The sequence below is a fragment of the Spirosoma radiotolerans genome (assembly GCF_000974425.1).
GTDB lineage: Bacteria > Bacteroidota > Bacteroidia > Cytophagales > Spirosomataceae > Spirosoma > Spirosoma radiotolerans.
In genome coordinates this window covers 3,402,617-3,460,287 of sequence record NZ_CP010429.1, presented here as the reverse complement: position 1 = coordinate 3,460,287, position 57,671 = coordinate 3,402,617, and the positions used below count along the sequence as shown (strand labels likewise).

Sequence of the window (57,671 nt, the reverse complement as noted above, 5' to 3'; positions counted from 1 at the left end):
GTCGGTACTAACGATACCCATCTGAAGCGTATTGAACCGGTCGGCCAGCATCCGGATCGGCCGAAAGAACAGGTTAATGAACATCACAAAGGCAGTAACCGTCCCGAACGTGACGTCTGAACTGATGATCTGCTGAGCGCCGTACCAGACGACCAAACCAACCGCCACCGCCGATATAATGTCGGCGACGGGGTAATAAACCGAATAATACCAGATAGAGCGTATGTTGGCGGCCCGGTGCTCGTTATTAATGGCCCGAAACTTTTCAGCTTCAATTTTTTCACTGCCAAAAATCTGGACAATGTTCATGCCCGTGATGTGTTCCTGAACAAACGAGTTCAGGTTAGCAACAGCCGTTCGCACTTCATTAAACGACTTTTTGATTTTTTCCTTAAACACATACGTACTGAACAGCATGAGCGGAATAGTCGACAGACTGATGGCCGCCAGCCGCCAATCGGTGTAAAACATGACACCGATAATAAGAACTAGTTGCAGAATATCGCCGGCAATAGCCGCCATGCCCTCGCTGAAGACATCGGCCAGTGTTTCGACGTCAGAAATTGAGCGGGTGACTAACCGACCAATGGGCGTATTGTCGAAGAACTTGAGCCGTAGGTGCAGTATTTTACGGTAAAGCTGTACCCGGATATCACGAATCACATATTGACCGAGCCAGCCGGATAAATATGTATTCAGGAACTGGATAACGGCCTGGGCAACGAGTACGCCAATCATGATTACCAGCATGACCGTCAGCCGCTGGTAATCGCCCATGGCAATTACATTGTCGATGGTGTAGCGGATAAGCAGGGGTGTCAGCGGAGCCAGGCAGGCCGCCAGCATAATGATACCGATCAGGAGGTAAAAGCGCGCCTGGTATGGTTTTACAAACGCGTATAGTCGCCGGAGGATAGCTAAATCAAATATCCGGCCAGCGCTTTTCTGTTCTTCGTTCACAGGGTAACTAAATGGCAAGTTCAGATGGGTAACAGTGTTTTCAAACCGAACGTTTCACCGCAACCGGCATTTGCCGAGGAATGGATGCAATCACCGGGCCTTACGGTACGAAGCAGTAAAAAACGAGCACGACCGCTTTGGTGAGAGAGTTCCTGATGTAAAAGCAAATGATGAAACGGCGGATGTTTACCCGGCTTATTACCGCGTTGCCGGTTAGTTTGGGCATGACTACGAAAGAGGATAGAGCCTTCTCTTCCATAGTATCAGAAGTCAGTGTTACTGGTAGTGATCGGGCATACTGGTTGCAAACTTTACTAAAAATCGTTGATCCGGTTTTGACCGCTTTAGCCGATAATCGCCTGAAAGCTACCATGCCCATTGAGTGTGCGCCGGGGCAGCAGGCGAGCCGAACGGCGGTATCCCATCTGGAAGCACTCGGCCGAACAATGGCCGGGCTCGCTCCCTGGCTTGAATTGAGTGCCGGTGACGATACACAGGAAAACCTTTCCCGTCAACGGTACTTCGACCTGGCCAGAAAATCCATTGCCAACGGCGTCGATCCCAAATCGCCCGATTACCTGAACTTTACCCGGAATGGGCAACCGTTGGTCGATGCGGCTTTCCTGGCCCATGGCCTGATCCGGTCACCGAAACTATGGCAGGCGTTAAGCACAACCGAACAGGCAAATGTGATCCAAGCGTTACAGTCGAGTCGGGTTATCAAACCGGGCTATAGCAACTGGCTGTTATTCAGTGCCATGGTCGAAGCGGCTTTGCTGAAATACAGGGGAGCCGGTGATGAACTTCGGATGGATTACGCCATCCGGCAGCATCAGGCCTGGTATAAGGGGGATGGAGCCTACGGCGACGGCCCTGATTTTCACTGGGATTATTACAACAGTTATGTCATTCAGCCCATGTTGCTGGATGTGGTCAAAACGTTGGTGGATGCCGGGAAAGCCGAAAAGGATTTGTATGAATCGTTGTTGGTCCGAGCGCAGCGTTACGCCATCGTACAGGAGCGACTGATCAATCCCGACGGTTCTTTTGCGGCTTTTGGCCGGTCGCTGGCTTACCGTTGCGGAGCTTTTCAATTGCTGGCCCAGGTCGCCTTGCAAAAGAATTTACCCCCAGAATTAGCACCGGGTCAGGTGCGGTCAGCGTTGACGGCTGTTATTCGGCGCACAATGGACATGAACGGCACCTTTGATGCGAAGGGCTGGCTCCGGATTGGCCTCTGTGGCCACCAGCCGGGCATTGGCGAAACGTACATTTCTACCGGAAGTTTGTATTTGTGTTCAGTAGCGTTTCTGCCGTTGGGTTTGCCCGCATCCGATGAATTCTGGTCGGCCTCGGCGCTTGACTGGACATCGAAACGAATCTGGTCAGGGCAGAATGTCAAAACGGACCACGCGATAAAGGGTTGAAAAGAGAAGTTGCCCAGCGTTTTATCAAGCGCCATTATAAAAACTACTATCGTTCAATCACCGAACGAACACTTCTCGAATTTTTAAGCCACTTGTCAGGTAGGTGAGCTTGCTGTAAGGACACCCTAGTCGTTAGGGTAAGGCGTTCTCCGTGGTCCGTGTCCTCACCGATCACGGAGAACGCTATGTTTTTGCCTTAGTATGAGGCTTCGATGTGAAACTGGCGCAGGTGAAGGACACTAGTAGAAATAAAGAAAGCCGGAAGCTATCGTTTCCGGCTTTCTTTATTTCTACTTATACGTTTGTCAGGAGACTGTTCCTCCATTCCAGACGGCCTCACCGGGAGCGATGAGGGCTAATTTCCCATCCCGGTCTTCGGCCATCAGAATCATCCCCTGCGATTCGAAACCCATCATTTTGCGCGGAGCCAGATTGGCCAGAAACGTGACCTGTTTGCCAATGATATCTTCGGGCGCAAAATGCTTGGCAATGCCACTCAAAATCTGACGTCCACCCAGGCCATCGTCTACTCTTAGTTTCAGCAATTTATCGCTTTTGGGCACCCGCTCCGCTTCGGTAATCGTACCAATACGAATGTCCATTTTGGCGAAATCATCGTATGTAATCTCGTCCCGGAGGGCCGGAACGGTCTTGGTTTCTAACTCATTCATATGTTTGGCATTCAGCAACTTCTGAATCTGTTTATTGATTTCATCGTCTTCAATTTTAGCGAACAGAAGTTCCCCTTTGCCCAGCGAATGCCCTTCGGTCAACAAATCGACCCGACCAGCGTTGGTCCAGTTGAAGTGTTCCGTCAGGTTGAGCTGGCTGCGTAATTTCTCACTCGTGAAGGGTAAAAATGGTTCGCAGACAATGCTCAGATTGGCTGAAATCTGAAGAGCAATGTTCAGGATGGTATTCGCCCGAAGCGGATCTGTCTTGACCACTTTCCAGGGTTCGGTTTCGGCCAGGTACTTGTTGCCCAAACGCGCCAAGTCCATGAGGTGACCCAGCGCTTCCCGGAATTTGTATTGGGCAATGGCCTGCCCAATGCGATCTGGAAACAGCGCCAGTTCGTTAAAGACCGTTTTATCGTACTCGGTCAGGGCGCCCCGAACAGGAACGTGGTTATCGCAGAATTTCTGGGTAAGCACAACGGCCCGGTTCACAAAATTACCGAATACCGCCACCAACTCGTTGTTGTTCCGCGCCTGAAAGTCTTTCCAGGTGAATTCACTGTCTTTGGTTTCGGGCGCGTTGGCGGCCAGTACATAGCGCAACACATCCTGCTTGCCTGGCAACTCGTCGAGGTACTCGTGCAACCAGACGGCCCAGTTGCGGGAAGTGCTGATCTTGTCGCCTTCGAGGTTCATGAACTCGTTCGCCGGTACGTTATCCGCCAGAATATAACTGCCTTCGGCCATCAGCATGGCCGGAAAAATGATGCAGTGGAAAACGATGTTGTCTTTGCCAATAAAGTGGACGAGTTTGGTGTGTTCGTCGCGCCAGTATAATTCCCAGTCGCGGCCCTGCTCATCGGCCCACTCCTTGGTCATGGAGATGTAGCCGATGGGCGCATCGAACCAGACATACAGCACTTTACCATCCGCATCGGGTAGCGGGACTTTAATGCCCCACTCCAGGTCGCGGGTCATGGCGCGGGGGCGCAGGCCTTCCTTCAGCCACGACTGGCACTGGCCAAATACATTCGTTTTCCATTCCGTATGGCTGTTGACGTATGCCTCAATTTTGGGCTGCATCCGGTCCAGCGGCAGAAACCAGTTCTTGGTAGAACGCAAACTCGGTTTGGAGCCCGACAGCATGGAATGTGGTTCGATGAGTTCGGTTGGGCTGAGGGCGGTACCGCACCGCTCGCATTGATCGCCGTATGCGTTGGGGTTTCCACAAACTGGGCAAGTGCCAACAATGTACCGGTCGGCTAGGAATTGCCCGGCTACCTCATCGTAATATTGTTCGGTCACTTCCTCATCGAAATCGCCCTGCTCATAAAGTTTTGTAAAAAACTCCTGCGAAGTTTCGTGGTGAATCTGATTCGACGTTCGTGAGTAAATATCGAACGAGATACCAAAGTCGTTGAACGCCTGTTTGATCTGTCCATAATATTTATCGACGACCTGCTGTGGCGTGATGCCTTCTTTTTTTGCTTTGATGGTGATGGGCACGCCATGTTCATCGGTGCCGCTGATAAAAGCGACATCTTTGCCCGTTGAGCGGAGGTAGCGCACGTAAATGTCGGCGGGTAGGTAACAACCGGCAAGGTGCCCAATGTGAATGGGCCCGTTTGCGTAGATCAGAGCCGCCGTAACGGTATAGCGTTGTGGATTTTCTAGAGACATAAATTGGTTTTCGGTTTTCGGTTTCTGGTTTTCGGTTTAACCGTAGCTAAAGGGAGCTACCGTAAACGGGGAACGGAAAACCTTATTTGCCCGCAAAATTAGCAATTCAGGGCCGAACGTTGTTATGTTTACACAAAGAGAACTGCCGGGCTGCTATGGAGAACACCACGCCGAATACGAATAATTTCCTCAACTGGGTCGAAATCAAAAACTTCAATTGAATTCATCCTTACCTAAATCAGTCTTTATTACAGGGGCCACGGGTTTCATTGGCTCTCATATTGCCCGGCGCTACTTGGCTGACGGCTATTCGGTTACTGTGCTCTTTCGACCGACAAGTGGCTACGGGCTTCTGGCCGATGTAGCAGATCAACTAACCTGGCAGGAGGGCGACGTGCTGGATATTCCCTCTCTCGAAACGGCCATTCAGGCTGGTATAGATGTGATTCATGCCGCTGCCATCGTCTCGTTCGTTCCTAAAGATCGGGATCAAATGGAACGGATCAACGTGGAGGGAACGGCCAACATCGTCAATGTTTGTCTGAAAGCAGGTGTTCGAAAACTAGGGTATGTTAGTTCAGTAGCTGCTATCGGTCGGCCGGTGTCCAAAGGCGGAAAGGCTAGCGAACCCATGCTGATCAATGAACAACTGAAATGGGAAGATTCGCCAAACAATTCCACTTATGCCAAAACAAAATACTGGGCGGAACTGGAGGTATGGCGGGGCGTCGCCGAGGGACTTAACGCCGTGATGGTCAACCCATCTATTGTACTGGGTGTGGGCGACTGGAGCCGAAGCAGCCTTCAGCTCATCAAATACGTACAGGATGAAAGACCGTTTTACCCGGCCGGTTTAGTCAATTATGTCGACGTCCTCGACGTAACGGATGCGCTTGTCGGTCTGATGCAGTCTGACATAAGCGCCCAGCGGTTCATTCTCAACGGGGGCACCATTCCATATCGTTCCTTGTTAGAACAGATAGCCGCCGTGCTGGGCAAGCGACCACCAACCGTGTCAATTCCGCCTACTGTAAGCCGTTTGCTTTGGCCTTTGGAAGCTATGCGGGCCTGGCTGATGAACAAGGCCCCGCTGATCACTAAAGAAACCGCGCGGTCGGCAAGTTCGTTATATCAGTATGACGGGCACAACATTGAGAAGGTGCTTGACTTTCAGTATCGAGTGCTGAGTGAGACCCTGAAGCGCGTGGCAGCCGCATTCAGGCAGCTCCCAGACGGTCCGTAATTTTTCGGTTCGGGGGTTGGAGTTTCGCTTTTTTGAGTTTATATTGAAGTGCCAAAGGATAAATCGCACCGTTGGTGCGGCCCCTATCCGCCCACATTTTGAAGGCAATAGCATGGAGCAAGAGTTCGAAGAACGAGAAGGCGATATAAAAGAATCAATCCGGCGTTTTGAGCAGATGCTGGATCAGCAACAAAGTCAGTTTTTCGACCTGGATGTCTATGAACAAATGATTGAGCATTACCTCAATCAAGGTGATTTAGACAAGGCGTTTAAAGCCGCCGAAGCCGGTCTGGAAAACTTCCCTTATGCGCTGGAACTGATGCTCGACAAGGCCCAGATTCTAGCTAATTTTCAACGGTTTGATGAATCGCTGGATTTGTTGGAAAGGGCTTCTTTATTTAACCCCGGTGACCTGGATGTCCCCTTTATGCAGGGCTCCGTGCTGAACATGGCGGGTCGTTATGAAGAATCGATTCAGGTGCTGGAAGAGTTACTCGACCGCGCCGATGATAAAGACGATATTCTGTTTCAACTAGGGCAGAGCTATCAGAACTGGGGTAAATACGATGAAGCGATTACGCAGTACAAAAAGTCTATTGCGCTCAACATCAATAATGAAAATGCGCTTTATGAACTGGCGTTTTGCCTGGACGTAACGGGCGAGTTAGAGAACAGTTTGTCCTATTACCAGCAACTGATCGATACGGATCCGTATTCCTACAATGCCTGGTACAACATCGGTATTGCCTACAGCAAACTGGCCCGCTATGCCGAGGCCGCTGAAGCGTACGATTATGCTGTCATTATCAAAGGAGATTTTGCCTCGGCGCATTTCAACCTGGGCAATACTTACATGAATCTGGGGTTGTTCGAGAAGGCCGAAGCCTGTTATCGCGAAACGCTGAAATACGAAGAAGCAACTGCCGACACCTTCTGTCACCTGGGAGCCAGCCTAGAAAAACAGGATCGCATCCCCGAAGCCATCAAGGAGTATCGCGAAGCCATCAAGTTGGACGCAATGTGGGACGAAGCCTGGTTTGGGATTGGTGTCTGTCTGAGCGAATCGGGTAAGTGGTACGAAGCCCTGCCGTTTTTGCAAAAAGCAGTTAAACTGAGCGATCAGAACGGCGAATATTACCTCGCTATAGCCGAAACGGAGTACAAAATCGGGAATGTTCTGTCGAGTGTCGAAGCGTTTGAAAAAGCGGCCGAAGTGGATGCGGAAAATCCCGACGTGTACCTGACATGGTCGCTGGTGCCGTTCGATCAGGGCGATTTCCTGCGGGCTAACGACATTATCCAGTCGGGTATCAACGACATGCCTGCCGAAGCTGATTTGTATTATCGCTCGGCTGTTTATTTGATTCATGCCGGTCATTACCGCGAATCGCTCATTCAATTGGAGGCTGCGCTTTCACTGGATTATGACGCCCATGTCCAATTGTTCGAGTTCTTTCCTGAATTGGAAAAACAGAAGGCTTTGTATAAAATCATTCAACAGTACAAAAAAGAATAAGCCCGTTGCGCCGGATTAAAATCCATCGTACGACCTAAGCAAAAAGTCGCCTTCCATAACGGGAAGCGACTTTTTGCTTTTATTGCTGCAGAAAACGGCGTTTTCAAAGTCCAGTTGGAACCAGCGAACGCCATCTGTCTGAATCCGTCAAGTATGGTCTACTCATGTACGGGAACGGAATGGTACACGAATAAGTTAAAAAGCAATTGACTATGCATGATTAAAATCTACTTCTGCAGTCCGAAAAAGGTTGAATGTGGTCTGCAAAATCGCTGGTTTCTTTTCCGGTTGCTACTCATTAGTTTTGGGTTAATCGCTTATTCATCAGCCACAAGCGTTGCCCAGACTGACTCTGTTCAAGTAGCTGGTCATGAACAAACAAATGTTTCATCGCGCGATTCGCTGGCCGATGTGTGGGATGTGTATTATCGATACATCAACCGGAAAGGCCATAGGCGGACGGAGCACTATAAGCCCGGTTTGCATACAACCATATTTCCTGAGTTAGCATATGCCCTGCAAACGGGCGTAGCGATTGGGCTAAATGCGAATCTGTCCTTTACCAGCGCTAATCCCGAACAGAACGTTTCAACCATTATTTCGACTCCACAGTACACACAGTACCAGCAAGTTATCATTCCGGTTGTTGTCAATTTCTGGACAAAAGAAAACCGATATAACATCGTTACGGATTGGCGCTATTACGACTACTCTGCCGATAACTTTGGGTTAGGCGACGAATCGCCCGGCAATGCGGATGACCGACTTACGTATTATTATCTGCGCTTTCACCAATCGGTGCTGCGCCAGGTTGCTCCGAATCTGTCGGTTGGCCTTGGGTACGCGCTCGATTATCACTGGCATATCCAGGATGTGAATAACACGCCCCAGCTAAATAATGATTTTGGCCAATACACGTCGACCGATCACACGACCTCATCAGGGCCTACTTTTAGCGTGCAATACACCAACCGGCGCAACCCGAATAACCCACAAAGTGGCTTCTTCGGGAATGTAGTTGTGCGGCCAAACCTACGATGGCTGGGCAGTGATCAGAACTGGCAGTCGGTTATCGCTGACTTTAGAAAATACATACCCCTATCATCGACGGGTCAGCATATTCTGGCTTTCTGGAACATGAACTGGCTTAGTTTTGGTGGTCAGGCGCCGTATCTGGACTTGCCCAGCAGTGGCTGGGATACCTATTCGAACCTGGGGCGGGGCTATGTGCAAGGCCGCTTCCGGGGTCGAAATCTCGTTTATCTGGAAGCCGAATACCGTACACAACTGCTGAGCAATGGGCTGCTGGGCGCAGTGGTCTTTACAAATATGCAGACCTACAGCAACTACCCCGACACGAGCCATTTCGGCCGACTGCTGCCGGGTGGGGGCGTTGGGTTACGGGTTAAAATGAACAAACATTCCAACCTCAATCTGGCCATCGACTATGGCTTTGGTGTTGGTGGGGCGCAGGGATTCTTTTTTAATTTTGGTGAGGTGTTTTAGTTCGACCTGGTGAAGTCGGGTTCTCAAACCCGACTTCACCAGGTCGAACGGCTTCCAGGAGAAAACTCAGGCAAAGCGATCCGGGCTGAAGGGCGTAATCTCCAGGCTGTCGGCGGCTCCAGCAACAAGTTCGCTCACCAGCTTGCCCGTTGCAGGTCCTAAACTCAGCCCCATCATGCCGTGGCCGGTAGCCAGAATAACGTTGTCGAATCGTTTCGTTCGGCCAATGTAGGGGAGGCCATCGGGTGAGCAGGGACGCAAGCCCCGCCATACCACTTCGACATCGGGCATGGTAACTGGTACATCGGGGTAATACTTGTTGATCGACTGAACAATGCCCCGCACCCGATTCATATTGACCGTCATATCGGTACCAGCTACTTCGAGCGTACCGGCAAAACGCAGGTCGTTGCCCATAGGAGTGGCCGTAGCACGCGCTTCGAGCATGATGGCTGGGACACGAATGTTGTTTTTAATATTACGAAGGGCAAAACTATAGCCTTTTCCGCCCTGCATCGATAAGTTCATGTTCAGCAATCGGGCCAGCGACGGGGACCAGGCACCCCCTGCCACAATGAGTTCATCGATTGGGAAATCACCCTGTGGGGTTTGTACCGATGTTATGCGCGACTGCTGTTTGCCGAAGCCCGTTACGGTATGATTTTCCAGAATGGTAACGCCCTGTTTACGTAAATAGGCCACCAGTGAGCGAATCAATTCGCCCGGATTCAGGTGTGCGTCGCCGGGATACAACACACCTCCGCGCACATCGACTCGCGTATGGGGCTCCAGATCCTGAACCTGCTGGCCATTTAGTACCTGTGCGTCAATACCGGCTCGATTCGCTACACTAGCCTCCTCGGCCATTTCGTGTTCGGCTGATGCCGTTTTGTAAAGCATCAGCAGGCCCCGTTCCTGCCATTCAAAGTCCAGATCACCATTGGCCGCTAAATCCTGATACAGGGTTTTGCTCAATAGACTAATGTCGCGTAAAACCGGAATGGAGTATTCAACGTGTTTGGCCGTCGAGTGCCGGTAGAACAGCCAACCCCAGCGGGCCAGCTCGATATTCAGGCGGGGTTTTACATAAAATGGGCTGGTGGAATCAAGCATCCAGCGCATACCTTTGGCAATCATACCCGGCTGGGCCAGCGGAATGATATGGCTGGGCACAATCATGCCGGCATTCCCGAACGAGCAGCCGTCGGCGATAGACGTCTGATCGAACAGGGTAACGTGGTGCCCCGCTTTGTGTAAATAGTAGGCCGAGCTAAGCCCGATGATGCCTCCGCCAACAATGCCAATCCTAGTCGAGGCCCGATGTGTCATATTACTTGAAATCCATACGCATATGGATCGTCTTCGTCCAGAATAAGGTGGTTATAGCCGTGAATCCGTGCCCAGCCTTCAATGCTGGGTACAATGGCGGGACGAGCCGCCAACTCTGTTTCGGCCTCAATACGTCCGTTGAAAATAGACCCGATAATGCTCTCATGCACAAACGTTTCGCCCGGTTTGAGACGGCCCTGGGCGTACCATTGCGCCATGCGGGCCGATGTGCCCGTGCCGCAGGGCGAACGATCAATGGCTTTGTCGCCATAGAAAACGGCATTGCGGGCGGTGGAGGTTTCTTTCAGCGGTTTACCCGTCCACAAAATGTGGCTAAGCCCGTTGATTGTCGGATTTTCGGGGTGAACAAAGGTGTATTGTTCATTCATACGCGTTCGCATCTCGCGCGCCCAGCCAATGAGTTGTTCGGCCTTGTACTGCTCCAGTCCGGGAAAGTTCGGTTGGGGGTCGACAATAGCGTAAAAGTTACCACCATAGGCAACATCGACCGTTAGCAGGCCCAGTTCAGGACAGTCGACGGTTAGTTTTTCGGCTGCCAGATACGATTTGATGTTTGTAATCTTCACCGATGTCACTTTCCTGCCTTCCTGTTGGTATTCGGCCCGAACGAGTCCGGCGGGTACTTCCAGATTCAGAACACCGGGTGTTTTGGGGCGAATCAGATTCTGTTCGATTGCCACCGTTACGGTGCCAATGGTGCCGTGTCCACACATGGGCAAACAGCCCGAGGTTTCGATAAACAGGACGCCCGCGTCATTTGCCGGGTTGGTGGGTGGGTACAGAATACTCCCCGACATCATGTCATGGCCACGCGGTTCAAACATCAGCCCTTTCCGAATCCAGTCGTATTCACGCAGAAAATGCTGCCGTTTCTCGCTCATGGTTTCCCCTTGCAGAAACGGAATGCTGCCACCCGTAACCACCCGAACCGGATTGCCACAGGTATGAGCGTCGATGCAGAAAAAGTGATACTCGGCCATTTTTTTTGGAAAGAGTAAAAACGAATAGTCTAAATTGTTTAAACGGCTTCGATTATATACACGGGCTTCAGCCGGTGTTCCAGTCTATACACGGTCTGAAGCCCACGGGTACAACCGTATTAGTCAATACACATAAGAGCAACTCGTTAGGCTGCGTTAATGAGTGGGCGTTTGGCTAGGGCTTCTTGAATAATCTGCTCAACCTGGGCTCGTTCGGCACCAATGAGCGGTAGGCGGGGAGCCCGGACATATTCCGAGCCAATGCCGGTGGCCTGCGCAGCCAGCTTAATATACTGAACCAGTTTCGGGTGAATGTCCAGTTCGAGCAGCGGCATAAACCAGCGGTAAATTTCCAGTGCCTCGGCCAGTTGACCCGCTTTCGTCAAGTCATAAACGGCCATTGTTTCCTGCGGAAATGCATCGACCAGGCCGCCTACCCAGCCATCGCAGCCGAGCAAGAGGGCTTCCAGGGCCAGCGTATCGACACCACCCATTAGCTTGAACCGGTTGCCGAAAGCGTTGCGCATGCGGGTAATATTGGTCAGGTCGCGGGTCGATTCTTTGACGGCCTGAATGTTGGGCAATTCCGCCAGTTCTTCGAACATGGCCACCGTTGTCATAATTTTGTAATCGTAGGGATTGTTGTAAATCATGATCGGCAGGGTCGTCTCCTGGGCTACCGATTTGAAGAACGTAACCGTTTCACGGGCATCGGCCGGGTAGCGCATCGGTGGGAGGAGCATGAGCCCGTCGGCCCCATTTGCCTGGGCTTCGTGGGCGCGGGCAATCGCCTGTTTGGTACCTTGCTCGGCAATATTAACCAACACGGGCACTTTATCCTGGCAAACGGCCAGTGCCGATTGCAACAGGCTGATTTTTTCCTCATTCAGCAACGTACTGGCTTCGCCCAATGAACCACCAATAATAAATCCGTGTATACCCGCTTCGAGTTGAGCATGCAAATTCTTTTCAAAAAGCGGGATGTCCAGTTCATCATCGGCCGTAAATGGCGTTAGGAGTGCGGGATAGACACCTTCCCACAGTACAGATACATTCATTGGCGTAGTTTTAATGATAAATGATTCAGTTAAACTGTCTGGTCAGTTGACACACTCAAAGTTCACTAATGTTCGCCGTAGGCCGTTGCCTTTTATTCATCGATACTAATACTTATTTCACCATATTAGCAAACTTATTACGAAAGCAAGCCAACTACGTATTGATGAAGCCACTTCTCTTCCGCGTACCCACCGTCGATGATCGCTCATTTCGAATTGAGCAGGACAGCGCACCTCATTTTTATGGGCACCTGCACTTTCACCCCGAAATACAACTAACCCTCATTCAGCAAGGGGAAGGGACGTTGATTGTTGGTGATAAAATAGATCGCTTCGACCAGTACGATATTTTACTCCTGGGGGCTAATATACCCCATGTTTTACTGAGTGACCCCCGTTATTACCAACCTGATTCGACGCAGTTGGCCACCTCGGTTACGGTTCTTTTCAGGCCCGAACACCTGGAAGCAACCCTGCTGAATTTGCCGGAAACAAAACACTTACGCTTTCTCTTACAGCAGGCTCAGCATGGTGTCCGACTGCGCTGTAGAGTGAGCAACGCGCTCACAACACAGTTCGAAAACATGCCAAAACAGCGCCCATTCGAGCAATTGTTGGTACTACTGCACTTATTGGATAATCTGGCAACGAATCCGGACCGGGAGGTGCTGTCGGCTACGGCTTACGCACGGCCTCAGCGACCAGACGATCAGCGTCGGCTGGAGCAGGTTTTCTCGTATATACTACAACAGTATGCACGGCCCATCTCCCTGGAGGATATAGCCAGCGTAGCGAACCTGACGCCTGGTGCTTTCTGTCGTTTTTTTCGGCAGCACACGCGCAAAACGTTTTCGCAATTGCTCAACGAGGTTCGCATTGAACACGCCTGCCGACATCTGCGCGAATCGCGGGAAAACATTAGCCAGATTGCGCTCAGTTGTGGGTACACAAACCTGTCAAATTTTAACCGCCAGTTTAAGGATTTGGTGGGAATGCCTCCCGGCGAATACATTCGGAGTTATCGGATGTAACGTATCAGGCCGTTGACCGAAGTGATGAGGCTCGCACAATGAGCTGAGTGTCCATAATCCGGGTTTCTTTTACGGTCATACCATCTTTAGCGTCTAACTGGTTGAGCAACAGGCGAACCGTTTCTGTACCCATCTCCTGAATAGGCTGGCTGATGCTGCTCAGTGCTGGCGAGAAAAAAGCCGATACGGGTTCGTTATTAAAACTAACGACCGCCACATCGTCGGGTACACGAAGACCCTTTTGTTTCATGGCATAAATGGCTGGATAGGCTACCCGGTCACTAATCGTAACCACGCCATCGGGTGGCTGTGGCAGACTCATCATAGCTATCGTTTGCATAATCGTATTCTCCTGGGTATAGTCGCAGTGAAACACATATTGGTCGCCAACCTGTACCTTATGTTTCTCCAGGGCAGCCTGATACCCTTTAATGCGTTGGTTGCTCAACACTAATCGAGCCGGGCCAGCCAGGAAGCCAATTCGCTGGCAACCATTTTCAATCAAGTGTTCCGTTGCTTTAAAGGCGGCAGCCTCATTGTCGACAATGACTTTTGACACATCAATACTTTCGGCATAGCGGTCGAACAGCACCAGGGGGATGTTTTTGCGAGCCAGCCGTTCGACATGCTCATAATTGTCCGTATCGCGCGACAGCGAGATGATAAAGCCTTCTACCTGGCTTCGTAATAGATTCTGAATGTTGGTGATTTCGCGCAGATAGGATTCATTCGTTTGACACACCAACACACTATAGCCCGCCTGAAGAGCAGCTTCTTCGATACTGTTGAGCATCGCAGAAAAAAAATGATAGCTAAGATTGGGCACAATGACACCAATGGTTTTTGTGCGGCTTTTGGCTAAATTTTTGGCCAACTGATTTGGTTGATAATCAAGCTCTTCGGCCAACCTAACTACGGCATCCCGCGTAGTTGGATGAATTTCAGGTAGTCCCCGCAGTGCCCGCGAAACCGTTGAGATAGAGATGTTAAGTGAGCGGGCAATATCCTTGATGGTTACGGGTGTATTCTTCATATCATACGAGGGGCTCGGCGCACTATACACTTACTAGAAATAACTTCTTCTCGGCCTAGGTAAAGCAGCCAGAGAGCCAGTAGAAGAGTTGTCAATACTAACGAAAAAAGTTTAATAATTTTAAGGCTGTTCGAGTTACTGCAAGCCTTGCCGCCAACAATTACGGGAAGAAAATTACCAAGTCTAATGTATTGAAAGGACAAGCAACCAACAGTATAAGGCTTTAGAGCAGTCGCGTCAGCGATCAGCTGTTTATAGAAGTAGGACTCGAATTTTTTTGCTTCTGGAAACCCATAAAAAGCCTTGTAACTTCGCGTCGGCATGAGCCTTTGCGTTTAGTAGTAATAACTAAGCCAACTATTGGCCTGCTTTGCAACTGTTTTTCGAATGAACATACTCCTGCTCAAAGTAACATTAATGCCTACCGTCATTGCGCTGGTTACGCTGGCCATTCGAAAATGGGGTAGTAAAGCAGGCGGATTGATTGGGAGTATGCCGTGGGTGGCAGGTCCTATTCTGCTCTTTTTTATCCTGGAACAAGGGAAGTCGTTTGGCATCTATTCCATTCAGGGGTCAATGACCGGCATACTGGCGCTGATTAGTTTTTGTGTCAGCTACTCGGCTTTTTCCCGCAACTTTACCTGGTTTCCTACACTCCTGATCTCCTACGGGTTATATACCGCTACGGCTCTGGTTTTCAAGTATTTACAGTTGAATTTATACGTCAGCTATGCCATTGTCATGATCAGCGTAGTACTCAGTCTACAGTTTTATCCATTGCCGATCGGCCCGCCAGCGAGCACCCGGCGATTGCCTTTCGATATTCCCATTCGGATGGCCGTTGCTACGGTATTTGTCTTAGCCATTACGGCATTAGCCAGCGTGCTGGGCCCAAATTGGAGTGGTATCCTGACGCCCTTTCCAATCATGACGACTATTCTGGCCATCTTTACGCACACACTTCAGGGGAGCAGCGCTACCATTACCACACTGCGCGGTCTGGTCATCGGTCTTTTGGGCTTTACTACATTTCTCTTTCTGCAAGCCTTTCTACTGAACCAATATTCTGTTGCGCTGTCCTTTGGGATTGCCTTTGTCGTCAACGTATTGATCAACCTGGCCGCAAGTCGGGTGTGGTGATGTCCTTGGAAGATGACCGTAAGTTTACCGGGTGTTGAGCCATTGTTTAATCAATTTGCTCAAAAAACAGTAGACAATAAGCTCATTTTTCCGCTGACTGTCGATAAACAGGCGATTGAGGAACAGGTGCGTTATCGACGACAACAGTCGTTCGGGCGATTGGGCATCCGCTGTCTGGAGGTTTTTATGGAACGTAGCGGCCTGTGCATGATAATCGGTCAGTAGCCCGATCAGTATCTGCTCGTTAGGGCTGGGTTTTACAAGCGCGTGTTTATGATCGCGAAACAGGCTATTGACGTCGGTCTGGAATGATTTATCGACCCGAAATTCGCGGAGAAAACTATCCCGCCAAGTTTCTACCAGGTGGCACTGGCTTATTGGGTCATATTGCCAGGCAATCAGTAACTGGTGAACAAACAAACAACCCACGCGTAACCGCTGCCAGTCGGGCTGCCCATTGAGCAGTACCAGAAGGTTTAGAACGGCCCGGCTATCATACCAGAACCAGTTTTCGCAAATTTCAATCGTTGTCGAGCCAAACCGCTCTATTTCACGCTGATAGGTATCGAATTGCACCTGCATAACGCGACTATCGGTAGTCATGAGTTGGTTAGCCCAGGCACTCACGGCATCGAGCAGCGACCGATCCTGTGCTTCGGTGGCCAGAAAACGAATACGCAGGTGATTCTGCGGATCAAGGTAACGGATAAAAAACCAGGATTGGATTAGCTGTCTCTGCGCCAGATCAGTCAGGAAATCGGGCAGGCTTTCCAGGAGCAACTCATCCAGGTAAGCACAACCGGCGTAGAGTTTCAAGTAGACCCACTGGCTCCCCGGTGCGAAATGACGGGTAAGCAGGGCCTGATCCGACGGCCGGGCTGCGGCTGATCGAACGGGCGTAAACGACGGTCGCTCTCTATGCAATGGAATCAGTAGCTCGTGATTCCACCGCTTCAGATCATCAGACCGAACGACGGATTCGGTGGTTGCATCGAGCCATTCAACCAGCGTTGCCTGGCCGTCTCGTTTGAGCGTTTGTTGCAGTAAGGTGCGACCAGCCTGCGTTTCTACATCCAGCACCAGCTCGTTGTCGCCCTCGACCAGCAATACGAAACGGGGCAATCCCTGCGCTAATCGCCAGGATGTCCAGTCTACACCAAAATTGTGCCCAATGTCCTCCAGCCGAAGGTGCCAGCGTGCCCGGCTGAGCAACACCGTCTGAAATTGCACACGGGGGAGAAAAGGCATGGTTGTCAGCATTCCCCAGTCCCAGCCCACCCGCAGGCTGGCCTCCTGGTGTTGAAGATCATACAAAAATCGGTAATGCATCAGACCACCAGACAGGACATTGTGAGCAGTTGACAGGCGGGGAACAATGCGCTGGTTTAGTTTCTTCGAGTAAAGTACGACCTGCTGGCCATTTGGCATGTTGACAAACAGGTCGTGCAGGGGTAACTGCTGCGGTTCCGGCACCGCCGACTGAGTAAGAATCGGTATTTCGTATTCCCGAAGAATGGGCCGGCGAAGTACATTGCCCGTGCGGGCACTTGGCAAATGAACCAGTTCGGCCAGCCGTACATTGGGGTAGCTTGCCTGCTCGTCCTGCAAACAGTGGCGCAAACTTGTTTCGAGTTCAGGAGAAAGGTGAGCGAAACGGCCCAATAGATTAGCCGCCGAAGGGCCGCCCATCCCTTTCAATAGGAATAGAGGGGCGTGCCCGTCGGCCGGGCGGATTAGTTGGCCCAGTGCATACCCACTGGCGGGCAGCGCCGTGTTGAGCTGTACCGGTAAAATACAGTCCAGGTCATTGATAGACAGTGTAATCGTGAAGTGCCGGTTTCGGATGGCCTGGCTATACAGTCGCAACAGATGCTCCGAAACGGGTGTCACGGTTGGGGCTGATGGTGCAGACGCTATCCAGGGCAGGCTGTCTAGCCAGGCCGTTGGAACACCCGGCTGGCTATCATAGCCGACCCCAAGGTCAGGGTCCAGGGCCGTCAGCAGCGGAACGGACTGGTGTTCGTAGCGGGCAAAAAAACGGTGTCTGAAGGCGTCGAGCCTGGGTAGAGCCAGTGGCGGGCTCCGGTTAGCCAGGTTTGACAGCGATGTGGTTAGTTCCGTTTTTAGGGATGCGCTCAGTATGGTTGTGTCGGCAGGTAAGAAAGCGTCGCACTGCACGAGCGATGAGCCGCTAGTCGGGAGGAGCGTCTCCAGCAGGCTTTTGAGTTGCCGGTGAGCCGCTACATCCCGCTGGCCGAGCAAGTGCTGCACCTGATTGAGCTGGTCAACCAGCGAACTGGTTTCCGATAGCTCGGAAAGGCGGGCAATCAGTACAGTCAGCGGGTCGGGACCCGTTAGGGTTGCGCTCAGCTCGGAACACAGAAGTTGGTTGTCGATGAGTGCGTTGAGATAAGCCGATGCCTCGGAGGCAGCGGCCCCCGATGTGTGCAGCAGCCCGACAAGTTGCCCGAACGATACGCCCGGCTGAGCACAATCAAGCACCTGGCGCAGCGTTGGGTCGGTATCGACGGCCTGCTGATAGTAGGTCCGCTGGCCATCCTGCTCGGTATAAGCCACATACCGGAGCGTATTGCCTACTACCCACAGGCTTTCGTTGGGTTTGTACAGGAGCTGCTGGCGAACAATGGGCAGGTCGTTGATCACCCCGATGAGTTGGCTAAGCAGACCCATATCCAGGCGAACATTGCGCGTAACGGCCGGTCTGGCCTGTAGGTCCGAAATGGTTCCCCACGCTCCTAAACTGATTCCCGCAAACAGGCCAAAGGGCGTGCTGCGGGTGGTCATCCGGATGTAGTATTTGTAGAGCGTAAAGAGGAAGCTGTCGGTCGGTTTTAACCGGCCACCCAACCAGTCAACCAGCAGGGTATGGACTGCGGGCGACGCATAAAAGAGAGCCTCCTGACACCGCAGGTCGGTATAAACAGTCTGAAGAGCGTCGGCCAGAGAGGTGCCTTCCTGTAGCCGTTGCTGGATGGCCAGGTAGTCGTCAATGGCAAACAGCGGCCGACGCAGCACAAAGAAATCGGCTGGCAGCAGTTGGGTCATACGACAGGGAGTTACTTATTCTGAAGAATCGATTTCTGCAGCAAGGTGAGCAGGTCGTCTTTATAGCGCCCTGATGTTGGAATGCGGGGGGCATCTTTCATGAACAGTTCGTTGCCGTCGATGGCATTGATCATGCGGATTGCTACGATGTAAGAGCGGTGTACCCGGGCAAACTGCCGGGCGGGCAGCCGCTCTTCCAGTTCACCGATACCGCTATAGGTTACGATTTGCTCCTGCTTGCTGGTAAAAATGGATACGTAATTTTTGAGCCCTTCAATGTAAACAATTTCGTCGAAGTTGACTTTGCGTAATTTGCCCTTATGTTCGGTTTTAACCAGAATAAAATCGTCCGCGACGGGGGTGTTCAGGGGGGGCGTAATTTGCTGCCGATTGAAATGGTTGAGGGCTTTTTCGGTGGCCTTCAGAAACCGGTCGAACGGGATCGGTTTCAGCAGGTAATCCAGCGCATTCCGGTCAAATCCGTTCAGGGCAAACTCGCTGTAGGCCGTTGTGAAAATGATCTGCATAGTGCCCCTGTACAGATCGACGAATTGCAGACCCGTGAGCAGTGGCATCTGAATATCGAGAAACAGTAAATCGACAGGGGTTTGTTTGAGTAATTCAATGGCCTTTGGAGCCGAGGTGGTGCTGCCTGTCAGGTGAAGATAGGGGGTGTCCGATATATATTTTGTCAGTACGTTAATGGCCGCCTGCTCGTCATCCAGGACAAAACAGTTTATCATAATGAACAACTGGTTAGGTAGAATTTATAGATTTGCCATGTCGATGAATAAAGCTGCAGAAAATATATTATTTATTTCGTTCTTTTCAAAGCTGTACTTAGTTCCGAATATTAAATTTAACTGTTTGTCGATATTAGTAAGTCCAAGTCCTCCCTGAGTATAATTAGGAACATCCTTTTTGCGATTCGATGAAGTAAATCGGATACTGTCTTCGGTTAACTCAATGCTGATAACAGCGGGCGACGTTGGGTCGAACATGTCGCCGTATTTAAACATATTTTCGACCAGCGAAATCAGAATCAGGGGTGGAATCGTCAATTGTTGCTCATATTCGTCGCCCGTTATGTGTAACTGCACGTGCAACTGATCGCCGAAGCGGTACTGCTGGATTTTGAGATAACACCGAATGTAATTCAACTCCTGCCCAACGCTCACCATCGACTGGTAGCCCACTTCCGATACACTTCGCATCATCTGCGACAGGGCCATGATGGAGTCGGCCAGCCGGGGCGACACCATGAGCGCATCGGCAAAGAAAAAATTGAGCGTATTGTAGAGGAAATGCGGGTTAAGCTGCGCCTGCAGAAAAGCCAGTTCCGATTGCGCTTTTTCGGCCTGAAGGGCAGCAATTCGCTTTTCATTGAACCGCTTCTCGCGCTCCAGCCCAATCGAATACATCGCGAACCAGTAGCCGTAACTAAACATGATGTATTGCATGGCCAGCCACAGCGAATCGGGAATGAAGCGGTCATAAACGATGAATGATTTTGTGTAGATTGTTTTGATCCCCAAGGCAGGCATCAGCGTATAAAACAGCCAAAACCGTATGGCCACATATCCGCCAATCAGCAGGAGTGTGTAAAGCACTAAACGAACGTATTGCTTTCGCTGAATGCAGGGGTCGATAATGGCGTAAATATTCGTGTAGAATAAAATGGCAACCAACCCATACGTAAAGGGCATTTGCACGATAAAAGCACGCTGGAGACTCCACGAAAACAACAAAAGATTGTTGATCAGCAGGTAGATGGCCCAGACCGATGTATGAATGAGGAGAGTCTTTCGGTTGGCTTTCAGCCACGTTATCAGGCGATGCATAAGCAGCTAAGTAGGGTTTTGTATGGAGAAAGACTGGCTTCGTATAATATTTTAGGGCAAGCGGGATGGATGGTGCAACTTTCGAACATCAACGCAAACAAATCCAAACCTCAACCAAAATAAGCCATGAAAACCTCTACTGCAACTACCGTTCAACTCAATCTCACCGTAAAGAAAGTGGCAAACCTATCTGCTAACCCTGGCTCAGGAAAAGGTCGAGGCATAACAACCTTACCGACGACCCTGTTTTGAACCCGTCCTTTTATCGGGCAACAACCTCTTCGTATAACGCAACGGGCGATTGGTACAATAAACTGGCCTGGATCGACCCACCCAATTTACTTTGTTTCACGGCTTGCTCAACGCACACGAAAAAGCATGAACGCTCTGATTTTACCGGCCAATGCAGCCACTCTCCAGACGATAGAACGGCAGGTGAACCGGTTTGTCCACAAGGCTTTTGAAGAACAGCGTATGACCCGTGCCGACCAGTGGCTGTATTCGGTCTGGAACGGCTCTGCCAATTGGACACTGCTGGAAGGAATACTTGCCGACAATGCACAAAGTGCCGTTAGCCTGCCTGTTCTGATCGGGTGTTTACAGGCATATCGACAACAACCCACTAAGCGACAGACGGTTCTGTTGGAACACATGGATAAACTCGCTTACGAACAGGCGACGAGCCGACTAAGCCAGGGACAGGTTGGTATTTTATCGGGTGGCGCGGCATCCCTGCACTACCTGCTACTAGCCAGCATGTATTCGGAAAAACCCCGTCAGTATAGTGATGAGCTTGTTCGGCTGGCGTCTCATACCCCAATGAACTACGCCAGTTCGATGGTGGATTTATCGATGGGGAATGGCCAGACAGGATTGATGCTCACGCTGATCGAAGGGGCCGAAAGGACAGCATCAGAGAAGCGTATAGCGCATGGCGTTAGTGAACTTGGGGCCATCATAGACCACTATCTGCGGTACCTGTTGGAACACCAGATTCCTGTTGATTCGCAAACCGATACCTGGTTTTTGTTTCCGACGTCGGTATGCGGGGATGAGTGGAATATAACGGAGCGGCTGACGTGGGAGGTCGGCGATGTAGGGCAGTTGTTACTGCTTTACCGGGCGCATCAACTCCTTGAACAGCCAAACGTGGCACGCTGGGCCGACCGGCTGTCGGGATTTGTGCTGCAGCGACGCGCCATGAACCGCGTCAGACTTGACCCACCGGGGCTGATTGATGGGAAAGCCGGACTAAGCTTACTGTTTCGACGGCTGCATCTGATCACCGGAGAAGCTGATTTTCAGCACGAAGGCGAATACTGGCTTGGCCAGCTTCTGGCCGATGTACAGGCTGGCTATCAACCGACCGACTGGTCACTGCTAACCGGTACACTGGGCATCAGCGGTGCCATTCGCCAGTGGTTAGGCCACGATTTGAGCCTTGACCTGCTGTTTTTATGACCAATAAAGTTGCTATTAATCTATCTGAACTCCCTAAAAACGAACTATTTATAATCGACTGAAACCATGAAAAATGTACTCATTGCGGCCCTGCTGCTGGCTGCTCCCTCCATCGGCCCTACGGCTCAGGCTCAGAACGTGCCCGTACAGTTTGCCGCCCTGCGAACCCCTGTACTGACGGCCCAGGCTGTACTCGATAAGCACCTACAGGCACTTGGCGGAATCGAAAAACTTAGCGCCCTCAAAACGGTGATTGTCCGGCAAACGACCTCGGCTCAGAATCAGGAAATACCGCAAACGTTGTACATCCTGCCCGGTAAGGGCGTTCGGAGCGAGATGAATGCATTGGGTACGCAGATTATCGTAGTCGCTCGTGCCGATAGTGGCTGGCAAGTAAACCCGGCCCTTTACGGCAATGGACAAGCCGTTGCGTTATCGGCCAGGCAGGCAAAATCAGCTTCTGCACAGGCCGATCTGTTTGGGCCACTCGTGAGCGCGCAGGCAAAAGGGCATACGGTCACCTACGATGGCGATGAAAAAATGGAAGGGGATCTCTGTCATAAATTGACCGTAGCGACGTCGTCGGGCGGACACTATACGGCTTATGTCTCCCAGAAAAACTACATGCTGGTGAAGCTGATTACCAAGAGTTCGGAAATCTATTATGCCGATTATCGAAGCGTCGATGGCTACTGGTTTCCGTTCGTTGTCGAGGTCATCAGCGGTGGCAACAAAGCGAGTTTAATCGACCGCAGCTTTGAGGTGAACAAGCCTGCCGATGAAGCGCTGTTCCGAATGCCAACGGGCAAGTAGTCGCTTAGTTTCCTTTTGGAGTCATTGTTCACCCTTACCCGCAGCCTCCATGAACGCGTATTTGGTTATTTGGTTATTGATCGGCACCCTGCCCGGTGTTGGCTACCCAGCCGCCCGAATGCATAGCCCATCCGATACGTTTGCTGTCGTTCGGCAGGAGGGTAAGTGGCTAATCCGGGGCACGGTTGCTGACTCGGCCTCAAAACAGCCCGTACCTTTTGCCTCCCTACGGCTGGTTGAGGTTACGACGAAGCGCGAAGTGGTTGGCCTGACGGCCGATGCAAACGGACAGTTCGTGGTTGAAGTGATGCCCGGTATAGCCTGCCGCCTGGATGTGTCGAGCGTTGGATTTGCTTCCAAAAGCCTGGCCGTTCCACCACCTGATGCCAACCGGCGAACGGTGCTGACCATTGCGATGCGCGCTATAGTAACGGCAATTCAGGAAGTGTCGGTGCGGGGCAATAAGCCCATTGTAGAAGAGCAACTCGACCGATTGGTATACCATGCTGATCGTGACCTGACGGCTCAGGGCGGGTTAGCCACTGACCTCCTGCGGAAGGTACCGTTGGTGACGGTATTGCCCGACGGCGGGGTGTCGGTTCGGGGGGCTACTAGCGTGAAGTTGCTCGTAAATGGTCGAAGCTCAGTGTTATCGAACAATCCGGCTGAACTGCTGCGGCAGATACCAGCCGAATCCATCAAAACGATTGAAGTGATCACGTCTCCATCGGCCAAATACGAAGCCGAAGGGTCAACGCTCATCAACATTGTTACGAAACGAAACCTGACACAAGGCCTCAACGCAACCCTAAATGGGGGCATCGGTAGTACGGGTAGTAATGCCGCCAGCAGCCTGTCTATGAACTATAAGAAGCTAAGCATCAGTTCGGGGCTTACTGGCAACTGGTTCTACAACCCCTTTGCGGCCGATGCCGACGTGTATCGAATTCGGGGGGGCGACCGGCAGCGGGTCATCAGTCAGCAAGCCAGCGGCACCATTGGAATAGGAGTGATGAATGCCAATGCTGGGGTAGAGTATCGCCTATCGGATAAAACGCGCCTGCTGGTCGGGCTGAACCACCGGGTTCGGCAGGTCTGGACCGACCGCGACGCTCAGTTTAGCACCGGTACCGACGAACCAACGCTACCCGCCGGCCATTATCACTCGCTGATCGACTCGAAAACCAACGACTGGAACGCCGAGTATAGTCATACGTTTGGTAAGGCTCAGCAGGAGCTAACGATAAGCTGGACTGGAGGGATCACCCGCAATCAAACGGTAGCGATGCCTGCTCCACCCACGCAGACCGATATTCGGTCGCAGAACAACGAGCACGTGTTTCAGGCTGATTACCAGCATCCAATTCGCCGGAACTGGCTGCTGGAAACGGGCCTTCGTTTCACGACACGAGACATCAGCAATAGCCTGAGTGATTCGCTGGCTGACCATCGACTGACAACGCTGCACTATCGGCAGCAACTGGCTGCTGCGTATGTATCCAGTCAATGGGATCTGAAAAAGAAGTGGAGCCTGCGAACGGGGGTTCGCCTGGAATCGACTACGAACGACATCCAGCAACAGGTGGATCAACGGAGCCAGCACTACACAAACCTGTTCCCGAATGTGCTGATTCAGAAAAGGCTGAAGAATGCCCGGAGCGTGAAAATAGCCTACGGACTTCGTATTCAGCGGCCCCCGGCTCAGTTGCTGAACTCCGCCGTAGCCACCACCGACCCGATCAGTCGCTATACTGGAAACCCGCTCTTACTACCGGAGCAGATTCATACGGCTGAGCTGAGCTTTAGCACTTATGTGAAAGCGAACTCGATCATTATGAGTGCGTTTGTCCGGCACGTAAACCAACCCATTAGTCCCTACAATTCGCTTGTCGGCAATGCGCTGGTTACTCAATACGTAAATTTGGCCAATCAGACAGACATAGGTATCAATTTGTATACCTCTGTAAAGACCGGGCCGCACTGGCAAACGATAGCGACGGCTAACCTGTACTACGCAGCTCTACGGGGTGGGGCAGGGCTGGGTAATCTGACCAACGAGGGAACAAATTACACGCTCGGTACCCTGTCGACCTATGATGTATCGAAAACATGGGCAATCCAGCTCTACGGCGGGTATAATTCAGCACGGATACGCCTACAGGGACGCGATGCCAGCTTCAGTTATTATCAACTGAGCGTACGCAAAAGTTTACCTCAGCAACGAGGCAGTATTGCCCTGGGGGTTGACAATCCCTTGCAGCGACGGGTTCCTTGGGTCAGTTACAACGAAGCGTCCACCTTCGCTTTTCGCAGCGTGGCTTATCAATATAACCGGGGCGTTCGGCTGACGGTGGTCTACCGGATTGGTAAGACAGGACCGCGTCAGGAGTCGGCCAAAAGCCGGGAACGACGCCAGAGTGACCTTAAAGAAGACCAGTGAGTTTACACAAATGCTTATTTCTAAACCTTTAAACTTCCTTTATGTATGATCACGTTTATCCGCAAATCGTTGTTAAATGCCTATACGGCACTACCCATGCTGGTCTGTCTGCTGGTGGCTACCTGGACCAGTCAGGCCAAACCCCTCACGGTCAATCATCAGTATTCGGGAGAAGACATGTTTCGTGGCTTATTCTTCCTGGAAGGTAGTTATGCCGAGCATCTGCCAGAGTTAAAAAGCCTTAGCCTGAATTACGCGTACAAACTCGCTAAATCGGCAGACAAGGCAATGGTGAACAAGACCCGCGACCAGCTCATCGCCACCATTCGTACCACCCACCCGGCCTATTTCGACAAGCTTCGGGCAGCCCTGGAAAGTGGAAACCACATGAAGGTGGACCTGGCTTTGCGCACCGGTCATAAGGTACTGACCGATGCGGCCGAAAGACTCTACAAGCTGAATGCCGGCCAATTGGCAAACCTCCAGAAACAGGCGGCTAACCTATCGGCAGAAGGTAAACTGAATCAGCAGGTTATAGAACGTATGGCTACCGAATTGCAAAAGAACCAGTTTCATATTCAGCGAGATAGTGGTACCTGTGTGCTGCTGCCAACGGGTGTAGTTTGTGTACTCATTGTTTGTCTGTACTGCCCCATCGTTGTCTATGTCGTAGCGGTTGAGGAGATGGCGCATGCCGACTCAAAACTGATGACAGAGCAGTTGGTTGCGTCGATCTGCCAGCTAGCCGCCAATCCGGCCTGATAGTACCCCGAACGGTGAGTCATTTGGACCGCTAACCGCCCTTCTTTCCTGCCTGTATCTTCTTTCCTGTAAGATAGTCGTTGACAGTGGCTTACCGGTTTAAGTCATTGCCCCGACAGCGTGTACTTCATTTTTCATAATTATTTCTCGTCAATTTTTCAACTCTAAACCCTTTTATCACTCATGGTTACTTTTATTCGTAAGTCGCTCCTCAATGCCTACACCGCCCTGCCTTTGCTGATCTGCTTTGTGCTGGCCTCCGTCAACAGCTTTGCCAACACCAACAAAGCTACCCGCACCGCCTTTCTGAGCGGAGAAGAACTCTTCCAGGGCGTCTTCTTCCTGGAAGGAGCCTATGCTCAGATGCTGCCCGAGACCCAGTCGCTGCAAACGGCTTACCTCAACCACAACCAGAGTGCCGCCCAGAAAGCAGCCGTCTCGGAGGTCCGTCAGGCAGTGCTGGCTCAGATTGCTTCGGCTCATCCAGGCTACTTTGCTCAGTTCAAGTCGGCCATGAAGAGCGGGGATCACCTGCGGGTGAGTGGGGCCTTGGCGCAGGGTCAGCAGCTGGTGGCTCAGGCCTTGGATGGGTTGTACAAGTTGGACAAGGCTGAGCTGGCTCAATGGCAGGCGAAGGCGCAGGCGGCCTCGGCCGGTCAGGGGGGCAAGCTGGATGGGCAGGCCATCGAGAAGCTGGTGGCTCAGATGCAGAAGGGCAAAGCCGTGGATGCCAACAATGGCACCTGCGCTGTGGTAGCCGTGGTGGTACTGGTGGTAGCAGTAGCGGCTGTATGGGTAGCTATCGCGCTGGCCGCCGAAGAAATGATCAGTGACAACCGCAACACGAAGAGCTTATTACACGAGCAATTGGTCGCTTCGATCTGCGAAGTAGCTCCTCAAATCGCTTAATACCTCAAATTTATTCCGGGTCGGCGTTGGTGCAGACCGGTGCCCATACGCCGACCCGTTTATTCGCTTGCTTCACTCCTGAACCCTGAACTCCTTATCACCCATGATCAACTTCATTCGTAAGTCTTTACTAAATGCCTACACCGTGTTCCCGCTGCTGATTTGCCTGTTAATCGCTGGCTGGTCTACTCAGGCTAAGCCACTCACGGCCAACCATCGCTATTCAGGGGAAGAAATGTTTCGCGGCCTGTTTTTTGGAGAAGGTCGTTACGCCGAAGCCATTCCTGAGTTACAGAGCTTACAATTAAGTTACTCGAAAAAACTAGCGAAACCGGTTGATGAAAAGGCTGTTCGTCAAGTGCGTAGCCAGATCGTGCAGTACATTCAAACGCAACAACCCCGTTATTTCGAAAACCTTCAGGTAGCCTTTGAAAGCGGTAATCCCACCAAGGTCCAGGCAGCACTCGAATCAGGCCGGGCCATCACGGCGAAAGCGATTGAGCACCTCATGAAAGACAAGAATAAAGCCCAGTTCGAAATTCGACGCGAAACAGGTACGTGCATTGTCATCGCAAACTATTGTACAATCATCGCCATGTGTGCCGTCATCATGATGATTCAGTCGGAAGAACTCGCGCAGGGCGACTCAAAACTACTGACCGAGCAACTGGTTGCTTCGATCTGTCAGGTAGCGGCTAATCCGTCTTAACCCCAATCCCCATCCTCCGACTCCTTTCCCAACGCTAAACCCTTTTATCACTCATGGTTACTTTTATTCGTAAGTCGCTCCTCAATGCCTACACCGCCCTGCCTTTGCTGATCTGCTTTGTGCTGGCCTCCGTCAACAGCTTTGCCAACACCAACAAAGCTACCCGCACCGCCTTTCTGAGCGGAGAAGAACTCTTCCAGGGCGTCTTCTTTTTAGAAGGAGCCTACGCTCAGATGCTGCCCGAGACCCAGTCGCTGCAAACGGCTTACCTCAACCACAACCAGAGTGCCGCCCAGAAAGCAGCTGTCTCGGAAGTCCGTCAGGCAGTGCTGGCTCAGATTGCTTCGGCTCATCCAGGCTACTTTGCTCAGTTCAAGTCGGCCATGAAGAGCGGGGATCACCTGCGGGTGAGTGGGGCCTTGGCGCAGGGTCAGCAACTGGTGGCTCAGGCGCTGGATGGGTTGTACAAGTTGGACAAGGCCGAGCTGGCTCAATGGCAGGCGAAGGCGCAGGCGGCCTCGGCCGGTCAGGGGGGCAAGCTGGATGGGCAGGCCATCGAGAAGCTGGTGGCTCAGATGCAGAAGGGCAAAGCCGTGGATGCCAACAAGGGTACCTGCCTGGTGACGGTTCTGGCTGTCGCTATTGTACTCTGGGTTGTGGTGGTGGTTGCCGTTGAAGAAGAAATCAGCGTAAACGGAGCAAACAGTCACTCCCTGATGCACGAACAGTTGGTCGCTTCGATCTGTACCATAGCGCCCCAAATTGCCTAAACCCAGCCTACTCTTCTTATGAAAACATCACGACGCAGTGCCCTGAAACAACTGAGTTTCGCCCTTTTGGCTGGCTTTAGTCCGCTGGCTGGCTTCGGTTCTTCGGAAAAAAACAGGCTATTTACCGGTGAAGAAATGTATCGTGGTATCTTCTTTGCCGAAGGTCAGTTTGCCAGATTGATCCCCGAAATCCAGTCGCTCAAAGCGGCTTATGCCACCTCGCAGCCCACTGGTGTTCAGGTCGAAACCGTACGTCGGCAGATCATCGACCATCTGAAACAAACAGATGCGGCTTTTTTTACCCGTTTTAAAGCCGCTTTGCTGAGCCAGAATGTACTGACCATTCAGCAACAGCTTCGAACCGCTTCCGAGCGCACAGCCCAAACCCTAAAAACGCTGTATAGCTCGCCGACGAGCGAGGGGAGTGGTTACCAACTAAAGAAGGTAGCGGATTCAAGCCAGGGAGCGGTTATTGTGGTCGTTAATGTCGTTGCCTGCGTCGACGTTATCTACATCCTTAGTGCCGCTACCATCTTCGAAGATGAACAAATCGCGACGACCCAGAAAGCATCGCCCCTGCTGATCGAGCAGATAGCGTTCTCGATCTGTTCGGTTGTTCGAACGGCTGCGTAGTCAGGAATAATCGGTACTTGTTTTCCTGTAAAGGACGGCTTTCCTAGCGAAAACCGTCCTCTTTTTTTATGGAGAAAACGCGGCTTCGTAAGGAGAATACAGGCAGTAGTATAATAAAATTCAGGGGTAACGGCGCCGTTCGCAACTTTCATACACCAAACAGAAGCGGACAACTGATCCGGTCTGTCGACGAAAAAAAACGTAACCACTAAACCCGATATGGCTATGAAAGCAACCCGAATCACGTTTGTTGGTATCAGTCTGGTCTGGGCCGGGCTGGCCTTTTTCTCCCTGCTTACCTACGTAAAAGATAATCCCATCCGGTTCAGTTATGAGTTTCAGCATAACCTCCGCACGCTATTCCCCCAGGGCTGGGCTTTCTTCACAAAAAGTCCACGCGATGAAACGATCCAACTGTATCGCTGGGAAAACAACCAGCTGACCCTGGTAGACGGGCAGCGTCAGGCTACGTTTGCCAACCTGATGGGTTTCAGAAGGGCCTCGCGCGCCATGAGCGTGGAGTACGCTTACCTGCTTTATAATGTAGCGGCCGACAATTGGGCGCGCTGTGAAAACGATCCCGAATCGTTTATCCGCACTCATAAACTGACCAACGTTCGCGTGGAAAACAACACGCCGAGGCCCTTTCTGGCGGGTACCTACTACCTCATTCAAAAAGGCATTGTTCCCTGGGCCTGGGCGTCACAGGCCGACCACATTACCCTTCCCTGTTCCATCCTAAAACTTACTGTTGTATGCAAACGCTAACTACGCTCGACCGATACCTGAACACGCTGATGGCGCGTAATCCCTGGACCAATGTGTATGGGGTTGTCCGATCCCTGCTGGCTTTAGGAACCCTTTGTACCTTGCTTCTGAACGATATGGGTACGCTCTTTCGGCCCATTGCCGGCCAAACTGACTGCCCGGCCTGCGTGGGGCTGGCTCAATACAGTCTGTTCTGCTGGCTGGGCGATATCGAAACGGCCCGCTGGGTCTGTGTGGGAATTCTCCTGCTGGTGCTGATTGGCATTTATCCTCGTTTTACGGCGCTGCTGCATGTGTACGTCGGATTTAGTTTTATGTCGACGGCCGTGCTGGTCGATGGGGGCGATCAGGTAACGCTGGTGCTGAGTTTGCTGCTGTTGCCGCTGGCGCTCACCGATCCGCGCATGTGGCACTGGTCGATGGGGCCAATTGTCGGTCGCGAAACGTACGCGTTTCGATTCCGCAAACTACTAGCCCTTACGTCGTACTCGCTGTTGCGGCTTCAGGTAGCGCTGATTTATTTTGAAGCCTGCGTTGGTAAGTTCAAAGTAGCCGAATGGGCCGATGGCACAGCCATTTATTACTGGTTTTCAAATCCTACGTTTGGCCTGTCCCCCGAAGTACATAGCCTGCTGCTGCCCATTTTGGCCAATCGCTGGTGTGTTGTATTACTGACCTGGAGTGTGTTATTTCTGGAGGGAGGGCTATTTCTTGGTCTCACACTCGAACCAAAATACCGTCGGTATATGCTTTGGGCCGGTATTGGGTTTCATTTCATGATTATCCTGATTCATGGTCTGCCCACTTTCTTTATGGCCATGACAGCCGCACTGATCATTTTCCTGCGCCCCTATTATCAGCCGTTTAGCCTGTTGCCTCTGGCGAGCCCGTTACAGAAACTGGTGCCCAGGCTACCGAGCTTCAAATCGGCGACTGTATCGCCTGCCCAAGTCTAACCTAAACCCCCATGGGCGGGGCGTTTTGCCCCGCCCAGCCTTCACCGATGACGAACGCGATAATTGTTTTCGACGGGGTATGTGGCGTCTGCAATGCCTACGTTCAGTTTGTGATCCGGCGTGATCCAGGCGGCTACTTTTCGTTTGTTTCGGCGCAGTCAACACGGGGGCAGCAGTTGCGCGCAACCGGGGGAGACATACTTGCCGATAGCATCGTCCTGATCGAGGGGAACACGACGTACATCCAATCGGAGGCTATCTTCCGAATCGGGCGTCGGCTAACGGCCCCCTGGCGCTGGATATGGTGGTTTCGGTGGTTACCCCGCACCCCGCTCGATGTGCTCTATGCTAAATTTGCCCAAAATCGGCATCGGTTTGGTAGCCCAACAAGCTGCCAGCTACTAACACCTGACCAACAAAATCGATTATTAATCGCCGATAACCAATGATTACCATGACCCAATCTGCCCCCTCGCCAACTCGTACTGGGCTAACGCTGTTTCTTGCCGGACTGCTCGGTGTTGCTTCTCTGTTAACGGTTCATTTTCCAACGACGAACTTGCCAAAACGGATACTGGAGCAGTTTTCGCCCGATCAGTTGCGTCTGCTGATGCTGGTTAATCCGTTGCTGTTGCTGATCATCAGTGTAATTATTGGGTCGTTGCTGTACCGAAGGGTTGCGTTGTTCATCCTGCACCGGACTGATTTTCGCCCGGAAGTTGTGGCGGGTCATGTGCTGCGCAACGGGATCGTGCCTGGTGTGGTCGCTGGGTTACTGATTATTGGCGTTGTGCTGCTATTCCGGCAATTGATTCCCAGTGAATTAGCTATGCTGGGTAAGAACACTGATTTAACGCCCCTGGCCCGGTTTATGTACGGCGGCATTACGGAAGAGATTGTGGTGCGGTTTGGTCTGATGACTCTCTTCGTATGGCTGTTGAGCAAGGTGTTCCGCTCGTTGAATGGGTCTGTATACTGGATTGCTATTATCGGGGCGGCTCTGCTGTTTGGGGCAGGTCACTTGCCAGCCATGCGGCTCATGGTAGCACAGCCATCGTCTATGCTGGTGTCGTATATTATCCTGGCGAATACGCTGGCGGGTATCGTTTTCGGGTGGGTATACTGGCGGTATGGGCTCGTTTTGGCTATGATTGCCCATGCGATGGCCCACGTAGTATTGCTGATCAGTGAGCTATTGGCTGGTTGATACCACCGTTTTTACGGAAACTGACTGTACTATGGAAAACTGGCTAATTCGATAAATCAGGTAAGCGGAAAGTCAGAACACCAAAACGGGACATGTCGACATCATTGTTCACCAGGGACAGACTGGCCGGAAAGATTGACCCGTCTAACCGAACGAGAATAGCCTATATTGGGGTTAACAAAGCGTAAAAAGCACTAGTAAATAAACGATGTATTAGGGTAACTGATACGTTTTCTCCAGATCATGAAAAGTGCCCAGCCCCTCCGGATTAATACGATAAGCGAGTATCATCAGCTGATGGGTCTTCCAAAACCGGAGCATCCATTAATTAGTGTCGTTAATTTTGACGCGATTAAACGTTTGCCGCACGATAGTCCCAAGAGCCTCATCCATAACTTTTATTCCATCGCGCTCAAGCGAAATTTCAATGGTAAATTGAAATATGGCCAGCAGGAATATGACTTTGACGAAGGAATACTGCTGTTTATTTCGCCGGGTCAGGTTTTTTCCATTGAGGCTGAAGGAGATCTGAAACATACGGGCTGGATGTTGCTCGTTCACCCCGATTATTTATGGAATACGCCGTTGGCCAAAACCATAAAGCAATATGATTATTTCAGCTATGCCGTGCATGAAGCCCTGCATCTTTCGGAGAAAGAAGAAGCCATGCTCGCCGGTATTATTCAAAACATCGGGCAGGAATATCACTCACCGATTGATAAATTCAGCCAGAACGTAATCATTGCCCAGCTTGATTTATTGCTGACCTATGCCGATCGGTTTTACCATCGCCAGTTCATTACCCGAAAAATTACAAACCATCAGCTTCTGACCCGTTTAGAAGACACCCTTGACGAATATGTCAACAGCGACGCGCTAGCGCAAAAAGGGTTGCCAACGGTGCAATACATCGCCGACGTATTGAATGTATCGCCCAATTACCTGAGTGTCTTATTAAACGTACTGACTGGCCAAAGCACCCAACAGCATATACACGATAAACTGATCGAAAAAGCGAAAGAAAAATTATCGACTACGACGCTTTCGGTTAGTCAAATCGCCTATGAATTGGGGTTCGAACATTCGCAGTCGTTCAGTAAATTATTCAAAAGCAAAACCAATCTCTCGCCGTTAGACTTTCGGCACTCCTTTCAGCAGCCTCTCTCCGCGACGAGTCAAGAAACGGCTACAACAATCAACGATTAAGCTACACCCCTGAATTCCGGGTGGCCGACCTTTGTCTGACAAACCAAAACCAAGTGTTATGAAAGTCGTAGTGACAGGTTCGTTAGGGCATATTGGCCAACCACTGGCCACGGAGTTAGTACAAAAAGGACATACCGTTACGGTGATCAGCAGCAAGCCGGAGAAGCAACATGATATTGAAGCGCTGGGTGCCATTGCCGCCATTGGCTCACTGGACGATGTTGATTTTCTGGCCGCTACGTTTACCGGTGCCGACGCCCTATTTGCCATGGTGCCGCCGAGCTATACCGAGCCCGATCAGTTAGCCTATTACCGGAGAATCGTTGGTAAGTACATACAGGCCATCCAGCAGTCGGTTGTAAAGCGGGTGGTTTATCTCAGCAGCTACGGGGCGCATTTAGATAAAGGAACCGGATTGATTCTGGGTTCGCATTATACGGAAGGCATGCTCAATGAGCTGTCAGACGTGGCCATTACGCATTTGCGCCCCGGCTATTTCTACTACAACTTGTACAATTTTGTGCCGATGATCAAAGAGCAGGGGTTTATTGGGACAAATTATGGGGGAGATGATCGGCTGGTGATGGTTGCCCCGAGCGATATTGCCGCTGTAGCCGCCGAAGAACTTGAAACGCCCTCTACAGGAAGACAGGTCCGCTACATAGCCAGCGATGACCTTTTGGCCAGCGAAGTGGCTCAGATTTTAGGAACTGCCATTGGCAAGCCTGACCTGAAATGGGTCGTTTTTACTGATGAACAGGTGAAAGACGCGATGACAAAGGCCGGAATGCCAGCCTCCTTCGTCGCGGGTTTTGTCGAACTGGGCGCCTGCATTCACAGCGGAGCGTTGCGGGAGGATTATGACCTGCATAAGCCAACAACAATGGGTAAGGTAAAACTGGCTGACTTCGCCAGGGAATTTGCGGCTGCTTTTTAAGAATACATGCTTTTGGATTGATAAGGCTATCTCGAAAAGGATAGTATTTGCCCACGAGTTGATGGCGCGCGAGTGGATCAGGCAGGTAAGACACCGGTTGAAACTCCTAAAGAAATACAAGTCTTTCGACTGACTGATTCGCTTTGTGTCTATTTCCTCGGTCCGTGGGGAAACGGACCGAGGAAATAGAACAGACCCGGCATCACTTCTCCGAGAAGTGATGCCGGGTCTGTTCGTTGAGGTTATAGAACTACGCTAATTCAATAAAGAATTGTTCTTTGGCGCGACGCACTTTGGGTGCTTTTGCCAGAAAATCTTTTTCGTCATCCCGATAGCCAAGGGCAACCAGTGCCACACTACGTAAGCCTTTGGCTGGCAAATCCAGAAGTTCGTCGAGGGCTGCGGCATTAAAGCCTTCCATAGGCGTAGCATCCACGTGCTCGGTGGCGGCTGCAATCAGGGCTGATCCCAAGCCGATGTATGCCTGGCGAGATGCCCAGATCGCCTGATCTTCCGGCGTTTTGGATAAAAGTCCACCTTTAATCGAATCGGCGAAAGGAGTCAGTGATTCGACAGAAACGTTGCGTGTACTGGCAATCAACTGAATGTAGGCATCAATCTGGGATGCGTCCAGGTTGGCCCAGTGGGCGAAAACCAGCAAATGCGATCCTTCGACGATCTGCGGTTGTGGACAGGCTTTTTCGTGAATTTTGCCTTTTAGTTCATGATTGTCGATGACAATGACATTGTAGGGCTGCAAGCCTACCGACGATGCTGATAAACGGATGGCTTCCAGAATCGTGTCTAGTTTCTCGGCGGGCACTTTCTGGCCATTCATTTTTTTTGCGGCATACCGCCAGTTCATTGCTTCAAGTAATTCCATTGGTAGGTTGTATTTTTTATATTGAGTGGTTAACAAACTTCGCCGGGCTTACAGCTTGGGCCATCGGCGGGTAATTCAGTGAGAGTAGGTCTGGATTTCTCCCACTCGGCCCAGGCGGTGTCGAGGGCATTCAAAAATGTTTCGGGCTGCTGGGCTCCCGAAACAGCATACCGGCGATTCAGGACAAAGAAGGGGACGCCCCGGGCACCCACTTGCTGGGCTTCATACACATCCTGTTTAACGGCTTCGGCAAATTGATCGCTAGTCAGAAGTTGCTCAATAGCGGTTGCATCCAGGCCAATCTCCGTACCGAGTTCAAGGAGCGTTGCGTGATCGGACGTGTCGCGACCTTCGGTGAAGTAAGCCTTAAACAGCCGTTCTTCGGCGGCATCGCCCAGACCCTGCTGTTTCGCCAATTGGATAAGCCGGTGCGCATCCCACGAATTGGCAACAACGGCCTTGTCGAAGTCATAGGCTAAACCAACTTCTTGGGCCATTGCCGTGACGCGGTCGTTCATTTGTTTCGCTTCGGCCAGGCTCCATCCCTTTATTTCGGACAGGTACTGATTAATATTTTTGCCGGGTTCCGTTTTCATGTCGGGGTTAAGCTGAAAGCTCTTCCAGACAATGTTTATCTGATCCTTGTGCCCAAACTGGCTCAGGGCGTGCTCGAACTTTCGCTTACCGATGTAGCAAAAAGGGCACATGATATCACTCCAGATTTCGACGTCCATTAGTCTACTGATTAGGCCGCTTTGGCCAATTGAATGTTAGCGGATAGTTTGATGTCTTCACCAAGGGCTAGGCCACCCGTTTCCGTTAAGGCGTTGTAGGTCAGGCCAAATTCCTTGCGGTTGATTTTGCCCGTCACCTCGAAACCAAATTTTTGATTACCATAGGCATCTTTAGCCGTTCCGCCGTATTCGGCTTTCAGGGTTACGGGTTTGGTAACACCTTTAATGGTCAGATCGCCGGTCATCGCGTATTCATCGTCATCAACTTTTTTGAAGGAGGTCGATTTGAAGGCAATTTTCGGATAGGTTGCGGCATCGAAAAAGTCGGGTGCTTTCAGGTGTGTATCGCGCATTTCCTGATTGGTATCCACGCTGTCGACATCCAGAGAGAAATGCACTTCGGCATTGTCAAAGTCGTCGTGCTCGGTAGTAGCACCACCTTCGAAATTCCGGAATGTACCGGTTACGGTTGAGATAACCAGGTGTTTTACTTTGAACTGGATTTCGGAGTGCATGGGGTCAACGACCCATTTTGTAGTTGCCATGATTGTAAGTACTGATTTAGCTGGTTTATTATGGTTTGTGATTGGGCAACAAGAGATGTTAGTGCTGATATAAAAACTAACACTGTTAGGAATTAGGCAAAAAATTAGCTGTTCAATGCTTTAATGTATCCATCGATGGCATCTTTCAACACCAGTTGGCTCCATGGGTTTTCATTAGGCTGTTGATCAATGAGTTGAATAGATACCAGCCCATGTAAAATAGACCAGTACGTGTGGAATTTCAGGAACGCATTGACCTCAGGTTGCTGACTTTTATCAATCGCGTTCTGGATAACCTGAATGAGTATCTGAGAAAACTGCTTAATCTCCGCCACCTGATTTACTTGCTCGCAACGGGGGATGCCCAGCCCAAACATAACCTGGTAGTACTCCTTATGCGCAAAAGCGAAATCCCAGTAGCCTTGCGCAATAGCTACCAATTGCTGGCTGGGATCAAGCTGGCTATCCCGTTGCTGAATAATGACTTCCGTCAGTTGCCGAAAGCCCTCTTTGGTGAACTCTTCGAGAATAGCGTCCTTGTTCTCGAAATGGGTGTAGATAACAGGGACACTATATTCAATGGCATCAGCGATTTTACGAATAGAAAGCGCCTGCCAACCCTCTTCCAGAACGAGCTGCCAGGCCGCCTGCAAGATGCTGGTTTTAACTTCTACTTTTTGCCGTAACCGACGCTCAAGGATGCCCATGTTGGGTAGTGTTATGCTTTATAACGGTGTTAACTAAACTAATGGATGTAAAAGTTTCCGGTTGACGAATTATTTTAGTCGGCTTGTGTAAATAGGCGCTGATCTTCTTTAAATGGCGGTTTTGCCCAGACTGCTACTGCCAAAATCGCTCATGTCAGTTTCAAAAAGCTGACATGAGCACTATACGAGCTGGGTTATTGCCGATCATCCGGTTTAGCGTTGGCTCGGGTATAAGCAGCCAAACCAGCCTGCAAGCGGCTCTGAATACTTTGACGGAGTCGTGCGGGGTCGAGAACACGCATCCCATCGCCAAATCCGAGGATCTCTTTCTCTAACTCGAAGTTGTGCTGTACGGTGAGTTGAATAATAATGCCGTCGTTTGTTCGCTCCAGTACCTGCTGTGAATGGTGAAGCGGCTTTGTTTCGACATAGGGAGCGTGTAAATGGCTGACAAAAAGTATTGCTTTAATCGGTGGCAGGCTTGCACTGACCGTCACGCCGATGACATCCCGGTAATATATCTCGGGATCATAGTGCTGGTTGGCCATGTAGGCAACGTCGGGCGCAACGGCTACCGAGCCAATACGATCCAGCGCCAGGTTCATGGGATGGCCTTTTTTATCACGAATACCCACCACAAACCATCGATTTTTGAATTCCTTCAACCACCAGGCATGAAACGCGAAGGTGCGCGGAAGCCGGGCCGAAAACGACTGATACTGAATCAAGAGCACGCGCTGATGAATAATGGCCTGGTACAGATCGTCCAGGAAATGCAGCCCTTTCAGGTTTTCGTTTTTCTCGAAATCAATAACGGACACCGACTTTCGGGCGGTCGAATACACATGGTCTTCCAGTTTCTGAACGACCTCATTCAGCGCCGTGAAATGGGAAAACCCCTTGAACTGCCGGAGTACGTCGACCGCTTCATTCATTCGCGACAGATCGCCCTCCGACAGGGGAATATTGGTGATGCTGTAGGTCGGGTCTTCGTAGGTGTAGTATTTTTTGTCGACAACCAGAATAGGGGCGAAGTATCCCAGCTTGTCGCTTCGCATCAATTGAAGGTCAGCCTGAATCGTGCGCCGACTAATGCCTTTGTCGATGCCTTCGTATTCATACAGGGATTCGGATACTTTTTCGATCAGGTCATCGAGCGTCCATTTGCGGAGTCTGTTACGAAGGCAGGCGTCAATGGTTTTGTAGCGGACAAGCGCGTTTCGGTTGGCAGGCACGGACTGACGAACGATTTGTGGTGGGTAAAGGCAGAATTTTTTGAAAAATGAGAAAATTTTCTGACCTGCGCAAAAACACTGCGCAGTACCGTCAAACCTTTGTAGGGACGGTTCGTCGATGCGACGGTTCGCCGATGCGACGGAAACAAACGTACCCAAACCGGATGCGGGTTTCTGAAAGCCCCATAGTATCGCGGCCACTGGCCGGTTTGATATGCTGTTGGTTATGCGTTGGTTTTGTCGCCAAAATGCGGGTTCGAATCCTGCTATCAACCTGTCACGTTGATCCGTTGGATGGAAGAAGACGAGCACTTCTAAAAAGCTCTCCTGAAAGAAGATCAGTTGGAAGCTATCCGGTTGCGTTCGGGCTTGCCCGGATAAAACAGTTTAGCGAGAGCCAGCAGGCGGGCTCCGCGTTTGTGGGGTGTACGCTGATTCTGGAATGTATGCCGGGCCGATGTTTGAGAAGGCAAAAGCGTTTGCGGTTGTCCTTCATACCTACCCGAATCCTTTCTAAGACCGGCGTACCAAAACAAAGGCTCACCCGCTTCCGCTTTCGCTAAATGGGGTGCTTCTGACTGATTTATAAGCGTACTCGTCGGTAGGTGTATACGGTTGCCGATGGCGTTTCGTAAAATTTAACCGTATGCCTTAATTTATACACACAACAATCATGAAAACTGTACGCATCCAGGCCCTTCAAATCGGGTTAGTGTTCAAACATGGCGGCTATCAAAAAATGCTTTCGGCGGGCAACCACTGGCTCTGGTCGAACGAAACCGTTTATGTTTACAACCGGGGAGAACTGCTACAGAATCCGCCCTGCGATCTGGCGGTGTTGCTTGCCTATCCGGAGGTAGCCGCTGCGCTCGATGTAGTTGAGGTCAAAGACAATGAAATCGCGTTACAATACGCTGATGGGCTTTTTCAGACCATCCTGCGCAAAGGCCGCTGGGCGTATTGGAAGGGCGTAAAGCAGTACCAATACAGAAAAGCGGACATGAGCCAGCTTGAGATTCCCGCAGCGATTGACCTCGTTGCGCTGATGCCTCAGCCCTTATCGGCTTATGTGCGGACATATAGCGTGGAAGCGCACGAACAGGGGGTGCTGTTCATCGACTGGAAATTTGACCGGGTTTTATCTGCCGGGACGTATATGTGGTGGAAAAATAACACACCGGTTCATGTGCTGAAAGTGGATATGCGCCAGCAGCAAATGGACGTGTCGGGACAGGAAATCCTGACCAAAGACAAAGCGTCTCTGCGGTTGAGCTTTTACGTTCAGTTTCAGGTGCAGGATGTGGTTAAAGCGCTGGTTGACAACAAAGAGTTCGACAAGCAGCTCTATGTATCTATACAGTTGGCTCTGCGAGAATACATTGGTGGACTAACGCTCGATGAACTTCTGGACAGAAAAGGGGAACTGGGCCCTTTCGTCATCAGGGCAACGGCTGAAAAAGCCGCTGAATTAGGCGTCGACGTGCGAAACGGGGGCGTGCGCGACATCATTTTGCCCGGCGATATGCGCGACATCATGAACCAGGTGCTGATGGCCGAGAAGAAAGCGCAGGCCAACAGCATCATGCGCCGGGAAGAAACGGCATCGACCCGTAGCTTGCTGAACACCGCCAAGCTGATGGACGAAAACCAAATGCTTTGGAAGCTGAAAGAGATGGAATACGTAGAGAAAATTGCGGATAAAATCAGTTCGATTTCGGTGTCCAACAATGGCTCGATGGTCGATCAACTGAAGCAGCTTTTCGTTCGTGGCCAATCGCAATAAGCATAGTAGCACGAAACCATACAATTCGTGCGGGCAGGTTTGAGAACCTGACTACACATATAATATGTAATGCATTGTTAGTCACAACACTAAGGTAACTCACAAAGATACAACACATGGAAACATTAGTTTCGCTTGACGATATAACCTCATTGGGGCCAATCCCCGATCACTTGCAGCCTGCTTTTCTGCGGGTAGCCAACGGCCTCGTCCAACGTGCCGAATACTCTAAACAAAAAGCGATGGGGTTATTGGCGCAGATGCTTCAGAATCCAAAAAAGTTTGCCTTTTCCAAAAACAAAGTCACGAATCTGGCTAAGTCTATTTATGACCTGAATGAGCAGGGCATCGTTATCCCGCTCAGTGAAACGGGTGTGCGTTTCCTGCCGCGTGAGGTCGCTCCGCCTGTATTAGCGAGCCACGAAAAACAACCCGAGAACACCTTTGGGCTGCGCACTGAACCATTGCCCTATGCGGTGTTTGGCCGGGAGCAAATTGAAGAAGGGGCGTTGGCGCAAATGCAAACAGCCGTCAGCCTGCCGGTTTCGCTGGCCGGGGCGCTCATGCCCGACGCGCACCAGGGTTATGGGCTCCCGATTGGGGGTGTATTGGCTACGGATGAGCATACGGTGATTCCCTACGCCGTTGGCGTCGATATTGCCTGCCGTATGTGCTTATCCATATTCGATTTGCCGCCTGCGTTTCTGGCCCGTGAGCCGCAACTGCTCAAAAAATCGCTGGTCGAGGAAACCAAGTTTGGCATGGGGGGCGAAACCCGTAAGAAAATTGACGAGAGCGTGATGGAGTTGCCCGAATGGCAGGCGACTAAAGTGATTCGTGACCTGAAAGACAAAGCCTACCGGCAGTTGGGAAGCTCTGGTACCGGAAATCACTTTGTGGAGTGGGGAATCGTAACGATCCATGAGACGGAACATCCAGCCGAACCGTTGGCCCTTAACCTGCCGCCGGGCGAATACCTGGCGTTGTTATCCCACTCTGGCTCGCGCGGATTTGGTGCATCCATAGCCAACACCTATTCCAAACTGGCCATGCAGAAAACCCGACTGCCCAAACAGGCGGCTCATCTGGCGTGGCTCGACCTGAACACCGAAGAAGGGCAGGAATACTGGATCGGCATGAATCTGGCGGGTGAATATGCCTCGGCCAACCACCACGAAATCCATAACAAACTGGCCAAAGCCATACGGCAAAAGCCGCTGGCGATGGTTGAAAATCACCATAATTTTGCCTGGAGAGAGCAATTAGCCGACGGGCGGAACGTAATCGTTCACCGGAAAGGGGCAACACCGGCGGGCGCTGGTGTGCTGGGAATCATTCCGGGTTCGATGACCCAGCCAGGTTTTGTGGTGCAGGGGCGGGGCAATGCCGAATCCATCAACTCAGCCTCGCACGGGGCCGGTCGGCTTATGTCCAGAAGCCAGGCGTTTAATACATTGACTCGCTCGCAGTGGAACAAAGCCTTACAGGAGGCCGGAATTCAGCTGGTCGGGGGCGATCTGGACGAAGCGCCGATGGTGTATAAAAACATAAAAACCGTTATCGACGCTCAACGGGATCTGGTATCGGTACTGGCCACGTTTACGCCTAAAATCGTGCGGATGGCCGACGCAAATCGGAAAGAAGGGCGGGAGGATTAGTTCTTGGTCGGCACCGGATTCAAAGCCGGTGCCGAATTAGTGACTAGTGCTAGGGAAGGGCATAGTTTTTGAAAAACTGCCAGATGATGTCATTATTCAGAAATGCTTCGGAGGGTGGATCACCAACCATTCTAACGGCTTTGGTGCCGCCCGGCCAGGAATGACCCCCATCGGTGGTTAGGTAATAGTGAAGTTCAATGCCATCGGTGCAAGTTGCCCATTTATAAAACGTGTAGCTCGACGTCTTTTGTACAACTTGCTTTTGAGTGGTGCAGTGGGCTAGTCGAGCAAACACGTTTAACGTACTATCGACGGGGGCATTCCATTGTTTGTTAAGACTTCTCAATCCCACACCCCCTGCGAACGGTACATTCTGGTCCAACTGGGAGTGTATATGAAGAATGGGCATGACACGTCGGGGTTGACAAGCCGTTTTGATCTGCATCGTTCCTGAATTGGCCGCAATAGCCGCTAGTTTATCCGGAAGTTCGCAGGCCAGCCGGTAGCAAAGCATAGCACCATTGGAGTGGCCAGTGGCATACACTCTTTTGGTATCGACCCGATACGTATCGGCCAGCTTGTCGATTAATTTTTTTATAAACCCTACATCATCCGTGTGCTGAACCGAGGAAATCTGACCGCAGCAGCCACCGGCATTCCAGGTACGTAACCTTAGCACACCGGGGTTTTGTCGCCCATCGGGATACACCACGATAAATCCTTCCTTGTCAGCCTTTTCGCTTAGTTTCGATTGAGCTTCAAATTGCTGTCCACTTCCTCCGCCCCCGTGTAACGCAATGACCAATGGTAGGGATGTATCGGTTTTTGCGTACGATGATGGGAGGTGTACCCAGTAGATACGAACCTGGCCATCATGCTGTATCGTATCCCGAACGCTGGCCTCTGTGGCCGCTGCCAGTCGGAAACTAGATGGTATAAGTACGTCTGGTAAGAGTTTATTGGTTAGCGCTATAAAGCCAGTAAGACAAATGCCAACAATGAGTTTTACCATTTGGGTTTGATGTTTTGGTGGTGGAATCGTTCTGAAACTGATAAATTTGTCTGGGCTGTGTTTGTCGTCATGGTATACAGGAATTAACCTGAAAGCGGTAATTTAGACCCAAAAATTACTTTGCCAACGTGGACAAGTATACATCATCGATCAGCGTCCGATTAAAATAGCACGTAGGCATCCTATAATAAACCTAAACCATGCAGGCAACAACTGTCCCCGGCCCATCGAAAGCCGCTTTTACCGAAACTAAGTACCTCATTACTCTTGTCTTTGTTACGTCGCTTTTCATGTTCTGGGGCATTGCCATTACCATGGGCGATGTATTAAACAAGCACTTTCAACACGTTCTAAGCCTTACCAAGACACAATCGGCCTTCGTCCAATTTGCTATTTTTGGCGCCTACTTTGTGATGGGTATTCCTGCCGGTTTGTTTATGAAGCGGTTTGGGTATAAAAATGGGGTATTATTAGGGCTTTCCCTGTTTGCACTGGGCTCGTTTTTGTTTGTTCCGGCCGCTGCGGCTGCATCCTTTACGTATTTTGGCATTGCTCTCTTTATCCTGGGCTGTGGAATCTCAACCCTTGAAACCGTTGCGCACCCCTTTGTTGCCTCCCTTGGCGACCAGCGTACCAGCGACCAGCGCATTAACTTTGCTCAGGCCTTCAACGCCTTGGGGGCCATCATCGGACCCGCTATCGGCTCTTATTTTCTGCTCCGGAACAATACCGCCGGAAGCACTGACCTGACGTCGGTTAAGACCTTATACATTGTGATCGGTAGCGTTATTGCGAGCATTGCCATTCTGTTTTCCTTTGTCAAAGTGCCTGCACTGACGGACCCGCACGCTGTTGTGGCCGATCCAGATGCCGCCAATGTGGACACGGCGCCCGGAAAAACTCTTTTCGAACACAAGCATTTCATCTGGGCCGTTATCGCTCAGTTTTTCAATGTGGCCGCACAGGGCGGAACCTGGGCCTTCTTCATTAATTATGGCCACGAGAAAATGGGCTTTTCCGACGCTACAGCGGGCAATTACATGATTCTCTTTATGGGACTCATGCTGGCCGGACGTTTTGCGGGTACGTTCCTGATGCGGATTATCGCGCCCCATTCGTTGCTGGCTATTTTTGCCGCCTGTAACATTGTGATGTGTCTCATCATCGCCCAAAGTTTTGGCTGGCCTTCGTTTATCGCGCTGTTGATGCTCAATTTCTTTTTCAGCATCATGTTCCCAACCATCTTTAGTCTGGGGTTAAAGAACCTTGGTTCGCATACGCAGCAGGCATCCTCCTTTATTTCAATGGGCGTCGTGGGCGGGGCCGTTTTTCCCTTTTTGATGGGTATGGCGGCCGAACACGATGTGGCATCGGCTTATTACCTGCCCATTATCTGTTACACGGTTATCTTCCTGTTCGGGGCCAAATTCTATAAAGTGAAATGACAAAGTCGTAAGGTAGCCAACAAAAAAGTCGTCAGTGATCTATCCAATAGATACTGACGACTTTTTTGTTGGCTAAACTATAGCCTACTTTCCACCGTCCACTGTTCGACTACTTTTCTCTGGTCAAGGCGGAAAATTTCATAAACCATGATGGGATTAGCCGCGCGTTTACCTTCTGCCTGAATAACCACAAAGTTGCCCTCGCTAATTGTTCTGTGAATCGTCAGGGTAGACTTGGTGTCGGAAGGCTGGCGCAGGTAAGCGTGCAATCCCTCAAGCCCATTGGCAATTTCGGGGTTATGCTGGATAAGATCATCGGCAACAAACTCAGGTAGATCCTGTACTTGCCTGTCAATGAAAATCCGTTGATAAAACTCGACCGCAATTTTTTTATTGGTCGCTGTGAGGGCCGTATCTTCCGATGGTAAGTCTCCATCCATCATGGCATTACCGTTAGCCGTTGTTTCGGGTTGTTCCTGCACCGCGTCCCAGTGTTCGGCCACCTGGTTATTCTCGAACCGAAATAGATCGACGACGACCTTCTGTCTACCTCCCCAGTCAAAACGCAGGTTCGTAACCACGTAATCATCTTCGGCAATGAGCCGCATAAATGGTGTGGCTGTTGCGGTTGGTTTAGGCATCTGCTTCATCAGGTTCAGAGCCTCTAGAACTCCCGCTTTGCCAGGTTTCAGGGCTGAACTATGCTGAATATAAGTATCGGAAATAAGCTGTTCGGCAAAGGCAGTATCGCCCTGGGCCACGGCCCGCCGGTAGAAATCGCGTATCAGTGATTTATGGAGTGTTTCTTTCTGCATGGTATGCAATTGGTTGGCCGTCCGTTTGGATAGCGGTTTGGAGCACGATAGGGTCAGGGCTACCAGTAAGCATAGTATGCCCGTGATGAAATCGTGAAATTTCATAAATTGACTTTTAGGAAATGAAGGAAAAGGCTTGCCTGAGGCAAGCGGAAGACTGATCGCTCATCAACCGGCATACGGCAGTAAGCAACGCCCTACTTATTGGTGATAAGGCGCTTCAGTCTTGAGGGATAATATGTAATGAGAAGACGTTTCGTAGCGCTAAAAGTACTGATTTTATGCTGAAATAACGTTTACCCTAGCAAAGAAAGGATAACCACATTGGACCGACGATGTGGTTATCCCTTTTTTTAGCGTAGTCACGTAGGATTGCTTAGCTTCCCGGCTGGGTATTCGCCAATTTCTGTTTCAGATCAAACGTTTGACCGGCGAAGACAATCAGGATCTGGTGCTCATCGAAGGCTCGTTTGACGGCGATAATGGCCTCGCTCAAAGCTGCTTGCGCGTTGGTCGTGGATGGGTTGATCCAGAACCACAGAACAAACTGTACGTTGGCATCGGCGAAGTTTCGATAATGCAATTCAACGGGATGATCTTTTAAGACAAACGGAAGCCTGACGACGGCCATCTTGGCAACCTGCTGGGCTTTTGCCAGATCGTCGATGTACGAAACACCGGCTGCCAGTTCGATCCGGCGAATACCAATCCGCGAAAAATTGGTGATTGGTTTCTGAAAAACATCTTTCGATGGAATCTCAACGGTTTGGCCCTGTCCATTGTCCATTACAACGGAGCGAAGTTTAATGTCAAGAACTTTGCCGGTGTAGCCGTTGGTTTCGACTGTATCACCCACCTGGATCGGACGGGCCAGGGCAATCATCGTTCCCGAAATAAAATTGGCGGTTAAATCCTGAAACGCAAACCCAACCGCCAGCGCAATAACGCCCGCACCCGCCAGCAGGGAAGTTACCGTTTTGTCGAGCCCTAATACGCCGAGCGCGACAAATAGCCCGACCGCAACGACCATCACCCTGATTAGTGCTCCCGTCAGGTTAACGAGCGATTGATTGTCGCTAACTCGGCGTAGCCCCCGTACCATTCCCTGGCTTAACCAACGCGACAGGAAGGTAAACAGAACGAAGACAATGATCGCCACGGCCAATTCTGGCACAAATCGGATGGCGTTGCGTATCCAGAGAGAGAGTTCGGCGTAAATAAGGCCGGGAGCCTGAGAAAAATCCATTAAGCAAAGGTAATCGTGTAGAACGAGAACGACGCGCGTTTACTTACTGTTTCAATGGTAAGTGCATTCGCCGTACCTTTGTGAACGGATACAACCGATTGATGATGAAACCGACCGCTGCCATTTACCTCGATAATGCCGCTACTACCCGGCTCGACCCCGAAGTTCTGGACGCTATGCTGCCGCTCATGACGGAGCAGTTTGGCAACCCTTCGTCCATCCATAGTCATGGGCGGGCGGTGCGAACGGCCCTTGAAAAAGCGCGAAAAACGGTGGCTACGTTATTGAACACGTCGCCTGCCGAAATTTTCTTTACGTCGGGTGGAACCGAAGCCGACAATACGGCCATTCGGAGCAGTGTTGAAACCTATGGTCTTACTCATGCGATTACCTCGCCACTAGAGCACCATGCCGTGCTGCATACACTCGAACACCTGGCCAAACAGGGCGTTATCCAGCTAAGCATGGTGAACATAGACCAGAAAGGGCATATTGATTTGGCTCATCTGGAAGAACTTCTACGGAAAAATCAACAGGCTGGAGCCGGATCAACCCGCTCACTGGTCTCGCTCATGCATGGCAACAACGAGATCGGTAATATGCTGGATCTGAATCGGGTAGGGGCGTTGTGTCGCTCGTATGATGCCATTTTCCATTCCGATACGGTACAGACGATGGGCCATTTTCGGCATAACTTGCAACAGTTGCCTGTCGATTTCATTGTGGGTGCCGGTCATAAATTTCACGGACCCAAAGGCGTCGGTTTCCTGTACGTCAATGCCGACCGGGTGAAAATTAATCCGTTTGTCTATGGTGGGGCGCAGGAACGCAACATGCGGGGTGGCACCGAAAATGTATACGGCATTGTCGGGCTGGCCAAAGCTCTTGAAATAGCTTACCGCGATATGGACGAACATCGGCAGCACATCACGTCGCTGAAAAATCGGATGATTGAGCAACTACGTGCGCAAATGCCGGAGGTGCAGTTCAACGGCGATTCGGCTGACGTTGACAATAGCTTGTATACCGTGCTGAATGTCAGTCTGCCTGCCTCAGATATCAGTGATATGCTGCTGTTCAGTTTAGACATTGCCCGTATTTCTGCGTCGGGAGGGTCGGCCTGTTCAAGTGGTTCAAGTATTGGCTCCCACGTGTTGGCCGCCTTACCGGGCCTCGATGCTGACCGGGGCTATGTTCGGTTCTCATTCGGTAAATACAATACTCCCGATGAGATCGATTATGCCGTTGACACGTTGGTTGGCTTATACGCCAAAGAGGGTAAGCTTGTGTAAGGTACTAACCATTGACACTGCCCACTCTTAGAACGATTGAGGCAGTGTCAGTGCGCTACGCTATTTGGGCTCAATCATGTCCCACAAGTTGCCATATAAATCCTCAAATACAGCTACTGTGCCGTATTCTTCTACTGAAGGTTGACGTACAAACGTTACGTTGTTGGCAATCATGGTGTTGTAGTCCCGCCAGAAATCATCTGTATACAAGAAAAGGAAGACCCGCCCACCCGTCTGGTTACCTACCCGCCTTTTTTGCTCCTCGTTTGCGGCCTGGGCCAGCAACAGGCAAAAGTCTGTAGAGCCAGGCGGAGCTATTCGAACCCAGCGTTTCGTTTCGCTCAGGACAGTGTCTTCAACCAGCGTGAAGCTAAGTTTTTGCGTATAAAAGGCAATGGCCTCATCATAATCAGCAACGACAAGGCTAATCTGTGAAATTCGTTGTTTCATGGTAAGCAAGATTAATCACGGAGTTCAGGCCAATGAAAAAGCACGAAGAGTTGAACGCTCTTCGTGCTTTTTCATTACGGGCAACAAAGTCCCTATTATTTTTCCACCAGCGTTGGCGCTAACCACCGATTGGCCACATTCAGTGTGTAAGTCAAAAATGCGTTTACCGTCCGTTCGTATACTTCGTGGCCATTGAACTGGCCGTTTTCGTCCAGGTTTTTGTCTGTCTCGTGCGACTCATACAACTTCGGCGAAACAATTGAATAACTATTGGTGAAGCTGATAATCTTGTTCATCACCGTTGTCATATCCAGGGCTGGCTGGCGGCCACCGCGTCCATTCGAAATGCCCACCATTGCGAAGACTTTGTTTTCGAACAGGTGCTTGAACGAGGGGCCACCCAATTGATGAATCGCGTTGGTTGCCTGTGGTGGAGCTGTCCAGTTATACTCAGGCATCGCAAACAGAACCACGTCAGCAGCCTCCCAGGCACTCGTTAACTCCTGCTGAAAAGGGGTCAACTGATCGGGTTTGACCGATCCCTGCCCGACAAATGGAATATCATACTGCTCAAATGTAACAATGGTTACCTCGTGCTGCCCCCCGGCCGTCAGAAGATTCCGGACGTAGGTAACGAAGCGCAGAGAATTGCTGTTTTTGCGCGATGAGGTAGAAACTAGTGTAATTTTCATGGGGTCAATTCAGAGAATATGCCTTACAAACCACGGGGTTACTGCTTTAGTTTCCACCGATAAAGCGGGTAGGTAATGCAACGATTATGGAATAGAATGGGTCTTTGCATCATCCTGTAAACTTAACCCAGACTAAGCCGATGAGCAAGTTACTCTACTTACTATTGATCTCGGCTTATGCGTATGCGCAAGGTCCTGTTAAATCCATTCGGAAGGATTCCATTCCGGAGGAACGGCAACGGTTTTCGCCTGATTTAAACGAATCCAGCCGAATGCCCACTGCGAGGCCGAACAATTCCTTTTACCGTACCCCCAAGGACGGCCCCAACATCGTGCGGGCTACGTTGGACAACATGCCCATTTCAGTGCCGGATTCGTCCACGACCTATACCATGCCTGGGGCGCGTCGGTATCCGAACGGGCCAATCGAACCGCCAGGCCTGTATCCGAAGACAGTCCCGCATATAACGCCGAAAAAGCATTGACGACCAGGCAAAAGCCAACGCTTGGTTGCTGCCGCGCGGATATGATTCTTTATCTCAGTGCCTGCGCCAGATCGGCGATCAAGTCATCGGCATGTTCCAGCCCGACGGATAAGCGAAGCAGATTCTTGGGTGTCGTTGAGTTTATTCCCTCCACACTGGCTCGATGCTCGATCAGGCTCTCTACACCGCCGAGGCTGGTTGCCCGCGTAATTAATTTCAGCCGGCTAATGAACTGCAACGCGTCGGTGGCATCCCCGTTTACCTGAACGGATAACATAGCGCCCGGTCCATTCATTTGTTGCTGAATCAGAGCCCGGTCGGGGTGATTGGCCAAGCCCGGATAATGCACTCTCTCAACGGACGGATGCCCATCCAGGAACTCGGCAATGGCTTGAGCGGTCAGGCTTTGTGCCCGCACTCGGACCCCCAGCGTTTTAATGCCCCGGCTTACCAGCCAGCAATCGAACGGCGAGGGAACCGCCCCGGATAGCCCCTGCAACAGCCGAACACGCTGCGTAAACTCATTATCCTGTTTGAATACCAGCGCGCCCCCCAGTACATCAGAGTGGCCACTAAAATATTTGGTCGTTGAGTGCATGACCACATCGACGTTGAAGTCGATCGGGCGCTGAAGGACAGGGGTTGCCCAGGTGTTATCGCACACACAAATGGCCCCCGCTTCATGCGCTAATCGGCTTACAGTCAATAAGTCTGTTATAGACAGCATCGGATTTGACGGCGTTTCGCACCACACGATGCGCGTATTCTCGTGAAGCGACGACTCGACGGCGTCTAAATCATTCATGTTCACCCGTGTGTAGGTCAGCCCCCAGGGATGAAAAACCTGTTCGAGAAGAGCCGGAGTGCCATAGTATGCATCCGCAGAAAGCAATACGTGGTCGCCCGGCCGAAGCGCCTGAAAAAGTGTCATGGCTGCCGCCTGTCCTGAGCCAAACGCCATCCCAACGGCTCCCCCTTCGAGGGCAGCGATTGCCTTTTCGAGTGACTCGCGGGTCGGGTTATTAGGGCGGGCGTATATGTAATTTGCGGGCAACTCGTTGGCCTCATTGCGGGCAAAAGTGGTTGACAAGTGAATTGGAGAAACAACGGCTCCGGTGGTTGGATCTGGCTGATGGGTAGCGCGAAGAGCAAGGGTATCGAAATGCATAAAGTGGTCATTAAGGACTAACGGATTACAGACTCGACATCGAAACAGCAGGAACAGAAAGAAAGTTGATATTTCGTAGCACGGATCGCACGGGCGGCTCTAATCCTATCCGCTTGGTCACGATATACTGTTGAGGACTATTCCTGTTTCTTTTCGGCAAGCTAGCCTGTGGCTATGCGGACAGGATCGGGGCCGCCCATGCGGTCCGCGCTACGAAATATTTTTTACCGAGTGCCAGTAATAGCCGTCAGTGTACTACTTTTAGAAATTCGTATGCAAGCATACTATAGCTTATGAATCAACCATATCAATCGTTATCATTTGGGTTAGCGGATGGCGTGATGACCGTTTCGCTGCTTGGTCCCGGCAAAGGAAATGCAATGGGACCTGAATTTTGGGAGGAGCTACCCAACGCAATGGATGAAATAAATCAGATGCCCGATGTTCGGTGCATTGTGTTTCGGGGTAGTGGGGATCATTTTAGCTATGGCCTTGATATCGCCCGGATGATGCCGCGTATCGCCGGGATGGCTTCCGGAAGCCCAATGGCCAATGAGCGTCGGAAGCTCATGGCTCAGATTCGGTTTATGCAATCCGGCTTCGTGAAAATGCACGAGTCTGCCAAACCGGTCATTGCGGCTGTTCATGGCTGGTGCATTGGGGGAGGGGTAAACATGATTGCAGCGGCCGACATTCGTCTGTGTTCCCGCGACGCCAAATTCAGCCTTCGGGAAGCCAAGCTGGCCATTACGCCCGATATTGGTGGATTGCAGTTTCTGCCCCATCTGATCGGTCAGGGATTTACCCGCGAGATGGCCTTTACTGGGGGCGACTACGATGCTACGTTTGCCGAGCGCGTTGGTCTGGTCAATCATGTCTACGAGACGCCCGATGCGCTATTTGAAGCTGCCAATACGCTGGCCCGCCAAATTGCGGATAATCCCGCTCCGGCCGTACAAGGCGCCAAAGAAGTGCTTAACTACAGTGTCAATAAATCCATCGAAGACGGTTTGCAGTACGTTGCCGTCTGGAACTCCAGCCAGATGCAATCGGTGGATTTTGGCGAAGCCATGCAGGCCACCATTGAGAAACGCAAAGCCGAATTCAACAAAAAGATAAACCGAGGTTATTAAAGCAATGAGTGAATGAACGAATGAGTGATTGAATGAATAGCGTACAAAACAATTACTCGTTTATTTCAGCCGGAGAAGTCGGGTATTTTATTCACTCATTTAAGCATTCACTCATTCAAAATTAATTATGACAACTGGAATGCTGCGCGATGATGCGCTAAAAGGGAAAACGATCATCGTGACCGGGGGCGGCACGGGCCTGGGTAAATCGGTGACCCGCTATTTACTGCAACTGGGGGCCAACGTCACAATCTGTAGTCGCCGTCAGGCAGTACTGGATGAAACCGCCAACGAGTTGATGGAGGAGGTGAAACAGAACAATGGATCGGGGACTGTACTGGCCCTTGCCTGCGACGTTCGTAAAACAGACGAAATCGAGCATGTTATCCAGAAAACGATTGAGCGATTTGGCCAGCTGAATGGCTTACTCAATAATTCTGCCGGGAACTTCATCAGCCCTACCGAGCGGCTGTCTTATAAGGCGTTCGATACCATTGTCGACATCGTTTTGCGCGGCACTTATTACTTTACGCTGGCCGTGGGTAAATACTGGATCGCCAATAAAATTCCGGGGACTGTATTGAACATTTCCACCACCTACGCCACAACGGGCTCGGGCTATGTGGTGCCCTCGGCTGTTGCCAAAGGCGGTGCCCTGATTATGACCAAATCGCTGGCCGCCGAATGGGGCAAATATGGCATCCGGCTCAACGCCATTGCGCCGGGCCCGTTTCCGACCAAAGGTGCCTGGGATCGGCTCTTTCCCGAACCCTTGGCCAGCATGATGGACCCCACGAGCCGCATTCCACTCCACCGGGTTGGCGAGCATGGCGAACTGGCGAACCTGGCGGCTTTCCTGTTGTCAGATTATTCAGGATACATTACTGGCGAAAGTATCACCATCGATGGGGGCGAAGTGCTGATGGCGGGTGAGTTCAGTCACCTCGATAAAGTCACGACCGAACAATGGGATATGATTGAGCAGACCATCAAACAAGCCAACCGGGCGAGTAAAAATAGCGAAAGAGCGAAGGATTGAAAGAGCGAAACCAGCCGGTGAATTCGCTCTTTCAATCTTTCGCTCTTTCACCATTATTCCGCACCTTTGCCAACAGATTTTTGTTCTATTTACGTATCAAAACCTTTCAAAATGCCCAACTGGTTTCTCGGGAAAATACGCTATCAGCAGCCCATTGACGACTCGAATGTCGGCACCCGGAATGAAGAGTTTATCAAGCAGAAAACCGTAACGGAAGCCTATCTGGTGGATGCCGTTAGCTATACCGATGCGGAGGCTCGTCTTTATCAGGAGATTGCTGCCAATACACCCGACTTCGAGATTACAAACATTTCGCGTATGAAACTGGCCGACGTGTTTCACATCGAAGAGGGGGGTGAAACCTGGTTTAAAGTGAAGGCCATGTTTATCACCGACGATGAAAAAACGGGCAAACAAAAGAAAACGCCCAGTGTAATGCTCGTCAATGCTGAAACGCCCAAGCAGGCCTATGAGCAAGTCGAAATAAGCCTGAAAAGCGCCCTTGATCCATTCGAGATCACGGATGTCAATACAACTAAGATTCTGGAAATATTTCCGTATAATGAAGAGGAGCAGCGAAACCTTCGCCCGCTTAGCGAGGTGCTTAGCCCCGAGCCGGAAACTATCTAACTGTTGAATCGAATGCCATCCTTTTACAGAATGGCATTCTTTTTTTACGAAATTCCTGACTTTCAGGAGTCAAGACTTGCGTTGAATTCGTTCCATGCTGATATTTGCCCCATCATGAAACGTAACCTGTTCCAATTCTTCAACCTACTCATGGCCTGCGTTGTGCTGCTAAGCAGTACCGGCTTTGGTTTGGTGGAGCATTCGTGTCAGATGCGTGGCAAGAAAAAAACGATGGTTGTTGCCTTTAGCGAGGTAAAATCATCATCCGGTTGTGCGACCAGCAAACAGCCACTGCCCGAGCAGCAAACGGTTGTCAAAAAAGCCGACTGCTGTCAGGACGATCAGCACTATGAAAACGTCGACATCTCGTCGTCGTTGAGCCAGTTCGTTGCCAAGTTTGTCAAGACTGTTACCGAAGCGGTAATAACCGGCTTTGTGGCCGTTATGGCCTGGATTATCGAGGTCGTCTTTGCTGGGAAATCAGCTACTGTTTCGCTCTTTTCGTCGCCCCCTTCGCTTTCCGGGCGCGATATTCTGACGCTCGTTCAGAGCCTCCTCCTTTGATACGCTGATTAAGTTGTTCTGGCCGGTGTTTTAAACACGGGCTTGTTCTACGTATTCATTAATCAGCAAACTCATGTACTTTCTTTCTTTACGGATTGTCCTGCTTATCAGTGGGCTAGGGGTTGGCTTATTCGCCATAAAGACCCCCGCGCAGGCACAATCAGATACCACGCTTGTCGAAAAAAAAACACTGGTTCGGGGAAGCGTCGGTGAAACCGTCAACAGTAAACGCGTACCTCTGGTTGGCGCGACGGTCATCTGGGCTGGCACGACCCTGGGTACCAATACAGATGCGAACGGGCTTTTTCAATTACCAAAGCATCCAACCGAAAACCGGTTGATCATTAGCTATGTTGGCTATCAGGCAGATACCCTAACGGTTACCGATCCATCGACCGAGCTAATGGTGACGCTGCGTTCAGAACGCACTTTACAGGAGGTAACAGTATCGGGAGCGCCGGGGCAGGTTGACCGGATCAACCCGATTCAAACCGAACTGATCACCCAGCGAACCCTCGCCAAAGCGGCCTGTTGTAATCTGTCAGAGAGCTTCGAAACCAATGCTTCCGTGAGTGTGTCGTATAGTGATGCCGTTACTGGGGCGAAACAAATTCAGTTTCTGGGACTGGGTGGCCAATACGTTCAGACGAATATCGAGAATATTCCGACCGTGCGCGGACTGGCCACTACCTTCGGATTAAACTACATTCCCGGTACCTGGATCACCAGCATCGATGTGGGCAAAGGCGCGGGGTCTGTCGTGAACGGCTACGAATCCATGAGCGGCCAAATGAACATTGAACTGCAGAAGCCGGATGACACGAATAAACTGTTTTTAAACGGCTACGCAAACAGTTTCGGGCGAATCGAAGGCAATGTAAACTGGTCGCACACGCTTACTAAAAAGTGGAGTGTGGGCGTTCTGGGTCATGCCAGTACCCTTCAGAAAGAAATTGATCAGAACAACGATGGGTTTCGTGATTTGCCTTTGTACACCCAGCTCAACGCCATCAATCGGTATAAGTACAGCAGCGAGCGATTTATGGCGCAGTTTGGCGTGAAGGCGCTTTATGAAGACCGCGACGGGGGACAACTGTCAACGTTTCGTTCGCCAGTGGGTATCGCCCGGTATCAGTTCGGCAATACAACCCGGCGACTGGAGTTTTTCTCAAAAACGGCCATTCTTTATCCTGATAAACCATATAAAGGCCTGGGACTGATCTTAAACGGTGTTCATCATGATCAAACGGCCATCATTGGCTTTAGACCCTACAATGGTCAACAGCGAACGATCTACGCAAACCTGATCTATCAGAACATCATTGGCAACACGAACCACACGTACAAAGCGGGACTAAGCTATTTGCTGGATGATTACAAAGAAGATCTGGCCTCTTTAGCCACCAGTCGTACCGAATCGGTGCCGGGGGTTTTTGCTGAATATACGTACACCTATCCCGAAAAAATGACGGTGGTACTCGGCGGACGGTTTGATTACCATAACCTGTTTGGGGCGCAATGGACGCCCCGCGCGCATGTGAAGTACAACCTGAGCCAAAGTCTGACGCTCAGAGCTTCGGCTGGGCGTGGCTTCCGGGTGCCCAACCCGATCAGCGAAAACATGGGGTTTTTAGTTAGCTCACGGGCCGTATTTATGTACCAAAACAGAAACGCCGGCCCTTACGTGAACTGGAACCTGACGCCACTGAAGCCCGAAGTTTCATGGAATTATGGCCTTAGTTTAACAAAAGACTTGACGATACTGGGTAAAAAAGCATCGCTGGTGCTGGACTACTACCGCACTGATTTTCAGAACCAGTTGGTGGTCAATGTCGAAAATTCGTCTCTCCTGTATTTTTATAACCTGCGCGACGCGACGCATCACGGGCGTTCCTTTGCCAATAGTTTCCAGGCTGAGCTGAACATACAGCCTGCCCGGCGGTTCGATGTGAAAGTGGCCTACCGGCTTTTCGACACCCAACAGAGCACGGCCATGCCAGCGGGTGATACGGTGCTGCTCCCCAAAATGATGGTGCCCCGTGAGCGCTTTTTGCTGAACGTAGGCTATGCATTGCCCTACGATAAATGGAAATTTGACGCAACGCTACAATGGAACGGCCCCCGCCGGATTCATTACCTGCGTGAAGGCTATGTGCATGCCAGCAACCAGAATTCCCCAACCGACTACTCGCCGGGATTTGCTAACCTGAATGCACAGCTTAGCCGGGGCTTTAGGACAGGTTGGGAAATTTACCTGGGCGGAGAAAACCTGACGGGCTTCCGGCAACTGAATCCCATCTTCGCGGCTAATGATCCCTACGGGCCTGATTTCGATGCGGCAGGCCGAGCCTGGGGACCTGTAACGGGGCGTATGGTATACATTGGATTTCGCTTTAAACCAGTAAACTAATGACACTAACCGTCCGAAATATGGTGTGCGATCGCTGCAAGCGTGTCGTCCGGGATGAACTCGAACAAATGGGTTTCGTTGTTAAGCGGGTCGAACTGGGCGAAGTTGACCTCGAAACCCCACCTTCTGCCCAGACGATCGAGGCCATCCGTCACAGGTTGCAGGAAAATGGATTTGATTTGGTTGACGACAAAAAACAGTCGCTCGTAGAACACATCAAAGTGCTGCTCATCAATGAGGTCCAGCACCTGAAAGCTGAGCGGCTGCCGACCGAAAATTATTCGACGTTTCTGGAACGGAAACTAGGCTATGAATACTCGTATTTGAGCGGCCTGTTTTCGTCCAGTGAGGGTCAGACGTTGGAGAAGTACATTATTGCACTCAAAATCGAAAAGGTGAAGGAGTGGTTGCAATACGCCGAACTCACCCTAAGCGAAATAGCCTGGCGATTGAGCTACAGCAGCGTTCAGCACCTCTCCAATCAATTTCGACAGGTAACCGGCCAAACGCCGGGGCAATTCAGAAAGTCTGTCCATGCCAGCCGACGCAATCTAGACGCTATATAAGGAGGTTTAGTCATTCACTTGCATTCTCTGAGGACCGTTCGGTCGAGGTTCCGATCCTAACAGCCCACGGAATAGCCACCCTGTACCCTAAGCTGGATACCTATTTTGGCAGAATTAGTCTAACATGTGATAGCGTATGTGTCTGATAATAAAAGAAATCAGTCTAAAGTAGCGTAACCTAACCAATCGTATGATCTATTCTCTTTTTGCATCACTTAAAGCTTTCCCCAGAGCCTTACTTCGGTTGGTCCTGAAAGCATGTAAAGTTGACCCATTAACGAAAAAGGAAACAGAAGCTTTTCTGGAGAACTATCAAGTGGCGAATAGCCCGGTGAGAGAGGTTTTTATACCCGGCGTACAAAATCAGGGCGAGTTGACAAAACTTATTTTTCCGCCCGTCCGGGCCGTCACGCACCAGTCATTTGTCTGGAGTTACGAACCAGGGACAAAAAAAGCCGTTCAACTACCCTACGGGGGCATCCTGACTGATGGCAAGCTATTATGTCTGGATTTTGAGAGTTACCATTTAGCGAGGAATTGGCGAGGCTTCGGCAAGCGAATTGGTTTAAGGTATGAAACGGTTATTGCCCCCTTCAGCCATTACCTGGATGTTGTCTTCTTTGGAGGCTATTATGACTTCGTGATTCTGGTGGCGGCAAAACTGAGCCGAATAAAAGCCGCATTGCCGGAGCCGGTTTTTGATCTGGCTGCCCTGTCATATCCGCTTTTTAAGACGACCTACGAGCAGGAATATCTGGATTTAATCGGGGTTAAGCCGGATCATATCTTCGATAGCGTCGTGCATGATATTCGGTTTGACCGGTGTATTCTGGCCAATAGCGGGCACTGGTTTTACCCGGACCCTGCCGATATTTTTGCCTTGAAAGAGCTGGTCGAGGCCAAGCTGATGATCAAACGAACAAATCAACACCGCATTTATGTAAGCCGGTCCACTCGCCGTAAAGTGGTGAATGAAGCCGCTTTGATTAAACTTCTGGAGAAATACGACTTCATCATTATTGAAGACAAACCCCGGTCTGTGGCGGAGCAGGTAGCGATTTATAAAAATGCCTCGTTTATCATGGGCCCACATGGGGCTT

General features: G+C 50.9%; 53 protein-coding genes (2 of these 53 running past the window's edge). 32 read left to right on the top strand and 21 right to left on the bottom strand.

The window, feature by feature from the left end; translation table 11 throughout:
- Positions 1-960, bottom strand: partial view of an ABC transporter ATP-binding protein gene (locus SD10_RS14070; RefSeq protein WP_046579524.1) — the 5' portion only. It extends 804 nt beyond the left edge of the window; only the first 960 of its 1,764 coding nucleotides appear in the window; it begins with the start codon at positions 958-960; its stop codon lies off the left edge, out of view.
- 302 nt (positions 961-1,262) lie between these two features.
- On the opposite strand from SD10_RS14070, the gene SD10_RS14065 reads away from it, so the two are divergent.
- Entirely contained in the window at positions 1,263-2,387 is a 1,125-nt protein-coding gene (locus tag SD10_RS14065) for a DUF2264 domain-containing protein (RefSeq protein WP_262507416.1), read from the top strand.
- A gap of 305 nt (positions 2,388-2,692) precedes the next feature.
- Here SD10_RS14065 and metG read toward each other — a convergent pair whose 3' ends face one another.
- Complete coding sequence (gene metG / locus SD10_RS14060) at positions 2,693-4,744, bottom strand: methionine--tRNA ligase (RefSeq protein ID WP_046574434.1); 2,052 nt, start codon at positions 4,742-4,744, stop codon at positions 2,693-2,695.
- 217 nt (positions 4,745-4,961) lie between these two features.
- Between metG and SD10_RS14055 the strand changes: the two genes are divergently transcribed.
- From SD10_RS14055 to SD10_RS14045, 3 genes are all read left to right on the top strand, one after another.
- Entirely contained in the window at positions 4,962-5,987 is a 1,026-nt protein-coding gene (locus SD10_RS14055; RefSeq protein WP_046574432.1) for an NAD-dependent epimerase/dehydratase family protein, read from the top strand.
- Between the two features lie 112 nt (positions 5,988-6,099).
- Complete coding sequence (locus SD10_RS14050) at positions 6,100-7,503, top strand: tetratricopeptide repeat protein (protein WP_046574431.1); 1,404 nt, start codon at positions 6,100-6,102, stop codon at positions 7,501-7,503.
- Positions 7,504-7,719: 216 nt separating this feature from the next.
- A complete protein-coding gene (locus SD10_RS14045) occupies positions 7,720-9,009 on the top strand; it encodes a BamA/TamA family outer membrane protein (RefSeq protein WP_148562444.1) in 1,290 nt (429 codons plus the stop codon).
- Positions 9,010-9,075: 66 nt separating this feature from the next.
- On the opposite strand, the gene SD10_RS14040 is transcribed toward SD10_RS14045, so the two are convergent.
- The 3 genes from SD10_RS14040 to SD10_RS14030 form a co-directional block, all read right to left on the bottom strand.
- The gene (locus tag SD10_RS14040) at positions 9,076-10,338 is read right to left on the bottom strand and encodes an NAD(P)/FAD-dependent oxidoreductase (protein WP_046574430.1); all 1,263 of its coding nucleotides are present in this window, start codon (positions 10,336-10,338) and stop codon (positions 9,076-9,078) included.
- Positions 10,335-11,339, bottom strand: coding sequence for a 4-hydroxyproline epimerase (locus SD10_RS14035; RefSeq protein WP_046574428.1), 1,005 nt, complete (start codon positions 11,337-11,339; stop codon positions 10,335-10,337). Before SD10_RS14035 ends, SD10_RS14040 begins: the two co-directional genes overlap by 4 nt.
- 146 nt (positions 11,340-11,485) lie before the next feature.
- The gene (locus SD10_RS14030; RefSeq protein WP_046574426.1) at positions 11,486-12,397 is read right to left on the bottom strand and encodes a dihydrodipicolinate synthase family protein; all 912 of its coding nucleotides are present in this window, start codon (positions 12,395-12,397) and stop codon (positions 11,486-11,488) included.
- Between the two features lie 164 nt (positions 12,398-12,561).
- On the opposite strand from SD10_RS14030, the gene SD10_RS14025 reads away from it, so the two are divergent.
- Positions 12,562-13,428, top strand: a complete 867-nt coding sequence (locus SD10_RS14025) for a helix-turn-helix domain-containing protein (protein ID WP_046579521.1) — start codon at positions 12,562-12,564, stop codon at positions 13,426-13,428.
- A 4-nt stretch (positions 13,429-13,432) separates the two neighbouring features.
- Here SD10_RS14025 and SD10_RS14020 read toward each other — a convergent pair whose 3' ends face one another.
- A complete protein-coding gene (locus SD10_RS14020) occupies positions 13,433-14,461 on the bottom strand; it encodes a LacI family DNA-binding transcriptional regulator (protein ID WP_046574424.1) in 1,029 nt (342 codons plus the stop codon).
- A 387-nt stretch (positions 14,462-14,848) separates the two neighbouring features.
- Between SD10_RS14020 and SD10_RS14010 the strand changes: the two genes are divergently transcribed.
- The gene (locus SD10_RS14010) at positions 14,849-15,601 is read left to right on the top strand and encodes a hypothetical protein (protein WP_046574422.1); all 753 of its coding nucleotides are present in this window, start codon (positions 14,849-14,851) and stop codon (positions 15,599-15,601) included.
- Between the two features lie 24 nt (positions 15,602-15,625).
- Here the strand turns inward: SD10_RS14010 and SD10_RS14005 are convergent, their stop codons facing one another.
- Genes SD10_RS14005 through SD10_RS13995 form a run of 3 tightly spaced genes read right to left on the bottom strand, consistent with a single transcriptional unit; the run spans position 15,626 to position 20,508 of the window.
- Complete coding sequence (locus tag SD10_RS14005; RefSeq protein WP_046574421.1) at positions 15,626-18,667, bottom strand: lantibiotic dehydratase; 3,042 nt, start codon at positions 18,665-18,667, stop codon at positions 15,626-15,628.
- 11 nt (positions 18,668-18,678) lie between these two features.
- The gene (locus tag SD10_RS14000) at positions 18,679-19,410 is read right to left on the bottom strand and encodes a LytR/AlgR family response regulator transcription factor (RefSeq protein WP_046574419.1); all 732 of its coding nucleotides are present in this window, start codon (positions 19,408-19,410) and stop codon (positions 18,679-18,681) included.
- A gap of 24 nt (positions 19,411-19,434) precedes the next feature.
- A complete protein-coding gene (locus SD10_RS13995; RefSeq protein ID WP_046574418.1) occupies positions 19,435-20,508 on the bottom strand; it encodes a sensor histidine kinase in 1,074 nt (357 codons plus the stop codon).
- A 378-nt stretch (positions 20,509-20,886) separates the two neighbouring features.
- On the opposite strand from SD10_RS13995, the gene SD10_RS13990 reads away from it, so the two are divergent.
- From SD10_RS13990 to SD10_RS13925, 14 genes are all read left to right on the top strand, one after another.
- Complete coding sequence (locus SD10_RS13990; RefSeq protein ID WP_046574416.1) at positions 20,887-21,969, top strand: lanthionine synthetase LanC family protein; 1,083 nt, start codon at positions 20,887-20,889, stop codon at positions 21,967-21,969.
- 66 nt (positions 21,970-22,035) lie between these two features.
- Entirely contained in the window at positions 22,036-22,782 is a 747-nt protein-coding gene (locus tag SD10_RS13985; protein ID WP_046574415.1) for a LolA-like protein, read from the top strand.
- A gap of 49 nt (positions 22,783-22,831) precedes the next feature.
- Positions 22,832-25,222, top strand: a complete 2,391-nt coding sequence (locus tag SD10_RS13980; RefSeq protein WP_046574413.1) for a TonB-dependent receptor domain-containing protein — start codon at positions 22,832-22,834, stop codon at positions 25,220-25,222.
- Between the two features lie 45 nt (positions 25,223-25,267).
- Positions 25,268-25,984: a hypothetical protein gene (locus tag SD10_RS13975; protein WP_046574412.1), complete on the top strand. Its 717-nt coding sequence runs from the start codon at positions 25,268-25,270 to the stop codon at positions 25,982-25,984.
- 183 nt (positions 25,985-26,167) lie between these two features.
- Positions 26,168-26,893 carry a hypothetical protein gene (locus SD10_RS13970; RefSeq protein ID WP_046574411.1) on the top strand — a complete coding sequence of 242 codons (726 nt, stop codon included), beginning with the start codon at positions 26,168-26,170 and terminating at the stop codon, positions 26,891-26,893.
- A gap of 103 nt (positions 26,894-26,996) precedes the next feature.
- Positions 26,997-27,602 carry a hypothetical protein gene (locus tag SD10_RS13965; RefSeq protein WP_046574410.1) on the top strand — a complete coding sequence of 202 codons (606 nt, stop codon included), beginning with the start codon at positions 26,997-26,999 and terminating at the stop codon, positions 27,600-27,602.
- 53 nt (positions 27,603-27,655) lie between these two features.
- Positions 27,656-28,372, top strand: coding sequence for a hypothetical protein (locus SD10_RS13960; protein ID WP_046574409.1), 717 nt, complete (start codon positions 27,656-27,658; stop codon positions 28,370-28,372).
- Positions 28,373-28,390: 18 nt separating this feature from the next.
- Positions 28,391-29,005 (top strand): hypothetical protein, encoded by a 615-nt coding sequence (locus tag SD10_RS13955; protein WP_046574408.1) that lies wholly within the window; start codon positions 28,391-28,393, stop codon positions 29,003-29,005.
- A 225-nt stretch (positions 29,006-29,230) separates the two neighbouring features.
- Complete coding sequence (locus SD10_RS13950) at positions 29,231-29,773, top strand: SdpA family antimicrobial peptide system protein (protein WP_158500568.1); 543 nt, start codon at positions 29,231-29,233, stop codon at positions 29,771-29,773.
- Entirely contained in the window at positions 29,761-30,729 is a 969-nt protein-coding gene (locus SD10_RS13945) for a sporulation-delaying protein SdpB family protein (protein ID WP_052731187.1), read from the top strand. The genes SD10_RS13950 and SD10_RS13945 overlap by 13 nt, the downstream gene beginning before the upstream one ends.
- Before the next feature lie 47 nt (positions 30,730-30,776).
- Positions 30,777-31,178, top strand: coding sequence for a thiol-disulfide oxidoreductase DCC family protein (locus tag SD10_RS13940; RefSeq protein WP_046579517.1), 402 nt, complete (start codon positions 30,777-30,779; stop codon positions 31,176-31,178).
- Positions 31,179-31,183: 5 nt separating this feature from the next.
- The gene (locus tag SD10_RS13935; protein ID WP_227699217.1) at positions 31,184-31,936 is read left to right on the top strand and encodes a CPBP family intramembrane glutamic endopeptidase; all 753 of its coding nucleotides are present in this window, start codon (positions 31,184-31,186) and stop codon (positions 31,934-31,936) included.
- A gap of 243 nt (positions 31,937-32,179) precedes the next feature.
- Positions 32,180-33,142 carry a helix-turn-helix domain-containing protein gene (locus tag SD10_RS13930; protein ID WP_046574404.1) on the top strand — a complete coding sequence of 321 codons (963 nt, stop codon included), beginning with the start codon at positions 32,180-32,182 and terminating at the stop codon, positions 33,140-33,142.
- Positions 33,143-33,200: 58 nt separating this feature from the next.
- On the top strand, positions 33,201-34,079 hold the full coding sequence (locus SD10_RS13925) for an NAD(P)H-binding protein (RefSeq protein ID WP_046574402.1): 879 nt from the start codon (positions 33,201-33,203) through the stop codon (positions 34,077-34,079).
- 250 nt (positions 34,080-34,329) lie between these two features.
- Here SD10_RS13925 and SD10_RS13920 read toward each other — a convergent pair whose 3' ends face one another.
- The 6 genes from SD10_RS13920 to SD10_RS30280 form a co-directional block, all read right to left on the bottom strand.
- Positions 34,330-34,962 carry a nitroreductase family protein gene (locus SD10_RS13920; protein WP_046574400.1) on the bottom strand — a complete coding sequence of 211 codons (633 nt, stop codon included), beginning with the start codon at positions 34,960-34,962 and terminating at the stop codon, positions 34,330-34,332.
- A 29-nt stretch (positions 34,963-34,991) separates the two neighbouring features.
- Positions 34,992-35,696 carry a DsbA family oxidoreductase gene (locus tag SD10_RS13915; protein ID WP_046574399.1) on the bottom strand — a complete coding sequence of 235 codons (705 nt, stop codon included), beginning with the start codon at positions 35,694-35,696 and terminating at the stop codon, positions 34,992-34,994.
- 11 nt (positions 35,697-35,707) lie between these two features.
- Entirely contained in the window at positions 35,708-36,241 is a 534-nt protein-coding gene (locus tag SD10_RS13910) for a YceI family protein (protein WP_046574397.1), read from the bottom strand.
- A 104-nt stretch (positions 36,242-36,345) separates the two neighbouring features.
- Positions 36,346-36,948: a TetR/AcrR family transcriptional regulator gene (locus SD10_RS13905; RefSeq protein WP_046574395.1), complete on the bottom strand. Its 603-nt coding sequence runs from the start codon at positions 36,946-36,948 to the stop codon at positions 36,346-36,348.
- 194 nt (positions 36,949-37,142) lie between these two features.
- Positions 37,143-38,183, bottom strand: a complete 1,041-nt coding sequence (locus SD10_RS13900; RefSeq protein WP_046579514.1) for a helix-turn-helix transcriptional regulator — start codon at positions 38,181-38,183, stop codon at positions 37,143-37,145.
- 338 nt (positions 38,184-38,521) lie between these two features.
- Complete coding sequence (locus SD10_RS30280; RefSeq protein WP_262507415.1) at positions 38,522-38,656, bottom strand: hypothetical protein; 135 nt, start codon at positions 38,654-38,656, stop codon at positions 38,522-38,524.
- Positions 38,657-38,856: 200 nt separating this feature from the next.
- Between SD10_RS30280 and SD10_RS13895 the strand changes: the two genes are divergently transcribed.
- On the top strand, positions 38,857-39,966 hold the full coding sequence (locus SD10_RS13895) for a slipin family protein (RefSeq protein WP_046574394.1): 1,110 nt from the start codon (positions 38,857-38,859) through the stop codon (positions 39,964-39,966).
- Between the two features lie 116 nt (positions 39,967-40,082).
- Positions 40,083-41,624 (top strand): RtcB family protein, encoded by a 1,542-nt coding sequence (locus SD10_RS13890; RefSeq protein ID WP_046574392.1) that lies wholly within the window; start codon positions 40,083-40,085, stop codon positions 41,622-41,624.
- A 49-nt stretch (positions 41,625-41,673) separates the two neighbouring features.
- Here the strand turns inward: SD10_RS13890 and SD10_RS13885 are convergent, their stop codons facing one another.
- Entirely contained in the window at positions 41,674-42,636 is a 963-nt protein-coding gene (locus tag SD10_RS13885; protein ID WP_046574390.1) for an extracellular catalytic domain type 1 short-chain-length polyhydroxyalkanoate depolymerase, read from the bottom strand.
- Between the two features lie 200 nt (positions 42,637-42,836).
- Here SD10_RS13885 and fucP point away from each other — a divergent pair, with 200 nt between their 5' ends.
- Positions 42,837-44,081, top strand: a complete 1,245-nt coding sequence (fucP, locus tag SD10_RS13880) for an L-fucose:H+ symporter permease (protein ID WP_046574389.1) — start codon at positions 42,837-42,839, stop codon at positions 44,079-44,081.
- 77 nt (positions 44,082-44,158) lie between these two features.
- Here fucP and SD10_RS13875 read toward each other — a convergent pair whose 3' ends face one another.
- Positions 44,159-45,001 (bottom strand): nuclear transport factor 2 family protein, encoded by an 843-nt coding sequence (locus tag SD10_RS13875; protein ID WP_227699216.1) that lies wholly within the window; start codon positions 44,999-45,001, stop codon positions 44,159-44,161.
- A gap of 271 nt (positions 45,002-45,272) precedes the next feature.
- Complete coding sequence (locus SD10_RS13870) at positions 45,273-46,142, bottom strand: mechanosensitive ion channel family protein (protein WP_046574387.1); 870 nt, start codon at positions 46,140-46,142, stop codon at positions 45,273-45,275.
- A gap of 104 nt (positions 46,143-46,246) precedes the next feature.
- Here SD10_RS13870 and SD10_RS13865 point away from each other — a divergent pair, with 104 nt between their 5' ends.
- Complete coding sequence (locus SD10_RS13865; RefSeq protein WP_046574386.1) at positions 46,247-47,434, top strand: cysteine desulfurase family protein; 1,188 nt, start codon at positions 46,247-46,249, stop codon at positions 47,432-47,434.
- A 60-nt stretch (positions 47,435-47,494) separates the two neighbouring features.
- Here SD10_RS13865 and SD10_RS13860 read toward each other — a convergent pair whose 3' ends face one another.
- Positions 47,495-47,884, bottom strand: a complete 390-nt coding sequence (locus SD10_RS13860) for a VOC family protein (protein WP_046574385.1) — start codon at positions 47,882-47,884, stop codon at positions 47,495-47,497.
- A 95-nt stretch (positions 47,885-47,979) separates the two neighbouring features.
- Positions 47,980-48,576: an NAD(P)H-dependent oxidoreductase gene (locus SD10_RS13855; protein WP_046574384.1), complete on the bottom strand. Its 597-nt coding sequence runs from the start codon at positions 48,574-48,576 to the stop codon at positions 47,980-47,982.
- 140 nt (positions 48,577-48,716) lie between these two features.
- On the opposite strand from SD10_RS13855, the gene SD10_RS13850 reads away from it, so the two are divergent.
- On the top strand, positions 48,717-49,061 hold the full coding sequence (locus SD10_RS13850; RefSeq protein WP_046574382.1) for a hypothetical protein: 345 nt from the start codon (positions 48,717-48,719) through the stop codon (positions 49,059-49,061).
- Positions 49,062-49,110: 49 nt separating this feature from the next.
- Here SD10_RS13850 and SD10_RS13845 read toward each other — a convergent pair whose 3' ends face one another.
- The gene (locus SD10_RS13845) at positions 49,111-50,229 is read right to left on the bottom strand and encodes a trans-sulfuration enzyme family protein (RefSeq protein WP_046574380.1); all 1,119 of its coding nucleotides are present in this window, start codon (positions 50,227-50,229) and stop codon (positions 49,111-49,113) included.
- Positions 50,230-50,522: 293 nt separating this feature from the next.
- On the opposite strand from SD10_RS13845, the gene SD10_RS13840 reads away from it, so the two are divergent.
- The 7 genes from SD10_RS13840 to SD10_RS13810 form a co-directional block, all read left to right on the top strand.
- Complete coding sequence (locus tag SD10_RS13840) at positions 50,523-51,362, top strand: crotonase/enoyl-CoA hydratase family protein (protein ID WP_046574379.1); 840 nt, start codon at positions 50,523-50,525, stop codon at positions 51,360-51,362.
- 127 nt (positions 51,363-51,489) lie between these two features.
- Positions 51,490-52,401, top strand: a complete 912-nt coding sequence (locus SD10_RS13835) for an SDR family oxidoreductase (protein ID WP_227699215.1) — start codon at positions 51,490-51,492, stop codon at positions 52,399-52,401.
- A gap of 111 nt (positions 52,402-52,512) precedes the next feature.
- Positions 52,513-53,031, top strand: a complete 519-nt coding sequence (locus SD10_RS13830; protein ID WP_046574376.1) for a DUF4494 domain-containing protein — start codon at positions 52,513-52,515, stop codon at positions 53,029-53,031.
- A 114-nt stretch (positions 53,032-53,145) separates the two neighbouring features.
- A complete protein-coding gene (locus SD10_RS13825; RefSeq protein WP_046579510.1) occupies positions 53,146-53,595 on the top strand; it encodes an HYC_CC_PP family protein in 450 nt (149 codons plus the stop codon).
- 73 nt (positions 53,596-53,668) lie between these two features.
- Positions 53,669-56,005 carry a TonB-dependent receptor gene (locus SD10_RS13820; protein WP_046574374.1) on the top strand — a complete coding sequence of 779 codons (2,337 nt, stop codon included), beginning with the start codon at positions 53,669-53,671 and terminating at the stop codon, positions 56,003-56,005.
- A complete protein-coding gene (locus tag SD10_RS13815; RefSeq protein ID WP_046574372.1) occupies positions 56,005-56,571 on the top strand; it encodes an AraC family transcriptional regulator in 567 nt (188 codons plus the stop codon). Before SD10_RS13820 ends, SD10_RS13815 begins: the two co-directional genes overlap by 1 nt.
- A 190-nt stretch (positions 56,572-56,761) precedes the next feature.
- On the top strand, positions 56,762-57,671 hold the 5' portion of the coding sequence (locus SD10_RS13810) for a glycosyltransferase family 61 protein (RefSeq protein ID WP_046574371.1). It continues 230 nt past the right edge of the window; 910 of the gene's 1,140 nt are visible here — the first part of the coding sequence; the start codon lies at positions 56,762-56,764; the stop codon falls past the right edge of the window.

Excerpts from the sequence above, each read along its gene's own strand:
- SD10_RS13875 (WP_227699216.1), bottom strand. The coding sequence starts at position 45,001 with ATGAAATTTCACGATTTCATCACGGGCATACTATGCTTACTGGTAGCC.
- SD10_RS13845 (WP_046574380.1), bottom strand. The coding sequence starts at position 50,229 with ATGCATTTCGATACCCTTGCTCTTCGCGCTACCCATCAGCCAGATCCA.
- SD10_RS13835 (WP_227699215.1), top strand. The coding sequence starts at position 51,490 with ATGACAACTGGAATGCTGCGCGATGATGCGCTAAAAGGGAAAACGATC.
- SD10_RS14010 (WP_046574422.1), top strand. The coding sequence starts at position 14,849 with ATGAACATACTCCTGCTCAAAGTAACATTAATGCCTACCGTCATTGCG.
- SD10_RS13890 (WP_046574392.1), top strand. The coding sequence starts at position 40,083 with ATGGAAACATTAGTTTCGCTTGACGATATAACCTCATTGGGGCCAATC.
- SD10_RS13830 (WP_046574376.1), top strand. The coding sequence starts at position 52,513 with ATGCCCAACTGGTTTCTCGGGAAAATACGCTATCAGCAGCCCATTGAC.
- SD10_RS13855 (WP_046574384.1), bottom strand. The coding sequence starts at position 48,576 with ATGAAAATTACACTAGTTTCTACCTCATCGCGCAAAAACAGCAATTCT.
- SD10_RS13980 (WP_046574413.1), top strand. The coding sequence starts at position 22,832 with ATGAACGCGTATTTGGTTATTTGGTTATTGATCGGCACCCTGCCCGGT.
- SD10_RS14005 (WP_046574421.1), bottom strand. The coding sequence starts at position 18,667 with ATGACCCAACTGCTGCCAGCCGATTTCTTTGTGCTGCGTCGGCCGCTG.
- SD10_RS13905 (WP_046574395.1), bottom strand. The coding sequence starts at position 36,948 with ATGGGCATCCTTGAGCGTCGGTTACGGCAAAAAGTAGAAGTTAAAACC.
- SD10_RS14040 (WP_046574430.1), bottom strand. The coding sequence starts at position 10,338 with ATGACACATCGGGCCTCGACTAGGATTGGCATTGTTGGCGGAGGCATC.
- SD10_RS13945 (WP_052731187.1), top strand. The coding sequence starts at position 29,761 with ATGCAAACGCTAACTACGCTCGACCGATACCTGAACACGCTGATGGCG.
- SD10_RS14025 (WP_046579521.1), top strand. The coding sequence starts at position 12,562 with ATGAAGCCACTTCTCTTCCGCGTACCCACCGTCGATGATCGCTCATTT.
- SD10_RS13965 (WP_046574410.1), top strand. The coding sequence starts at position 26,997 with ATGATCAACTTCATTCGTAAGTCTTTACTAAATGCCTACACCGTGTTC.
- SD10_RS13840 (WP_046574379.1), top strand. The coding sequence starts at position 50,523 with ATGAATCAACCATATCAATCGTTATCATTTGGGTTAGCGGATGGCGTG.
- SD10_RS13885 (WP_046574390.1), bottom strand. The coding sequence starts at position 42,636 with ATGGTAAAACTCATTGTTGGCATTTGTCTTACTGGCTTTATAGCGCTA.
- SD10_RS13815 (WP_046574372.1), top strand. The coding sequence starts at position 56,005 with ATGACACTAACCGTCCGAAATATGGTGTGCGATCGCTGCAAGCGTGTC.
- SD10_RS13865 (WP_046574386.1), top strand. The coding sequence starts at position 46,247 with ATGAAACCGACCGCTGCCATTTACCTCGATAATGCCGCTACTACCCGG.
- SD10_RS13930 (WP_046574404.1), top strand. The coding sequence starts at position 32,180 with ATGAAAAGTGCCCAGCCCCTCCGGATTAATACGATAAGCGAGTATCAT.
- SD10_RS13975 (WP_046574412.1), top strand. The coding sequence starts at position 25,268 with ATGATCACGTTTATCCGCAAATCGTTGTTAAATGCCTATACGGCACTA.
- SD10_RS14045 (WP_148562444.1), top strand. The coding sequence starts at position 7,720 with ATGATTAAAATCTACTTCTGCAGTCCGAAAAAGGTTGAATGTGGTCTG.
- SD10_RS13985 (WP_046574415.1), top strand. The coding sequence starts at position 22,036 with ATGAAAAATGTACTCATTGCGGCCCTGCTGCTGGCTGCTCCCTCCATC.
- SD10_RS13825 (WP_046579510.1), top strand. The coding sequence starts at position 53,146 with ATGAAACGTAACCTGTTCCAATTCTTCAACCTACTCATGGCCTGCGTT.
- SD10_RS13970 (WP_046574411.1), top strand. The coding sequence starts at position 26,168 with ATGGTTACTTTTATTCGTAAGTCGCTCCTCAATGCCTACACCGCCCTG.
- SD10_RS13935 (WP_227699217.1), top strand. The coding sequence starts at position 31,184 with ATGACCCAATCTGCCCCCTCGCCAACTCGTACTGGGCTAACGCTGTTT.
- SD10_RS13915 (WP_046574399.1), bottom strand. The coding sequence starts at position 35,696 with ATGGACGTCGAAATCTGGAGTGATATCATGTGCCCTTTTTGCTACATC.
- SD10_RS13870 (WP_046574387.1), bottom strand. The coding sequence starts at position 46,142 with ATGGATTTTTCTCAGGCTCCCGGCCTTATTTACGCCGAACTCTCTCTC.
- SD10_RS13920 (WP_046574400.1), bottom strand. The coding sequence starts at position 34,962 with ATGGAATTACTTGAAGCAATGAACTGGCGGTATGCCGCAAAAAAAATG.
- SD10_RS13860 (WP_046574385.1), bottom strand. The coding sequence starts at position 47,884 with ATGAAACAACGAATTTCACAGATTAGCCTTGTCGTTGCTGATTATGAT.
- SD10_RS13925 (WP_046574402.1), top strand. The coding sequence starts at position 33,201 with ATGAAAGTCGTAGTGACAGGTTCGTTAGGGCATATTGGCCAACCACTG.
- SD10_RS14000 (WP_046574419.1), bottom strand. The coding sequence starts at position 19,410 with ATGATAAACTGTTTTGTCCTGGATGACGAGCAGGCGGCCATTAACGTA.
- SD10_RS14035 (WP_046574428.1), bottom strand. The coding sequence starts at position 11,339 with ATGGCCGAGTATCACTTTTTCTGCATCGACGCTCATACCTGTGGCAAT.
- SD10_RS13850 (WP_046574382.1), top strand. The coding sequence starts at position 48,717 with ATGAGCAAGTTACTCTACTTACTATTGATCTCGGCTTATGCGTATGCG.
- SD10_RS13910 (WP_046574397.1), bottom strand. The coding sequence starts at position 36,241 with ATGGCAACTACAAAATGGGTCGTTGACCCCATGCACTCCGAAATCCAG.
- SD10_RS14020 (WP_046574424.1), bottom strand. The coding sequence starts at position 14,461 with ATGAAGAATACACCCGTAACCATCAAGGATATTGCCCGCTCACTTAAC.
- SD10_RS13940 (WP_046579517.1), top strand. The coding sequence starts at position 30,777 with ATGACGAACGCGATAATTGTTTTCGACGGGGTATGTGGCGTCTGCAAT.
- SD10_RS13990 (WP_046574416.1), top strand. The coding sequence starts at position 20,887 with ATGAACGCTCTGATTTTACCGGCCAATGCAGCCACTCTCCAGACGATA.
- fucP (WP_046574389.1), top strand. The coding sequence starts at position 42,837 with ATGCAGGCAACAACTGTCCCCGGCCCATCGAAAGCCGCTTTTACCGAA.
- SD10_RS13995 (WP_046574418.1), bottom strand. The coding sequence starts at position 20,508 with ATGCATCGCCTGATAACGTGGCTGAAAGCCAACCGAAAGACTCTCCTC.
- SD10_RS14050 (WP_046574431.1), top strand. The coding sequence starts at position 6,100 with ATGGAGCAAGAGTTCGAAGAACGAGAAGGCGATATAAAAGAATCAATC.
- SD10_RS13960 (WP_046574409.1), top strand. The coding sequence starts at position 27,656 with ATGGTTACTTTTATTCGTAAGTCGCTCCTCAATGCCTACACCGCCCTG.
- metG (WP_046574434.1), bottom strand. The coding sequence starts at position 4,744 with ATGTCTCTAGAAAATCCACAACGCTATACCGTTACGGCGGCTCTGATC.
- SD10_RS13895 (WP_046574394.1), top strand. The coding sequence starts at position 38,857 with ATGAAAACTGTACGCATCCAGGCCCTTCAAATCGGGTTAGTGTTCAAA.
- SD10_RS14030 (WP_046574426.1), bottom strand. The coding sequence starts at position 12,397 with ATGAATGTATCTGTACTGTGGGAAGGTGTCTATCCCGCACTCCTAACG.
- SD10_RS13955 (WP_046574408.1), top strand. The coding sequence starts at position 28,391 with ATGAAAACATCACGACGCAGTGCCCTGAAACAACTGAGTTTCGCCCTT.
- SD10_RS13950 (WP_158500568.1), top strand. The coding sequence starts at position 29,231 with ATGAAAGCAACCCGAATCACGTTTGTTGGTATCAGTCTGGTCTGGGCC.
- SD10_RS13820 (WP_046574374.1), top strand. The coding sequence starts at position 53,669 with ATGTACTTTCTTTCTTTACGGATTGTCCTGCTTATCAGTGGGCTAGGG.